Source organism: Sphingobium phenoxybenzoativorans (genome assembly GCF_018286635.1).
Lineage (GTDB): Bacteria > Pseudomonadota > Alphaproteobacteria > Sphingomonadales > Sphingomonadaceae > Sphingobium > Sphingobium phenoxybenzoativorans.
This window is the reverse complement of the sequence record NZ_CP073910.1, coordinates 4,552,308-4,609,978: the sequence shown is the minus strand read 5'-3', so window position 1 is coordinate 4,609,978 and position 57,671 is coordinate 4,552,308. Positions and strand designations below refer to the sequence as shown.

47 protein-coding genes and 3 pseudogenes (1 of these 50 only partly in view) are annotated in these 57,671 nt (G+C 61.5%); 24 read left to right on the top strand and 26 right to left on the bottom strand.

Translation table 11 applies throughout. The annotated features are described in order from the left end of the window. The 4 genes from KFK14_RS22840 to KFK14_RS22825 all read left to right on the top strand — a co-directional run. Positions 1–1,016, top strand: the end of a protein-coding gene (locus KFK14_RS22840; RefSeq protein ID WP_212609259.1) for a TonB-dependent receptor domain-containing protein. Its footprint begins 1,879 nt before the window's first position; the window shows 1,016 of its 2,895 coding nt (coding positions 1,880–2,895); the start codon falls outside the window, past its left edge; its stop codon occupies positions 1,014–1,016. A 158-nt stretch (positions 1,017–1,174) separates the two neighbouring features. After that, positions 1,175–1,855 carry an SCO family protein gene (locus KFK14_RS22835; RefSeq protein ID WP_212609258.1) on the top strand — a complete coding sequence of 227 codons (681 nt, stop codon included), beginning with the start codon at positions 1,175–1,177 and terminating at the stop codon, positions 1,853–1,855. 10 nt (positions 1,856–1,865) lie between these two features. Further along, entirely contained in the window at positions 1,866–3,542 is a 1,677-nt protein-coding gene (locus KFK14_RS22830) for a linalool dehydratase/isomerase domain-containing protein (protein WP_070154779.1), read from the top strand. A gap of 308 nt (positions 3,543–3,850) precedes the next feature. Then, positions 3,851–4,408: a TetR/AcrR family transcriptional regulator gene (locus KFK14_RS22825; protein ID WP_083276781.1), complete on the top strand. Its 558-nt coding sequence runs from the start codon at positions 3,851–3,853 to the stop codon at positions 4,406–4,408. Between the two features lie 14 nt (positions 4,409–4,422). On the opposite strand, the gene KFK14_RS22820 is transcribed toward KFK14_RS22825, so the two are convergent. The 8 genes from KFK14_RS22820 to KFK14_RS22780 all read right to left on the bottom strand — a co-directional run bounded on the left by KFK14_RS22820 (position 4,423) and on the right by KFK14_RS22780 (position 16,429). Then, positions 4,423–4,953 carry a TlpA family protein disulfide reductase gene (locus tag KFK14_RS22820; protein ID WP_212609257.1) on the bottom strand — a complete coding sequence of 177 codons (531 nt, stop codon included), beginning with the start codon at positions 4,951–4,953 and terminating at the stop codon, positions 4,423–4,425. 6 nt (positions 4,954–4,959) lie between these two features. Further along, entirely contained in the window at positions 4,960–6,405 is a 1,446-nt protein-coding gene (locus KFK14_RS22815) for an aldehyde dehydrogenase family protein (protein ID WP_212609256.1), read from the bottom strand. Continuing rightward, a complete protein-coding gene (locus KFK14_RS22810) occupies positions 6,402–7,943 on the bottom strand; it encodes a class I adenylate-forming enzyme family protein (protein ID WP_212609255.1) in 1,542 nt (513 codons plus the stop codon). Before KFK14_RS22810 ends, KFK14_RS22815 begins: the two co-directional genes overlap by 4 nt. A gap of 1 nt (position 7,944) precedes the next feature. Then, positions 7,945–9,054: an NAD(P)-dependent alcohol dehydrogenase gene (locus KFK14_RS22805; RefSeq protein WP_212609254.1), complete on the bottom strand. Its 1,110-nt coding sequence runs from the start codon at positions 9,052–9,054 to the stop codon at positions 7,945–7,947. A 603-nt stretch (positions 9,055–9,657) separates the two neighbouring features. After that, positions 9,658–10,281, bottom strand: a complete 624-nt coding sequence (locus KFK14_RS22800; protein ID WP_212609253.1) for a VOC family protein — start codon at positions 10,279–10,281, stop codon at positions 9,658–9,660. Between the two features lie 171 nt (positions 10,282–10,452). Next, the gene (locus tag KFK14_RS22795) at positions 10,453–11,196 is read right to left on the bottom strand and encodes an SDR family oxidoreductase (RefSeq protein ID WP_212609252.1); all 744 of its coding nucleotides are present in this window, start codon (positions 11,194–11,196) and stop codon (positions 10,453–10,455) included. A gap of 369 nt (positions 11,197–11,565) precedes the next feature. Beyond that, complete coding sequence (locus KFK14_RS22785; RefSeq protein ID WP_212609251.1) at positions 11,566–13,464, bottom strand: TonB-dependent receptor; 1,899 nt, start codon at positions 13,462–13,464, stop codon at positions 11,566–11,568. Positions 13,465–14,059: 595 nt separating this feature from the next. Continuing rightward, positions 14,060–16,429: a thioester reductase domain-containing protein gene (locus tag KFK14_RS22780; RefSeq protein WP_212609250.1), complete on the bottom strand. Its 2,370-nt coding sequence runs from the start codon at positions 16,427–16,429 to the stop codon at positions 14,060–14,062. A 157-nt stretch (positions 16,430–16,586) separates the two neighbouring features. Between KFK14_RS22780 and istA (KFK14_RS22775) the strand changes: the two genes are divergently transcribed. Then, the gene (istA, locus tag KFK14_RS22775) at positions 16,587–18,110 is read left to right on the top strand and encodes an IS21 family transposase (protein WP_212611267.1); all 1,524 of its coding nucleotides are present in this window, start codon (positions 16,587–16,589) and stop codon (positions 18,108–18,110) included. Further along, positions 18,100–18,594: pseudogene (locus KFK14_RS22770) on the top strand (ATP-binding protein); the annotation flags it as partial. The gene istA (KFK14_RS22775) and the pseudogene KFK14_RS22770, both read left to right, overlap by 11 nt. A 77-nt stretch (positions 18,595–18,671) precedes the next feature. Here KFK14_RS22770 and istB read toward each other — a convergent pair. Together istB and istA (KFK14_RS22760) are read right to left on the bottom strand one after the other, a co-directional pair. Continuing rightward, on the bottom strand, positions 18,672–19,532 hold the full coding sequence (gene istB / locus KFK14_RS22765; RefSeq protein WP_212608798.1) for an IS21-like element helper ATPase IstB: 861 nt from the start codon (positions 19,530–19,532) through the stop codon (positions 18,672–18,674). Further along, entirely contained in the window at positions 19,529–20,791 is a 1,263-nt protein-coding gene (gene istA / locus KFK14_RS22760; RefSeq protein WP_127692189.1) for an IS21 family transposase, read from the bottom strand. Before istA (KFK14_RS22760) ends, istB begins: the two co-directional genes overlap by 4 nt. A gap of 152 nt (positions 20,792–20,943) precedes the next feature. Between istA (KFK14_RS22760) and KFK14_RS22755 the strand changes: the two are divergent. Further along, positions 20,944–21,234 (top strand): annotated as a pseudogene (locus KFK14_RS22755) (ATP-binding protein); the annotation flags it as partial. A gap of 78 nt (positions 21,235–21,312) precedes the next feature. Here KFK14_RS22755 and KFK14_RS22750 read toward each other — a convergent pair. The 3 genes from KFK14_RS22750 to KFK14_RS22740 form a co-directional block, all read right to left on the bottom strand. Further along, entirely contained in the window at positions 21,313–22,269 is a 957-nt protein-coding gene (locus KFK14_RS22750) for an AMP-binding protein (RefSeq protein WP_212609249.1), read from the bottom strand. Positions 22,270–22,445: 176 nt separating this feature from the next. Continuing rightward, on the bottom strand, positions 22,446–23,402 hold the full coding sequence (locus KFK14_RS22745; RefSeq protein WP_212609248.1) for a D-2-hydroxyacid dehydrogenase family protein: 957 nt from the start codon (positions 23,400–23,402) through the stop codon (positions 22,446–22,448). A gap of 33 nt (positions 23,403–23,435) precedes the next feature. Further along, positions 23,436–23,828, bottom strand: coding sequence for a carboxymuconolactone decarboxylase family protein (locus tag KFK14_RS22740; RefSeq protein WP_212609247.1), 393 nt, complete (start codon positions 23,826–23,828; stop codon positions 23,436–23,438). Positions 23,829–23,970: 142 nt separating this feature from the next. Between KFK14_RS22740 and KFK14_RS22735 the strand changes: the two genes are divergently transcribed. From KFK14_RS22735 to KFK14_RS22725, 3 genes are all read left to right on the top strand, one after another. Then, positions 23,971–24,699 (top strand): GntR family transcriptional regulator, encoded by a 729-nt coding sequence (locus KFK14_RS22735; protein ID WP_212609246.1) that lies wholly within the window; start codon positions 23,971–23,973, stop codon positions 24,697–24,699. A 51-nt stretch (positions 24,700–24,750) separates the two neighbouring features. Beyond that, positions 24,751–25,650, top strand: coding sequence for an NAD(P)-dependent oxidoreductase (locus KFK14_RS22730; RefSeq protein WP_246524748.1), 900 nt, complete (start codon positions 24,751–24,753; stop codon positions 25,648–25,650). A gap of 160 nt (positions 25,651–25,810) precedes the next feature. Continuing rightward, complete coding sequence (locus tag KFK14_RS22725) at positions 25,811–27,016, top strand: MFS transporter (RefSeq protein WP_212609245.1); 1,206 nt, start codon at positions 25,811–25,813, stop codon at positions 27,014–27,016. A gap of 74 nt (positions 27,017–27,090) precedes the next feature. Here KFK14_RS22725 and KFK14_RS22720 read toward each other — a convergent pair whose 3' ends face one another. After that, complete coding sequence (locus KFK14_RS22720; RefSeq protein WP_212609244.1) at positions 27,091–27,543, bottom strand: MgtC/SapB family protein; 453 nt, start codon at positions 27,541–27,543, stop codon at positions 27,091–27,093. Positions 27,544–27,815: 272 nt separating this feature from the next. Here KFK14_RS22720 and KFK14_RS22715 point away from each other — a divergent pair, with 272 nt between their 5' ends. The 4 genes from KFK14_RS22715 (at position 27,816) to KFK14_RS22700 (ending at position 31,949) form a co-directional block, all read left to right on the top strand. Next, entirely contained in the window at positions 27,816–28,421 is a 606-nt protein-coding gene (locus KFK14_RS22715) for a VOC family protein (protein ID WP_212609243.1), read from the top strand. Positions 28,422–28,499: 78 nt separating this feature from the next. Continuing rightward, positions 28,500–29,831 (top strand): histidinol dehydrogenase, encoded by a 1,332-nt coding sequence (hisD, locus tag KFK14_RS22710; protein WP_212609242.1) that lies wholly within the window; start codon positions 28,500–28,502, stop codon positions 29,829–29,831. A 36-nt stretch (positions 29,832–29,867) separates the two neighbouring features. After that, positions 29,868–30,608 (top strand): SDR family NAD(P)-dependent oxidoreductase, encoded by a 741-nt coding sequence (locus KFK14_RS22705; RefSeq protein WP_246524746.1) that lies wholly within the window; start codon positions 29,868–29,870, stop codon positions 30,606–30,608. Positions 30,609–30,644: 36 nt separating this feature from the next. Then, positions 30,645–31,949, top strand: a complete 1,305-nt coding sequence (locus KFK14_RS22700; protein ID WP_212609240.1) for an MFS transporter — start codon at positions 30,645–30,647, stop codon at positions 31,947–31,949. 61 nt (positions 31,950–32,010) lie between these two features. Here the strand turns inward: KFK14_RS22700 and KFK14_RS22695 are convergent, their stop codons facing one another. The 3 genes from KFK14_RS22695 to KFK14_RS22685 form a co-directional block, all read right to left on the bottom strand. Continuing rightward, entirely contained in the window at positions 32,011–32,658 is a 648-nt protein-coding gene (locus tag KFK14_RS22695) for a glutathione S-transferase family protein (RefSeq protein WP_212609239.1), read from the bottom strand. Positions 32,659–32,694: 36 nt separating this feature from the next. Continuing rightward, positions 32,695–34,899 carry a TonB-dependent receptor gene (locus tag KFK14_RS22690; RefSeq protein WP_212609238.1) on the bottom strand — a complete coding sequence of 735 codons (2,205 nt, stop codon included), beginning with the start codon at positions 34,897–34,899 and terminating at the stop codon, positions 32,695–32,697. 92 nt (positions 34,900–34,991) lie between these two features. Next, positions 34,992–35,861 carry a fumarylacetoacetate hydrolase family protein gene (locus KFK14_RS22685; RefSeq protein WP_212609237.1) on the bottom strand — a complete coding sequence of 290 codons (870 nt, stop codon included), beginning with the start codon at positions 35,859–35,861 and terminating at the stop codon, positions 34,992–34,994. Between the two features lie 144 nt (positions 35,862–36,005). On the opposite strand from KFK14_RS22685, the gene KFK14_RS22680 reads away from it, so the two are divergent. Continuing rightward, positions 36,006–36,914, top strand: coding sequence for a LysR substrate-binding domain-containing protein (locus KFK14_RS22680; protein WP_070154748.1), 909 nt, complete (start codon positions 36,006–36,008; stop codon positions 36,912–36,914). 27 nt (positions 36,915–36,941) lie between these two features. On the opposite strand, the gene KFK14_RS22675 is transcribed toward KFK14_RS22680, so the two are convergent. The 5 genes from KFK14_RS22675 to KFK14_RS22655 all read right to left on the bottom strand — a co-directional run bounded on the left by KFK14_RS22675 (position 36,942) and on the right by KFK14_RS22655 (position 42,513). Then, entirely contained in the window at positions 36,942–38,603 is a 1,662-nt protein-coding gene (locus KFK14_RS22675) for an FAD-dependent monooxygenase (RefSeq protein WP_212609236.1), read from the bottom strand. Between the two features lie 25 nt (positions 38,604–38,628). Next, positions 38,629–39,525 (bottom strand): SDR family oxidoreductase, encoded by an 897-nt coding sequence (locus tag KFK14_RS22670; protein ID WP_212609235.1) that lies wholly within the window; start codon positions 39,523–39,525, stop codon positions 38,629–38,631. A 21-nt stretch (positions 39,526–39,546) separates the two neighbouring features. After that, a complete protein-coding gene (locus KFK14_RS22665; RefSeq protein WP_212609234.1) occupies positions 39,547–40,614 on the bottom strand; it encodes an aromatic ring-hydroxylating dioxygenase subunit alpha in 1,068 nt (355 codons plus the stop codon). A 118-nt stretch (positions 40,615–40,732) separates the two neighbouring features. Beyond that, entirely contained in the window at positions 40,733–41,686 is a 954-nt protein-coding gene (locus KFK14_RS22660) for a quinoprotein relay system zinc metallohydrolase 1 (RefSeq protein WP_212609233.1), read from the bottom strand. Then, positions 41,683–42,513 (bottom strand): quinoprotein dehydrogenase-associated SoxYZ-like carrier, encoded by an 831-nt coding sequence (locus KFK14_RS22655; RefSeq protein ID WP_212609232.1) that lies wholly within the window; start codon positions 42,511–42,513, stop codon positions 41,683–41,685. The genes KFK14_RS22660 and KFK14_RS22655 overlap by 4 nt, the downstream gene beginning before the upstream one ends. A gap of 74 nt (positions 42,514–42,587) precedes the next feature. On the opposite strand from KFK14_RS22655, the gene KFK14_RS22650 reads away from it, so the two are divergent. Together KFK14_RS22650 and KFK14_RS22645 are read left to right on the top strand one after the other, a co-directional pair. Next, the gene (locus KFK14_RS22650) at positions 42,588–43,136 is read left to right on the top strand and encodes a rhodanese-like domain-containing protein (protein ID WP_212609231.1); all 549 of its coding nucleotides are present in this window, start codon (positions 42,588–42,590) and stop codon (positions 43,134–43,136) included. Positions 43,137–43,245: 109 nt separating this feature from the next. Continuing rightward, on the top strand, positions 43,246–43,680 hold the full coding sequence (locus KFK14_RS22645; RefSeq protein WP_425516695.1) for a pseudoazurin: 435 nt from the start codon (positions 43,246–43,248) through the stop codon (positions 43,678–43,680). A gap of 92 nt (positions 43,681–43,772) precedes the next feature. Here the strand turns inward: KFK14_RS22645 and katG are convergent, their stop codons facing one another. Together katG and KFK14_RS22635 are read right to left on the bottom strand one after the other, a co-directional pair. Beyond that, complete coding sequence (gene katG, locus KFK14_RS22640; RefSeq protein WP_212609229.1) at positions 43,773–45,977, bottom strand: catalase/peroxidase HPI; 2,205 nt, start codon at positions 45,975–45,977, stop codon at positions 43,773–43,775. 168 nt (positions 45,978–46,145) lie between these two features. Further along, the gene (locus KFK14_RS22635) at positions 46,146–47,186 is read right to left on the bottom strand and encodes a rod shape-determining protein (protein WP_212609228.1); all 1,041 of its coding nucleotides are present in this window, start codon (positions 47,184–47,186) and stop codon (positions 46,146–46,148) included. 309 nt (positions 47,187–47,495) lie between these two features. Here KFK14_RS22635 and KFK14_RS22630 point away from each other — a divergent pair, with 309 nt between their 5' ends. From KFK14_RS22630 to KFK14_RS22605, 6 genes are all read left to right on the top strand, one after another. Beyond that, the gene (locus KFK14_RS22630; RefSeq protein ID WP_212609227.1) at positions 47,496–48,689 is read left to right on the top strand and encodes an aspartate aminotransferase family protein; all 1,194 of its coding nucleotides are present in this window, start codon (positions 47,496–47,498) and stop codon (positions 48,687–48,689) included. Positions 48,690–48,795: 106 nt separating this feature from the next. After that, positions 48,796–49,722, top strand: a complete 927-nt coding sequence (argF, locus tag KFK14_RS22625; RefSeq protein WP_212609226.1) for an ornithine carbamoyltransferase — start codon at positions 48,796–48,798, stop codon at positions 49,720–49,722. A 155-nt stretch (positions 49,723–49,877) separates the two neighbouring features. Continuing rightward, on the top strand, positions 49,878–50,780 hold the full coding sequence (gene hslO / locus KFK14_RS22620) for an Hsp33 family molecular chaperone HslO (protein ID WP_212609225.1): 903 nt from the start codon (positions 49,878–49,880) through the stop codon (positions 50,778–50,780). Between the two features lie 217 nt (positions 50,781–50,997). Further along, positions 50,998–51,405, top strand: coding sequence for a DUF3617 domain-containing protein (locus KFK14_RS22615; protein WP_246524744.1), 408 nt, complete (start codon positions 50,998–51,000; stop codon positions 51,403–51,405). Positions 51,406–51,491: 86 nt separating this feature from the next. Beyond that, positions 51,492–52,739 carry a putative DNA modification/repair radical SAM protein gene (locus tag KFK14_RS22610; protein WP_212609224.1) on the top strand — a complete coding sequence of 416 codons (1,248 nt, stop codon included), beginning with the start codon at positions 51,492–51,494 and terminating at the stop codon, positions 52,737–52,739. An 11-nt stretch (positions 52,740–52,750) separates the two neighbouring features. Then, a complete protein-coding gene (locus KFK14_RS22605; protein ID WP_212609223.1) occupies positions 52,751–54,133 on the top strand; it encodes a UdgX family uracil-DNA binding protein in 1,383 nt (460 codons plus the stop codon). A 486-nt stretch (positions 54,134–54,619) separates the two neighbouring features. Here KFK14_RS22605 and KFK14_RS22600 read toward each other — a convergent pair. Together KFK14_RS22600 and KFK14_RS22595 are read right to left on the bottom strand one after the other, a co-directional pair. Continuing rightward, positions 54,620–55,649, bottom strand: a pseudogene (locus tag KFK14_RS22600) (IS110 family RNA-guided transposase). 134 nt (positions 55,650–55,783) lie between these two features. After that, positions 55,784–56,242, bottom strand: coding sequence for a hypothetical protein (locus KFK14_RS22595; RefSeq protein WP_212609222.1), 459 nt, complete (start codon positions 56,240–56,242; stop codon positions 55,784–55,786). Positions 56,243–56,905: 663 nt separating this feature from the next. On the opposite strand from KFK14_RS22595, the gene KFK14_RS24300 reads away from it, so the two are divergent. Further along, complete coding sequence (locus tag KFK14_RS24300; RefSeq protein ID WP_281417171.1) at positions 56,906–57,040, top strand: hypothetical protein; 135 nt, start codon at positions 56,906–56,908, stop codon at positions 57,038–57,040. The last annotated feature ends 631 nt before the right edge of the window (positions 57,041–57,671 follow it).

Here is a 57,671-nt window from a genome sequence, read left to right as displayed (position 1 = left end):
CCCGCTACACCGATTACAGCACCAGCGGCAGCGTAAAGACCTGGAAGGTCGGGCTTTCCTGGGCAGTCAGCAATGAGCTGCGTTTCCGCGCAACGCGGTCGCGGGACATCCGGGCACCCAACCTCTACGATCTTTACCGGCCCGGAAGCGAATCCCTGTTCGGCTTTGCCGACCTGCACACCGGCGTCACAAAGACAGTGGCGGCGCGGTCGCAGGGCAATCCGGCGCTGGTGCCGGAAATCGGCAAGACGCTGACCGTGGGCGCGGTCTACAAGCCCGACTGGTTCTCCGGCTTCAGCATCTCGCTCGACTATTATGACATCAAGCTGAGCAAGGCGATCACCACCGTCGCCGGAACGTCCGCGGCGATCCAGCGGCTGTGCGAGGACTCGAACGGCACGTCGCCTTATTGCGCGCTCTATATCCGTCCCTTCCCCTTCAGCGACCGGTCGCCGGCAAATACCGCCACGGCGGTCCTCAGCCAGTCGCTCAACGTGGCGACGCTCTCCACCAAGGGACTGGATATCGAAGCGAATTACAGCTTCAGCGCGGACAAGCTGTTCTCATCGGCGGGCGGCCGGTTCGACCTGCGCTTCCTTGGCTCCTACCAGCCCAAATTGCTGACGCAGCAGATGGCGGGCGGCATCATCACCAATGGCGCAGGCGTTAACGGCGTGTCGAAACTGCGGCTCAACCTGATGCTTGCCTATAATGCGGATAGCTGGGGCATGACGATCAACCAGCGCTGGAAATCCAAGCAGCAGGCTTTCTCCGCGCCGATCGTGTTCCAGATCCCCGACGCATCGGCCTATGCCTATACGGACGTGACCCTGGAATATAAGCCGAAGCTGATTTCCGAGGACACGACCCTGTTCTTCACGGTGCAGAATCTGTTCGACAAGCAGCCGCCGGTCTTTGGCGGGCCGGCCGGGGCGCCCGGCCTGACGCCATCCTATGCCGTGGGTTATGACGTGGTTGGCCGGTACTTCACGGCCGGCATCAGGGCGAAGCTCTGATCATGGGGAGCGGCGGATGTGGGTCTGCCCCTCCTCAACTGCGCAAAGGCGATGCTTGCATCAAGGGTCTCAGGATGTTAGCATTAAATGAACAATTGACCGTTTTATAAAACGCGGCGCTGCCGGACAACCGGCCTGACCAGGTGAGGAATAGCATCTTGCGTCCCAATCCTCCGACGATTTCCGGTCTGACGAGATATGGCCGCGCCATGGGTTGCGCGCTGGCCCCGGCTCTCCTTTTCGCAGCGCCCGCCATGGCCCAGACCGAACATCATCATCACGACGCCGGTCCCGCCGCAGCGCCCGATTATGCGCCAAAGGCGCAGGCGGCGAGCCCCACCCCCTTCACCCTGGGCGTCAAGGTGACGCGATCGGACGGAATGGTCATCGACCTGTCGGCGCTGAAGGGCCGGCCGACGATCATGACGATGTTCTTCGCCAGTTGCCCGGACGTCTGTCCGCTGATGACCGAGAATATCCTGCAGGCGGAAAGCCAGATACCGGCCGACGAGCTGAAGGACCTTCAGGTGGTGATGGTGTCCTTCGACGATCGCGATACGCCCGCCGTTCTGGACGCATATCGCAAGGCGCATGGCATAATGTCGCCGCGCTGGACGATCGCGTCCGCGTCGCCCGCCGCAAGCCGGACGCTTGGCGACCTGCTCGGCGTGCGTTTTCAGAAATTGCCCAACGGGTCGTACAGCCACACGGCGATGGTCGATCTTGTCGCTGCCGACGGAGCAATATTGGCGCGCGTGCCAGGTCCTTCTCTCGCCGACCCGGAATTCCAGGCGGCGATCCGCGCAATGCTTTCCATGTCATCCGCTGCAAACCCCTAGGGGAGAAATCATGAAGCTTCTGTCCCGTCTCGGCCTTCTTCTGACAAGCTGCCTCACGCTGACCGCGGCTGCGCCCGCGGCTCTGGCCGCCGCCGATCCCGCCTATCCGGCGCTTGACGGCAAGCAATTGGGGCAGGTGCGCAACATCGTCGAGCTGGCGCGCCAGCCCGATCATGACTGGAGCGACATGAAGGTCGGCAATCGCAGCGCCTTCGACAACAGCCAGTTCCAGATCGCCTGGATGTATTATGCGCTCGCCGTGGCGCAGAGCCAGCAGACCCCGGCCTATCGCGAGCTGTATCAGGCGACGTCAGACGAGCTGATCCGCAAGATGACGCTTCCCGAAGTCTGGGCGCTGTGGGGCAAGATTATCGAGGCGCCGCAGTTCAAGAAATATCTCGACCAGACCAAGGACTGGCGGGACCCGGTGCGCGCCAAGAACATCATGTATAGCGGACATCTGCTGCAGATGATCGGCCTGTACGAGCTTCTGTATCAGGACGGGAAATACGATAAGCCGGACGCGATCACCTTTGCGATCACGGGAGAAAATCCCTTCGTCCACACCTATAATCATGAGAGCCTGGCGAAGATCATCCACGCGCAGTTTTTCGAAAATGCGTTTGCGGGCATCGAGTGCGAACCCAATCTGGTGTTTGCGGAATGCAACCAGCATCCGGTATTGGGGCTGATGAATTATGACCAGCTTCACGGGACGAAGCTGGCGGACGTGAAAACCGCATTCTGGGACAAGGCGATGTCCCTGGGCTATCTGGACACCAAGAAAACCAAGCGCTTCACAGGTCCCTACCGGTTGAAGGAGGAGCAGCTTGTCGCCTTCCCCTCCGGCTGGAATGACGGCTGGACCGGCGTCACGCTGCACGGCTGGAACAGGGAACTGGTCAATCAGGTCTACCCGATGCAGCGCGATGCGGCGTTGCCCGCGCTGCTGGATCAGAACCCCGAAACCTTCAAGAACCGCTGGAATCAGACATCGGTTTCTAGCGATTTCGGCTTCCTTGCGGCCTACTCCGCAGAGGTCGGGGATCAGGCCACGACCCAGAAGATGCTGGGGTTTGCGGACACGCATTTCAAACCGGTGTGGCGCGACGGCCGCTATCTCTATCCTCTGAACGACCCGAAGGTGCCCGGCGCGCCGGAGCGGCTGACCGGTGACGAGGTGCCGGGAAGCGGATCAAAGACGCCGCCAGCGCCGCTGACCGACGATCAGCTTGGCGATTATCTGGTCGGTCCGCTGAACGGTAATGCGCTGCTTGCGTTCGCCAGGCTCAATCCGGGCAATGGTCTGTGGAATCTGACCAATAATCTGGCGGGGACCTATGCAGTGAAAGGGCCGCAGATTGTCGGCGTCGACTATCCCAAGGTGCTTGTGAACCAGGCCTATTATGATCAGTCGCGCGGGGTGCTGGCGATCGGGCTGGCTCCGGGAACCGACTATCGCGGGAGCGTCACCTTCAACGTGCGCAGCCTGCCGAAAGGCTCCTACACCATATTGCTGGACGGGCAGCCAGCCGCATCGATCGCGGGCCGGCGCATCAAGCCGATCACAGAGGAGCTTGCGGCAAGCTGGACGAAATCGGGCGAATTGAACCTGGCGCTTCCGTTGAATGAGGGCAGGGCCATCCGCATCGAAAAGCTGCGCGGAGACCGGATCGCCGCGCGTTGAACGGACCCTTCTTCATCATGCAGGCCCATGCTGCGCCACTGGGGAGCCGTATCGAAAGATGCGGCTCCCTTTCTTTTCACGGGCTTGAAAGGATATGAGACAGGATCGGACTTTTTAAAAACGGCCAACCATTCTTTTTTCGTTTCCGGCAAAGGGCGGGTTGGTTATACGCGCCGGTGGCGGGCGGCCCCTGTGCGCGGGGACGGCGGCGGCGTCATGTTCAGCGCCATGTCCAGCGCATGCGAAGTGGAAGGATTTAAGCGATTCCCCGGAAAGTCGGATCCAACGGGCAGGAAACGAACGCAGCCATGCGGCGCGTCGCCACGCACCTGATCTATTCGGTCGGGTATGAGGCGATGAACATGCGCGACCTTGCCGCCGGGATTAACCGGAAGCCGGGATCGCTGTATAATTATTTCAAGAGCAAGCAGGACCTGCTCTACAGCATCATCGAGGAGCATATGGTGCTCGTCATCGCTGCGGCGGAAGATGCGATCGACCCTGCGGACGCGCCGTTGAAGCAGCTCAAGGATTTTATCGCGTTCCACGTCAACTATCATCTCGACAAGCGCGAGATATTATATGTCGTCACGTCGGAGCTGCGGAGCCTGACCAAAGCGAACCGGGCGAAGATCATCAAATATCGGCAGAAATACGAAGCCATCCTGACCGGCATATTGGACCGGGGGAAGGAAGCAGGCGACTTTTCCGTATTTCATACCAAGCTCGTGACATTTTCCATCCTCGCGGTGCTGACGAGCGTCAGCAACTGGTATCGCTATACCGGCATATTGAGCATGGACGATATTGTGGCTGCGCATACCGACCTGATCCTGAACGGCGTTCGCGACGGGAAGGGCGTCTGACGCCTATCGGAGGATCACCACTGGAAGATCGCGCGGAGCTTCTCGCGTTCGGCCGGATCGTCCCAGTCGACACGACCCCGCCTGATGTAAAGGGGCTTGCCCTCGGCAGAAATCGCTATCGTGGCGGGAAGGCTCGGCACCTTGAAGCGGGCAACAACCTCGCCGCTGACATCGACATAGGCGTCGAGATGCCTGATCGACAGCTTTCTGAGGGCGGTGCGGACAATGGGCATGCCTGACCGGTCGACGGACAGGGCGACGACGTCCAGGCGCTTCTTCAGATCGCGCTGGAGGCGGTCCAGCGCGGGCAGTTCGATAACGCACGGCGCGCACCAGGTCGCCCATATGTTGAGCAGAACTGGCTTGCCGCGCAGCGTGGAGAGCGACAATTTGCGCCCGTTTCTGTCGGTGAAAGACGCATCGGCGCCGGGCGGCAACTGCGCCGGCCGCCAGTCATAGTCTGACGCCGCCGCCAACGGCGCGGCATATAGCATATATGCCAGCCCCCCGATGACGGCGGCGCGCCGGGTGCAATCATATGTCATCGCGGATCAGGCGGGAACCGTGCGGTTAAGTTCGTCCCGCACCACGATGGTCTGCGAGTTGGTATATTCGCTCAGACCGTCCAGCGCATTTTCGATGCCGATCCCGGATTGCTTGTGGCCGCCAAAAGCGATGTGCGGGGAAAAGCTGTGAATCTCGTTGATCCACACGGTGCCGGTTTCCATCCGCTCGGCGATCTTGCGCGCGGCGGCGACATCCTTCGACCATACCGACCCGGCCAGGCCATATTCGCTGTCATTGGCGCGGCGAATGACATCATCCACATCGTCGAACTTCAACAGGGGAAGGACGGGACCGAATGCTTCCTCGACCACGACCCGCGAGTCTTCGGGCGGATTGTCGATCAAGGTGATCGGCACGAAATAGCCCTTTCCATCGGGGATGTCGCCGCCGAGCAGGAAGCGCAGGCCGCTGGAGCGCGCATCGGCGAGCAGGTCCTTGAGCTTTTCGAACTGCATCTTGTTCTGGATCGGCCCAAGGTCCGTTCCCTGCTGCGACCCGTCGCCCACGACAACGGTGGTGGCGTAGTCGACGAGCGCCTTGCTGAGCTGATCATAGATATCGCGATGCACATAGAGGCGCTTGGCCGCGACGCAGAATTGCGCGCTGTTCTGGAAGGACGCCCAGAACAGTTCCTTGGCGACGGCCTCGACATCCACGTCGGGCAGGACGATGGCGGCGTCGTTTCCGCCCAGCTCAAGGGTGATCCGCTTCAGATTGCCGGACGCGCTTTCCATGATCTTCCGGCCGGTGACGGTCGAGCCGGTGAAGGAGATTTTGCGGATGTCGGGATGCGACGTCATCCAGGCGCCAAGGTCGTTGCCGCCGGAAACGACGTTCAACACGCCCGCCGGGAGGACGTCGCGCAGGATTTCGCCCAGCTTGAGCGTGCACAGCGGAGTATACGGCGACGGCTTCAGGACCATCGTATTGCCGGCGAGCAGGGCGGGCGCGATTTTCCAGATCGCCAGGAGGACCGGAAAATTCCACGGCGTGATGCCGCCCACGACGCCCAGGGGAGTCTTGCGCACCTCCACCTGACGGCCATCGCTCTGCTCCACGATTTCCGGGTCCAGCCGCTGCTTGGCGATTTCGTGGCACCAGATGATGGAGCCGCCGATTTCCCATTCCGCACCGGCGCGCGCCTTCCCCTGTTCGCGGATGAGCAGGCGTTTGAAGTCCTCCGCATATTCGGCGATGCGGTCGCCAATGGCGGAAACCAGGGCCTGCCGTTCCTCGACGGGGCGGGCGCTCCACGCCGGATAGGCGCGCTTCGCCGCAGCGACGGCGCTGTCCAGTTGATCGCGGCTGGCGTCCGGCACGCTGGCGATCACTTCCTCGGTCGCGGGATTTATCGCGTCGATGGACTTGTCGGCGTCAGCGGCCTTGCCGTCGATCGTCATCGTATAGTGCGAAAAGAAATCGACGGTCATTGCGGCATTTCCTCCAGTTTGGAAGGTTGAGGGGAGGGCGAGGAGGCTTCGCGAAGCGCGCGGCGCATCACCTTTCCAGTGCTCGTTGTGGGAAGGCTCTCAACAAACTCCACATGACGCGGAACCTTGTAACTGGCGAGCGCCCCCCGGCAATGGGTGAAAAGCTCATGCGCGTCGAGGGATGCGCCTTTCTTCAGAACCACAAAAGCCTTGGCGAGTTCGCCCTTGGCCTGATCCGGTATGCCCGCGACGGCGACCATGGCGACGGCGGGATGCGCGGCGATCACCTGTTCGAGTTCGGCCGGATAGATATTATACCCGGCGGTGATGATCATGTCCTTCTTGCGGTCCAGGACATAGAGATATCCATCCCGGTCCCGCCGCACGACGTCGCCGGTCTTGAGCCAGCCATCCTCCGACAGAGCGCCCTTCGTGGCGTCCGGGTTGTTGTAATAACCGTCCATGACGAGAGGGCCGCGGACCAGAAGTTCGCCAGCCTCCCCATCAGGCGCATCCCGGTCGCCATCCTCCATGTCGGCCACGCGGACCTCCATGCCAGGGAAGGGAAGGCCGATGGACCCGTGCCGGCTGGGCGAGTGCAGGGAATGGGAAATGGCCGGTCCGGCAACCTCCGTCATGCCCCAAAGCTCCAGCAGCGGGCATCCGAAGGCGGCTTCAACCGCTTCAATCGTGCTAGTGGGCATCGTCTGCCCGCCAACCGTGCAGCGGCGCAAGGTCGACAGGTCCGCCGAATGCAATGCCGGTTCGTTCAGAAGATAATGATACATTGTCGGCACGCCCTCAAACAGCGTGGCCTTGTAACGGCCGAGCAGCACGATGGTTGTCGCCGGGGCGAAACGCTCCATCACCACCAGCGTCATGTCGCACAGGAAGGTGCAGTGAAGGACGATATTGCCGTAGACATGCGGCAGGGGAAGGGCGCTCACCACAACCTCGCCCTCCTGACGCGCGTGCATGGTCGCGGTCATCGTCGCGCTGGTATGGATGGCGCGGTGCGACAGCATCGCTCCCTTGGGACGGCCGGTGGTTCCCGACGTATAGCCGATCGAACATAGATCGCCGGGGTCGCGCGTCACGGCCGGCGCCGGGGCGGCCGACAGCAGGTCCTCATAATTCGCCATGCCTTCGCCGCAGCGGTCCGATGCGACGAAGCCCATCGGCGCGCCGTTCGCCAGGCGGCTGGAAACCGCAGCGCAGCGTTCGCCGGTCGATATGACCATCACGGCCTGGGAGTCGGTGGCGATATAGGCGACCTCATCGATGCTCAGCAGGATGTTCGCAGGCACCACCACCGCACCGAGGCGCACGATCGCGTAATAGGCAACGATCCAGCGCCACCCGTTAGGCAGGTGCAGCACAACCCGGTCGTCCACGCCGACGCCCAGCATCTGGAGGCCGCCCGCAAAGGAGGACACGCGCTGTTCGATCTCGGCGAAGGTCAGGCTTTCCTTGCCGGCGATGATAGCCACTCTGTCGCCGAATTTTCGGGCGGCCTGCTGGGTTAGGGAGCCGATCATCCTATTCTCCCGGACGCAGCACGGCCTTGAGGACCTCACCGCTCTCCGACGCGTGAACCGCCTTTTCGATGTCGCTCATGGGGAAGAATTTGATCAGCTTGTCGAAGGGGAAACGCCCCTGCCGCCAAAGCTCGACAAGTTGCGGGATGAAAATGTCGGGAACGCTGTCGCCTTCGATGATTCCGCGGACCGTGCGCCCGAACAATATGTCGTTCATGTCGAGCGAAAATTCCGTGCCCAGCGGCGCGACGCCGATGATGCCGCAAATGCCCGTCAGCCGCAGGCAGTCGACGGCCTGGCGCGCAACCTTTGGCAGCCCCGTCGCTTCCAGCGAGAATTGGACGCCTTCGCCGCCCGCCGCGGCCTGTATGGCGGCGACCGGATCTTCCCGGCCGGGGTTGATGACATGGGTGGCCCCCAATTGCTGGGCGAGGGCAAGCCGGTCGTCGTTGAGGTCCACGGCGATGATGGTCGCGCAGCCCACGACGCGGGCGGCCATGACGGCGGCCAGCCCGACCGATCCCGCGCCAAAGACCGCGATGCTGGACCCGGCCTTGGGCTTCAGCGCATTCATCACTGCGCCCGCCCCGGTCTGAATGCCGCATCCCAATGGTCCCATGATTTCGAGCGGGACGTCGCGCGATATTTTCACGACATTGCGCTGTGTCGCGATCGCATATTGGGCGAAGGAGGATTGCGCGAAGAAATAGGCGCTCAGCGTGTTCCCATGCGCGTCGCAGCACGGGCTGGAGCCATCCGGCCGCGCGCCGGTGAAGTTGCGGCCATATAGGTCCGGGCAATAGCCGAACAGGCCCTGCTGGCAGTTTGCGCATGTCCCGCAACTGGCGAAGGTGAGTACGACATGATCGCCCACTTCCACCTTGCTGACCTTGCTGCCGACCTTCTCGACGATGCCGGAGCCTTCATGGCCGAGGATGGCGGGCAGGGGCGTTGGAAAATATTGATCCCTGACAACGAGATCCGTGTGGCACATTCCCACACCGGCGATGCGAATCAGCACCTCGTCCTCACGCGGATCTTCCAGTTGGACCGTCTCCACGACAAATGGTCCAGACTGTTCCCGCACGACGGCGGCGGTCATATTGCGCATCAACGCCCCTCCTATTTTCTATTAAAAGAACGGTCGTACGTTTTTTATCTGCCGTCAAGCGCAAAATGCTGCGGGCGGGCGGCAAAGCGACGGGTCGAGCGTGCTTCCGCCCGCGCAGAGCAGATGCGATAATCGCCTGAACCGGGGGCGTTATTAAAGGGGGGATGCGGGCAGCGCTGGCTGTGGAGGCGTGCGCGCCTAGGATATGTGCGCCTAGGATATGTGCGCCAAGAACATGTGCGAATGCCGCCGCCCGCCTAGGAGGCGCGCCAATGCGATGGCTGGTCTTGCCGGAGCCGGATGGCGGGGAACTCCGCCGCTTCTGGCTCCCTGCGGATGATATCGAATTTGTATCGCACCGGGAAAAGCCACATCGCGGGATGGGTCGTCATGACCCGCATGGTGCGCGGACATCCGCACTTGGGAAGTGGTCAAGGGGCGGTGGTTGCCCAGAGCGGCGCGGCTCTGGTGCGGAATCTGTGATCTGTAGAGCCGGACGGCGTTGATCGTCAGGCGGCCGCGCCTGGAGAGCGGTTCATAATGGCGGTCCGGCCGGGTGGCCCCGGCCGCCGCGCATATGAACCCTCTCCAGCCTGGCGGATGTCAGGTCGTCAGCGTTTCGCGCTTATCGGCCCAGCTAGCCGCATCCTCGGCCTTTGCCGGAGTGGACAGGACATCGGTCTCGTTGAACTGCCGGGTGAAACCGGCCAGTTCGATCTGGATGCCGTTGGGGTCCAGAAAATAGAAGCCGCTGACCCAGTTGGTTTCGTGAACATATTGGAGCGCGTTCGGGCCGGTGCTGGGCGCCACGTCATTATGGTGGATGACCGGTGAGCATTCGACGCCGGCCGCCTCCAGCTTTTCCCGATACTCGTCAAGCATGTCCGCATCGACGTTGAGCGCGATATGATTCATCGTGCCGAGCGCGGTCATGGTCAGCTTTCCCTGCCCCATCGGGCTGGGAACCGAGGTTATGCCCGATATGCCCGCGGGCGCATCTGGGAACCAGAAAAAGGCGAGCGAACCGCCGCCGATGTCGAAGAAGAAATGCTGCCCGAATTTGCCATTGGGGCCGATCTCATATGTCTTGATGATCGGCATCCCAAGTATGCCGTGATAAAAATCAACGGTCTTTTGCATGTCCTGACAGACCAGGGCGACATGGTTTATGCCCTGAATATTGAATTTCTGGTTCACCTCACCCATCGTGGTAAGTTTGCGGTCCATATCCGCTCTCCTTTCGCTAAATCTAGCAATAGTATTGAATTAACATTTATTGCGGTTGAAATCCACGCAGACACCGCTCTCCATATTTCACTTATCCGGCAAACACTATTGTTTTACATAGCGTGAAGGGCAAAGATCTTTACTGTGCCCACTCCTCCCCGCATTGTCCGGTCACAATGCGCTCAGCATCTCCAATGTCTTGTCGAAACGGCCCTCGGCCTCCGCATTCCGCAGGAAGCCGGCGCGCTCCACACATATTTCCGCGGGCGTGGGCTGGCGCTGCAGCAGGCCGAGCACCTCGTCTATAAAGGCGTCGAGCGGCAGGAAGCCCTCCTGCTTTGACTGGCCCGGCTGCAATTCGGTCTGCACGCCCGGCGGCACCAGCTCGATCACCTCGACCTTGCCCTTCAATTGCTGGCGCAGCGCCAGCGTGTAGAAATGGATGGCCGCCTTGGTCGCTGAATAGGTCGGCGTGGCGGGCAGGGGAACGAAGGCGAGGGCGGAGGAGACATTGACGATGACCGCATCCTCCTGCGCCGCAAGATGATCGATGAACGCATCGGTCAAGCGGATCGGCCCCAGCAGGTTGGTGACGACGGTCGCCTCGGCATCGCTCAGATCGCGGGCGGCGGTCAGATTTTCCGGCCGCATGATCCCGGCATTGTTGATCAGGATGTTCAGTCCCGGATGCTCCGCCTTCACCTGCGCGGCGAACGCCTTGATCGCGGCGGAGTCCTCAACATCGAGGGTGATCGCCGCCATCCGTTCGCGTCCGGCGATCGTCTGTTCCAGCGCGCCCAGCTTCCGGCCCGCCACGATCACATGATTGCCCATGTCATGCAGGCGATGGGCGAGCGCCCGGCCGATTCCCGACCCGCCTCCGGTAATCAGAATGGTATTGCCGGACATCTTCATTGCAGCTTCTCCAGATCGTCTTTCGTCATCAATATGCGCTCACAGCTTGGCTGCATTTGCGGAATGTCAAAATGTGTACCCCACCGTCATGCCGTAAGTGCGCGGCGGCGCCTTCTGTCCGGCGAGGCCGATGACGTTGGTGATGTTGATCGAATAATCATAATTCTTGTTCAGCAGGTTCTTCGCCCAGGCGGTGATAAACAGATGCTGATCGGTCGACGTCCAGCGTTCGGTGACATTGAGGACATAGCGCGTCGGCAGCGTGTAGTGGTTTGCTGCATCGACAAAGGTCTTGCCCCGGTAGTTGAGGTTCGCCGAAGTCGTGAAGGTGCCGATCCCCGTCTCCAGATCATGCGAGGCGGCGGCGGTTTAGCTCCATTCCGGCGTGTTCAACGCCACATTGCCCGACGCATCGATGAAACTGGTGGCCGAAATAGCCCCGTTCGGGCGCAGCAGATAATCCGGCGCGGCCGGGTAATCCGTGTATCGCGAGTGAATATAGGTGCCCGAGAGGGATAGCGTCAGCGAGCGGACCGGCTTGGCGGTAAATTCAAAATCGATCCCCTTCAGGCGCACGTCGCCCGCATTGACGGTGATCGTCCCGGTGGTCGAATAAATCTGCTGCTGCACATTCTTGTAATCATACAGGAAGGCGGAGACGTTCACGCGCAGCCTGCGGTCGAGGAGGTCCATCTTCGTGCCCACTTCGTAGGCCGTCAGAAATTCCGGCTGAACCTCTGGATTCTGCGTGGTGTTGGCGAAGCCGGCGAGGTTCGACTGGTTGAAGAAGCCGCCATTGAAGCCGCGCGACGTGGAGGCGTAGAGCAGCACATTGTCGTTGATGTTATGATCGAGCGCGACGCGCCATGTCGGCTCCTTATATTTCAGCTTGAGCGTCCCGGTCAGCGCCGGAATGGTGACGCCGTTGCTTTGCACGAAGCCGTCAATCTTGCGCGTTTCGACAGTGTAGCGGCCGCCGAGCGTCAGCTTGGTGCTGGGCAGGATTTCGTAGGACGCCTGCGCATAGCTGGCGATCGATTCCGTCCAGTCCTTCGCATAGGCGGCGTTCGTATTGACCCGGAACGGCTCCATCACTGCCTTGCTGCGGTAATAGAATGCGCCGACGACCCATGTCAGCGGCCCGCTGGAATTGGACAGAAGCTGCAATTCCTGGGTGAAGGCCGTGCGCGGCTCGCGATCGATGCTCAGATTGGCGAACGGACCGGGCGAACCATCCGGGTCGATCCGCGCATGCTCCTCACCCCGCCTGTAGGCAGTGATATTGCGGAAGGTGAGGTCCGAAAATTCCGTTTCGAAAGACAGGGACGCCCCCCATTCCTTGGCCTTGAAATAGGGCGTGATCGGTCCGGCGTTGATGTCGTAGGTGTTCGGGAAGAAGGGCGAACCGGCCCGCTGGATCGCGCCGCCGACAAACAGGAAGCCATATCCCGCTGCGGGGTTGATGTTCGTTCCCACGGTGCCGCTGACCTGGCTATAATCGCCCGCAAGGGTCAGGGTGCTGACATCGGAAAGCTCCGCCCGCAAACGGGAGCGCGCGGCGAATTTCTTGGCCAGAAATACGTCGTCGCCGTTGAAGATGTTGGTGCCATACCCGTCGCCCTGGTCGCTGTAGCGCAGGGAGAGGTCCATCGCGACGCCCGTGGCCAGTCCGCCCGTAATATAGGCGTTCGCATCCACCGTGTCGTAATTCCCATAGCCGAACTCCACGCGCGCCGCGCGCGTCTCGCTCGGCGGCGTCGTCGTGATCTGAATGACGCCGCCGGTTGAATTGCGGCCGAACAGGGTGCCCTGCGGTCCCTTCAGGATTTCAACGCTGGAGATGTTGGCAAGGTCGGTCGAATTGCCGAACGGTTGATACACGCCGTCAATGAAGGTCGTGACGGCGGGCGTCGAGTTCGAGCTGTTCGACCCGATCCCGCGCAGGAATACCATCGGCCGCGCGGCCGTCGGCTGGATCATCAGGCCGCCGACGATATTGGTCAGTTCCTCGGTGCTCTCCACCGCCGCGCTTTCCAGCGCCTTGCTGTTGAAGCTTTGCAGCGAGATAGGCACTGACTGCGCGGATTCCGCACGGCGTTGCGCCGTCACGATGATATCCTCGATCCGGGCGGATTGTCCCTCATCGGGTTGGGAAGATGCGGCCTGTGGCACCGTGGCGTCCTGTCCCGTTTCCTGCGCATTGGCCGCGCCAGCGCCAAGCGCCGATACGGCCAGGATTGCGGATGAACTCAGAAATTTGCAAAACATCGCTTACCCCTCCCAGAGTATTTGTGGATTGCGCGCCCGCCCCTTTTGCCGGGGCGTGACGCGACCGAAATCTGCCCGGAAACATGGGCAGGGCCGTTCCAAGCTATCCGCGGCCCACATGGCGCGGATCAATTCTCGGCGGAATTGCCGGCCCTCCCGGCCGCCTCACCGCAGAAACATATGCAGCATCCAAGCATCGACATTTTCAGCGCCAGGCCTCTCGCGCTGTCCCGGCATGCCTTGTCGAAACAGCCCTTGCCGGAACCCCGCTGCCCTCCTGGAGCGTTGAGGCTTTAGGTAAGCCTATCCAATATTGTAGGTCAATTATTATTATCGATGCGGCCAAGATATCCTCAAATTTTCGCAAAAAATCGGGATTTTATGCAAAGACCGGAAATCCATCCGCGCCTTTAACGGAACGATTGATGGACAATTTGTCCATATGACAGGTCATAGCTCCCCCATGCCGCCGATCGCGGCAACCTGTGGTGCGATCGGCGAGATCGCCGGCTTGCGTTGGGCGCTGCGGAGGCCGGGCGTCCGCCCGGTTTTCCGTTCCGGCGTTACATCCGGCCCCCTCCAGCCACCGCCCGGCTTACAGGATGTTCAGCGCATGCAGATCGTCCAGATATTTGCGGATCAGCGCCTGCGACAGATGCGGAACATCCTGATCCGCCTTGCGCACTGCGTCGGTAAATCTGCCGGAGGGAATGTCCGAGCCGGATGCGGCTGGCAGCGGCTCCCGCAACAATTGCAGCAGCGGGATGGAGCTATGCGCCCGCTTGTCCTCCGGCAACGCCTTCAGCGCGGTTTCGAACCGGTGATACCATTCCTCATGGCCATCGACCCGCACGACCGGATGACCGGCCTCGGCAATCCAGTCCATGAATGTGTCGAGCGAGATGCCGTCATCATGCGCATTGGCGACGTGGAAGGTCCTGTACCCCTGCGTTGACTCCGGGCCGATCGCGGCAATCGACTTGGCGATGAAATCGACGGGCAGGCCGTCGAAATGCGCCTTGGTTTCACTGGCGCGGTAGAAGCTGCGCGGCACCAACCCCGTTAGCGCGACGCTGAGGAACAGGCGGGTCAGCAGATCGGAGGCATTGAGCTGCCCCCTGTAGCGGCTGTGCGCCATGATCATGTCGGAGCGGAACACGGCGACGGGCAGGCCCAGCGCGTCATGCGCCTCACGCAACAGCACTTCGCCCGCCCATTTGCTGTGATTATAGCCATCGGCATAGGCTTCGGAATTGAGCGTCCGAACCGGCGTCGCCGCGCGGACATCGGCATCTTCGGCAAGCATGCTTCCGCCGGGCATTGCGGCCACGACCTGTGTCGACACATTGTGAATGGGCTTCATCCGCCCGGTGACGGCCAGACGGATCAGCTCCGCCGTGCCCGCGACATTCGCCGCGAACATCTGCGCATAGGGAAGCACATGGTTCACCAGCGCCCCCGGATGGACAATCAGATCGACCGTATCGGCAAGCCGGCTCCAGTCGGGATCGCCAAGTCCAAGGCGCGGTTCGGCCAGATCGCCGGCAATCACTTCCAGCCGGCCCGCGGCGAGCGTGTCGAAATGCCGTTTCAGATCCGGGTCGCTTTCATAGGCGGCCGCAAGGCGTTTGCGCGCCGCTTCATTATCGCGTCCGCGCACGATGGAGATTACGCGGCCACCGGCCGCAGCCATCCGCTCCAGCCATTCAAGGCACAGGAATCGCCCCAGATAACCGTTGGCGCCAGTGATCAATATGCATTGCGGATTGTCGCTGGGCGGGGCGATGGCGCCAGCGCCAGCCAGCGTTTCGGCATCGATGAACTTTTCCAGCTTCAGGTCGCTGGCGGCGATTTCGGTCGCGCCCCGGCCATGAACCGACGCGAAGGTCGCCCGATTTCCCGCGCCGCTGAGCATGCGGGTGATATAGTCGGCGATCTGCTGAAGGCTGCCCGCCGGATTGTTGATCACATCCGACGGCACTTCCACATCGAATATCTCCTCCAGCAACAGCGAACAGGTCAGCGCCGAGAGGGAATCCCCGCCCAGTTCCGAGAAATTGGCTGGCTTGGACGGGTCCACCTTCTCGATGCCGAGCGTCGCCTGGATGGCCTTGACGACGGTTTCGAGCACGGGCGCATCCCGGCCCTGGCTGCGCAGCGCCTTTAGCTCACCGGCCTGTGCGGCGGCGATATCGTCATAAAACTGCTCCAGCCGGGGGCCGTAATGCGCCTTCAGATTAGGGCGCGCATATTTGCCGACGCCCGCCAGCAGGCCGTTGGTGGTTGAAAATGGCTCATGCTCCAGGATGAAATCGCGCGGGACTTCATAAGCGTTCAGCTTTTCATTGCGGGCGATTTCCTGCAGCGCCTTGCGGATTTCTGCCCTGATCGCGGCGTCGTCGCCCGCAATCCCCATATCGTCCAGGACGGCCCTGTTCGGCACGATCACCGCCAGAAGGTAGGAGCGGCTGCTGGACCCGTAGAGGAAAACCTGGCTCATGATCGGATGGCCGTTGTTGAACACGCCCTCCAGATGCGAGATCGCGACAAATTCGCCCTGCGCCAGCTTCTGCACATTGTTGCGCCGGTCGACATAGACATAATGGCCGGGCTGATCCTCCGCCATGATGTCGCCGGTGTGGTAATAATTGTCCTTGTCGATGGCCTTTTCGGTGGCCTCCGGCCGCTTGTAATAGCCCAGCATCAGGCTGTTGGTCTTGACCAGCATCTCGCCGCGCGGATGCGGCTTGTCCGTCGTGAAATACCCAAGTTCGGGCACGTCGATCAGCTTGATGTCGATAACCGGCGGCTTCATCGCCCGGCCGTTGCGCAGGATGCTGACCGTTTCCGTAATGGCGAAATATTCGTCCAGCGGGACGCCCATGCAGGTTTCAATAAATTCCCGCAGGTCCGGCGCGATCGGCGCGGAGCCGAAATTGCAGCTCAGCAACCGGCCGCCCAGCACCTTGTTCCGTACGTGAAGGATCAGTTCCTGACGCAGCGCCTCATGTGTTGATTGCCGCTGAGAAGTGACCCGGGGAGGTCAGTAATTTCTGCTGAGAAGTGACCCATGTTTGAACACGTCCCTGGCTTTGAGAGCGGGGGACCATGGAGTGTTGGACATGGCATTATTGAGCGTCATCCGGCGCTGGCATTACCGCGATCATCTATCGATCCGGGAGATTGCCAAGCGCACCGGTCTATCCCGTAACACTGTGCGTAAATATCTGCGGTCGGACATAGTCGAGCCGCGGTTCAAGGTGCCCGAGCGGCCGAGTAAGCTGGACCCGTTTGTCGAGCGGTTGACGGCCTGGCTCAGGCGAGAGATGGGTAGATCGCGCAAGCAGAAGCGCACGATCAAGCAGCTCTATGCCGATCTGGTGGGCCTGGGCTTTGATGGGTCTTACGGCCGTGTCGCGGCCTTTGCGCGTGCCTGGCGCGAGGATTATCGCCATCAGCAGCAGATGAGCGGCAAGGGTACGTTCGTGCCACTGTCGTTTGCGCCCGGAGAAGCGTTCCAGTTTGACTGGAGCGAGGACTGGGCGATCATCGATGGTGTTCGCACCAAGCTGCAGGTGGCGCACTTTAAGCTGAGCTACAGCCGGGCCTTCTTTGTGCGGGCCTATCTTCTCCAGACCCACGAGATGCTGTTCGACGCCCATAATCACGCGTTCCGCGTGTTGGGCGGGGTGCCGCGCCGCGGCATCTACGATAATATGCGCACCGCGGTCGACAAGGTCGGGCGCGGCAAGGAGCGGACCGTCAACGCCCGCTTCCTCACCATGGTCAGCCATTATCTCTATGAGGCGGAGTTCTGTAATCCGGCAGCGGGATGGGAGAAGGGTCAGGTCGAGAAGAACGTGCAGGATGCACGGCATCGCCTGTGGCAGCCAGTTCCTCAGACCGATAGCCTCGATGCTCTGAACATCTGGCTGGAGGAGCGCTGCAAGGCGCTGTGGCAGGATATCCCGCACGGGATCGAGCCGGGCTCCGTCGCCGATGCCTGGGCCGATGAGGTGGCAAGCCTCATGCCGATGGGCAGACCGTTCGACGGCTTTGTCGAGTATGGCAAGCGGGTCTCGCCAACTTGCCTGGTCCACCTGGAGCGCAACCGCTACAGCGTGCCGGCCTCTTTCGCTAACCGTCCTGTTAGCTTGCGGCTCTATCCTGATCGCTTCCTCGTTGTCGCGGAAGGTCATGTGCTGTGCGAGCATCGGCGCATCATCGAGCGATCTCATGATGGTCCGGGACGCACTGTTTATGACTGGCGGCACTATCTGGCGGTCGTCCAGCGCAAGCCTGGAGCCTTGCGCAATGGCGCGCCGTTCCTCGAGATGCCCGACGCCTTCCAGCAGTTGCAAAGGCATCTGCTGCGATCCCCCGGTGGTGATAGGGAGATGGTCGAGATCCTCGCACTGGTATTACATCATGACGAGCAAGCCGTGCTGGCGGCCGTCACGATGGCGCTGGAGGCCAGCGTTCCGACCAAGACCCATATCATCAACCTGTTGCACCGGCTGATCGATGGCAAGCCGCTGACGACACCGCCGATCACGGCGCCACAGGCACTGAGGCTGGTTAGCGAGCCGCTTGCCAATGTGGAGCGCTATGACACGCTACGCAGGGAGAACCGTCATGCGTCATGACCCAGCCAGCGGCGCCATCATCGTCATGCTGCGCAGCCTCAAGATGCATGGCATGGCGCAGGCCGTCACCGATCTCACGGAACAGAGAGCGCCAGCGTTTGATGCGGCCATCCCGATCCTGTCCCAGCTTTTAAAGGCAGAGACTGCCGAACGGGAGGTGCGATCGGTATCCTACCAGCTCAAGGCCGCGCGGTTCCCGGCCTATCGCGATCTGTCGGGCTTTGACTTTGCCAGCAGCGAGGTCAACGAAGCACTGGCCCGCCAGCTTCACCGTTGCGAATTTATCGACGTTGCCGACAATATCGTACTGGTCGGCGGCCCTGGCACGGGCAAGACCCATATCGCTACGGCGCTGGGCGTTCAGGCCATCGAGCATCGTCGTAAGCGTGTGCGATTCTTCTCTACGGTTGAGCTGGTCAACGCCCTGGAACAGGAGAAGGCGCAGGGCAAGGCCGGGCAGATCGCCAATCGCCTCATCCACTCCTGTCAACGGGCACCGAAGATTCCGCAAAAGTGGGCATCTAAAATTCCCTAGTTTGGCGGGAGGGTTGGTGTCGGTGATCAGCCGTGATGGAGATCGGGCTTTTCCTTTGCTGGCGGGCGGCCGCGCCGTTTCGGCAAGGGCGGTGGGTTGATGGACGGTGCCATGCGCGCATGCTCGGGCAGCAGGTCGGCGTGCTGTCGCATGCGATAGCTGGAGCCCTCGATCTGGACGACCACAGCGTGGTGAAGAAGGCGGTCGAGCAGCGCGGTGGCCACCACCGGATCGCCAAAGACATCACCCCATTCGGCGAAGCCGCGGTTGGATGTCAGGATCATGGCACCCTTTTCGTATCGGGCGTTGACGAGCTGGAAGAAGAGATTGCCGCCGCCGGGCGTGACGGGAAGATACCCGATCTCGTCGACGACGAGCAGGGAGGATCGGCATAGGAAGCGGATCTTCTCGCGCAACGTGCCCTCGCGTTCAGCCTTGGTCAGTGAAGCGATCAGATCGGCGAGCGGGATGAAGTAGACGCTCTTGCCCGCCTTCACGGCCTCGACGGCAAGGGCCGTGGCGATATGGCTTTTCCCGGTACCGGGCGGGCCCAGCAGATGCACCACCTCGGCCCGGTTGATGAAGTCCAGGCCAGCGAGCGCCAGGATGCGGTTCCGGTCGAGCGATGGCTGGAAGGAGAAGTCATATCCGTCCAGCGTCTTGATGATCGGCAGCCTTGCCATGCGCAGGGCTGCCTTGATCCTGCGGTTCTCCCGGAGCGACAGTTCTTCGTTCAGCAATATGTCGATGGCCTCGATGCCATCGATTTTGCCCTGCTCTATGCCGCGCAGGGTGGCGTCGAGCATCTCCAGGGCGCGTGGCATTTTGAGATGGACCAGGCTGCGGCGGATATTATCGACGCGGGATGCGGCACCCCCATGGTTCATGGCCGTTCTCCCCGCGCCAGTTGGCTGCCGATCGCTTGATAGATGGCCAGGGAGCGCACGGTGACATGCTCGCCTACACGACCGATGGCGATTACCTCTTTGCCATGGATACGGCGCTTGGCGCCGCTGCTGCCTGTCCGGTGCGCAGGATCGATCCTGTACTGCCGGCGCCCCTCAAGAACCGGGTGCTCGGCAATGACCTGGCCCAGGTCTACGATCCGGATCTTGTCGGGCAACTGCTGGATTTCGACGACGCGCCGGGTGCGATCGGGAACGCTGTAGTAATTGCCGCCGACCGAGACCATCCCATCGTGGCTGACGCGGCGCTCCAGCTTCAGAACAGCGTCAAAGCGGCCCGCCGGGAGCAGCTGCAACTCAGGCTGCTCGGCGGCGAAGGCTTCAGCAATAATCCGCTGCGTCGTGCCGTGGACACGGACGTTGGCGACGGTATCGAGCCAGTCGATCAGCTGGACATTGAGATCGTCCAGATTGCGGAAGCTCCGGCCCAGGAAGAAGTCCTTGCGGATATAGCTGAATGGCCGCTCGACCTTTCCCTTGGTCTTGGCCCGATAGGGACGGCAGGCGCGCGGCACGAAGCGATAATGCCCGGCCAGAGCCAGCAATGATCGATTGTAGATGATGTGGCCCTGATCATCTTCCCCGGTCACAGCGGTTTTCATGCGATCGTAGAGGATCTCGATCGGGACGCCGCCGAGCGCTTCAAAGGCCTGCATATGACAGCGCAACAGGCTTTGGAGATCCTGATGCATGACGTAGCGCGCAAACAGGAAGCGCGAATGTCCCAGCACCAGGCTGAACAGCCAGACGATCCGGCTGACGCCGGGCTCATCGGTAAATTCGACGACGAACCGGGCAAAGTCGACCTGTGCCTGCACGCCAGGCGGCGTCTCGAACCGAACCTCAAAGGGCTTAGGCCCGTTTTCCGGCCGGATCGCTGCCAGGAACCGCTTTACCGCGGTATAGGCGCCCATATATCCCAGCTCACGGATTTCCCGCGTCAGGCGCGCCGCAGTCAGATCGGGAAAGGCCGTCACTCGCTCACGCAAAAATTCCAGATAGGGTGCCAGTTTGTTCGGTCGACCCAGCATGCGAGGGCCGTAAACCGGGGCCTCGATGCCCCGTTCGATATATTTTCGGATGGTCTTGGGATCGCGACCAGTGCGTCGGGCAATGGCGGATATCGATACACCCTGCCGATGTAGTTCGAGGATCATCATCAATTCTCCAAGTCGGATCATCGGCCCCGTCTCCGCGTCTGCAAAGGAGATGAGGACAATGTCGGCTCATCTCATTCTGCCGGGGCTAGCCCCGGCAGAATGAGATGAAGGGGCCACCAACTAGGGAATTTTCAAAGCCCACTTTTGCGGAGAATTGCACGACCGATGACAACTCCGATCTCGTGATCCTCGACGAGCTTGGCTATCTTCCGTTCAGCGCATCGGGCGGCGCACTGCTGTTCCATCTGCTGAGCAAACTCTACGAGCGCACCAGCGTCATCATCACCACCAACCTCAGCTTCAGCGAATGGGCCACCGTGTTCGGCGATGCAAAGATGACCACCGCGCTCCTCGATCGGCTTACCCATCACTGCCACATCCTCGAGACCGGCAACGACAGCTTCCGGTTCAAGAACAGCTCGGCTCATCAGCCAAAAACCCGGAAGGAGAAAACCCCATCTTGACCCACCGATGAAACCCAAACCATAATCGCAAGGTGGGTCACTTTTCGATGAAAACCCCGGGTCACTTCTCAGCGACAATCAACAGAACGGGATTTCCGAATGCATGCGCCACATCGGCTTCAGCATCATCTCCGGCCACATCACCCCCTTGGGCAGTCCGGTGCTTCCCGACGTGTAATAGATTGTGCAGAGCTTCTTGTGCGTATCCTCCTCGGCGAAAAGCGGGGCAGGATCGACAGTGCGGCCAATGCGATAGGCATCGTCGATCGTGACGATGAGATCGTCGAGACCAGCCTCCCGCAACCGGGCTGACGCAGCTTCAAGGGTTTCGCGTTCACTGTCGACTTCGGGATGATAGTCGAACAGCAGCAGGCCGGCGGGGCGGTGCGCGGTCAGGACCAGTTCGACGGCCGTGTTCAGATTTTCCAGGCTGACCGCCATCCATCTTGGCTCGACCTCCTGCACAATGCCCTGAAGCGTCGACAATGCGCCATTGGTCTGGATGGGAACGACCACCGTTCCGTTGTGGGTTGCCGCTAGGTCGGCGATGGTGAAGTCGACGCCCGCAAAGGCCATTACGCACAGCTTGTCATAAGCCCGCAGCGACCGCTTCTCATCCCGGTGCCACATCGCGGCGAGCGCGCGGGCGCGTTCCCAGATATCGGCGTAAGTGAAGCTTTCATAATGGTCGAGCAGTTCGCGGCTGGTCCGCCCGGTGCGCGGGTCATGCACCAACTGAGTCGCCCTTTGCCCCACGGCCGGACGATCGGCATAAGCCTGCATCGCCATTGCGACGAGTTGCGCAAGGCCCAGGCTGGGATCGAGCTTCGCCCGCGTGACTTCTGCATCGGGAATGGCGTTGCGGAACTGTTCATCCGTCGCGCGAAGCTCCTTCAGCCGGCGCTGGACAAAATCGGACCCTGCATTGCCCGCGGCCATGACTTCGAGCGCGTCGCTGCCGCGATCCCACAGTTCCGTTTCACGCAAATCAGCGATGGCCTTACCTTCGGCGATCGCGGCTTCCTTCGTGGCCATCTTCCCATCTCCTATATGATCGTGTCGGTGGCGAACCGCCGCGGCCTGTTTCTCCAGGCTCGTTTGGAACCGGCGGCTCTGCCCTTAATCAGCCAATATTCTTCCTTTGCCTGTGTTGGGCGGGGGCGAGGCTTTTCGCCTTCGTGCGATATGCCCCGCCGCCATATGCAGCCTGTTCAGACGAGCGTGCGTATCGGCGCGCCGTCCAGCCACGCCTCAATGTCCTCAATGCCTTCACCGAAAAATGTGCGGTAATTATTCTGCGACACATATCCGAGGTGGGGCGTGGCAAGCACGTTGCCCAGCGTGCGGAAAGGGTGGCCGGCGGGCAGCGGTTCGGTTTCGAACACGTCCAGCCCGGCGCCCGCGATCCACTTCTCCTCAAGCGCGCGGATCAGTGCGGCCTGGTCGACAATCGGCGCGCGGGCGGTGTTGATCAGAAAGGCTTCGGGCTTCATCCGCCGCAGTTCCTGCTCACCGATCAGGCCGCGGGTCGACGGGGCCAGAACCAGATGCAACGACACGAAATCGCTGGTCTCCAGCAGCGCCTCTTTCGATGCCGCCCGTTCAACCCCTGCCGCAGCCGCGCGCTCGTCGGTCAGATTGGGGCTCCAGGCCACCACCTTCATCCCGAACGCCCCGGCGACCTTCGCCATTTGCGTCCCGATCTTGCCCAGGCCGATAATGCCCAGTTGCCGCCCGTTCAGATCGACGCCGACGCTGCTCTGCCAGGGGCCGTTCGCGCGGAATCCGGCATTTTCAACGGCAATCTGCCGCGCCAGACCCAGGATCAGCCCCCATGTCAGTTCCAGGGGCGGCGATCCGCTGGTCGCGGTTCCGCTGACCGTCACGCCATTTTTCTGCGCGGCGGCCAGATCGATCGCGGCGTTGCGCATGCCGCTGGTGACGATCAGCTTCAGCTTCGGCAACCGGTCGAGCAGGCTGGCCGGGAACGGCGTCCGCTCCCGCATGATGCAGACAATCTCCGCATCGCCAATCCGCTCAACAACAGCGTCCTCATTGGCCAGAAATTCCCGGACGGTGGATACGGACACGCGGTCCGCAATCCGGCTCCAGTCCGCCGACTGCAACGCCGCATCCTGATAGTCGTCCAGAACAACACATGTCTTCATTGGCATTCCTTTTTGGCGTCCCGGTTCGCGCGCTTAAGCAGCCGGGAGCGCGCCTTCCTTGACGAGCACTTCATGCGCGGCCTTGAAGGCGTCGAGGCCCGCCGGGATGCCGCAATAGGCGGTCGCGTGCAGCAGGGTCGCCTTGATCTCATCCACGGTCACGCCATTGTTCAGCGCGCCCTTGACGTGAAGCTGGATTTCCTTGGTCTTGCCCGATGCGGTCAGCATGGCGAGGTTGAGCAGGCTGCGGGTTTTGCGGTCCAGCGTCGGATCGCCCCAGGCCCAGCCCCAGGCCCATGCGGTCGTCGCCCGCTGGAACGACATCATGAATTCGTCGGCTTTCCCCATCGAGGCATCGACATATTCATCGCCCAGCACCGCGCGGCGGATTGGCAGGCCTATGTCGAATAGGGCTTCGTCGGACATTGTCGGCTCTCTCCTGAAAAATGAGCCATTAGGTAGGACTATCAAATATTGTAGGTCAATCGTGAATCTTAAAAATCCTTGCAATGTCGGGCGTAACTGATCAAAAGCGCATGTAAGAGCCACTTGATATCCGGAATGATTGATGGACAATCTCGATAAACGGGAAGGAGCTTCCCTCGTTTCGCAAACCGTTCGGGGGACGGTGGAGTCGCGAGTCCGCCTTGCCATTGTGGAGAATCATTTCGCGCCGGGCACCCATTTGTCCGACCGGTTGCTGGGGGAGGAGTTCGGCGCCAGCCGCAATGTCGTGCGAGAGGTTGTGCGCGTTCTGGAATCGGAAGGTCTGGTCACTGTCATCCCGAACCGCGGCCCGTTCGTGTCGATCGTGACGGCGGCGGAGGCGGTGCAGATATATGAGTTGCGCGGGGCGCTGGAGGCGCTGGCCGGCGAAGGCTTCGCCACCCGCGCGTCCGAGGATGAACGTGCAGCGCTTGAGGCGGTGTTCGAGGAGCTTTGCGCCTTCAAGTCCAAGGACCAGCGGGCGCTGAGCGCCATCAAGGAGCGGTTCTACAGCATCCTTCTGACCGGGTGCCGCAACCGTTTCGTCGAGGAAACCCTGCGGCAGTTCCTGAACCGCATCGCGCAGTTGAGGATGACGACGATGGCGTCGCCAGGCCGCTTGCCCAACACCATCCGGGAGATGGGCCGGATCATGACGGCGATCCGCAACCGCGACGGCGACGGCGCGGCGCAGGCGTGCAGGGACCATGTGCGCGCCGCTTCCATCGTCGCCAGCGGGATATTGCGTGAGCGTGAAGCGGCGGCGCTGGAGGATGACCAGTCCCCGTCAAGGAGATCGCAGCAAGGCTAGGCGGCGGCCGCAGGTTTCCAGACTCAGGCATATTTCAAAGAGGTCGCATCAGTGAACGATACAGTTTTAGGTTTTATCGGGCTTGGCCGGATGGGCACGCCGATGATCGCGCATCTGGTGGCCGCTGGTTATCGGGTATTCGCCTATGATCCGTCAGCCCAGGCGCTGGAGGCGGCGGTCAAGGGCGGAGCGGTCGCGGCCAGCGACGCGGCCGAAATCGCAAAGGCGGCGGATATCGTCCTGCTGTGCCTCCCCACGCCGGAAGTCGTGCGCGCAGTGACATTGGGGGATGATGGCCTGATCAGCGGGGAGCGCGTGCGGATCGTCATAGACCTGTCCACCACCGGCCCCAAAATGACGGCCCTTGTCGCCGCGGCACTGGCGCAGCAGGGCAAGATATTCGTCAATTCCCCGGTCAGCGGCGGTGTCGCGGGCGCGGTGAAGGGCACGCTGGCGCTGATGGTGTCCGCGCCGGCGGCGGTTTATGAGGAAATCCAGCCTATCCTCGCGCATCTGGGCAGGCTGTTTCATGTCGGCGAGGACGCCGGGCTTGGGCAGACGCTGAAGCTCGCCAACAACCTGCTCAACGTCGCGGCCGTGGCGATCACGTCAGAAGCGATGGTGATGGGCGTGAAGGCCGGGCTGGACCCGCAGGTGATGCTTGACGTCATCAACGTCAGTTCGGGCCACAACACCGCGACGCGCGACAAATTTCCCAAGAACATCCTGCCGCGGACATTCGATTTCGGATTTCAGACCGGCCTTGCCTACAAGGATGTGCGGCTCTGTATCGATGAGGCGGAAGCCCTTGGCGTGCCGATGGTCGTCGGCGGCGCCGTCCGCCAGTTCGCGGCGATGGCGAATGCGCAGCTCGGACCGGGCAGCGACTTTACCGAACTCGTCAAAATGGTGGAGGGCTGGGGCGGAGTCGAAGTCGCGGCCGCCGGATAGAGTCCGGTCGCGCGCCAGCGATCTTGAAACGGCAACAGACCCAAATCCTTGTGAAGCGGGCGGGCCAGCATGAATATGGGGAGGATGGACGAGTGGCGGCAGAAGGGCGGATCGGCGCGCGCATTTTTACTCTGTCATCGGCCTTTCCGGGGGCGGCGCGATGATCGACAGGCCCCTTAATCCCTGGTGGATGGTCGCGGCCGGCGCGCTGGGGACGAGTGTCGGAGCGGGAATATTCGCCGTCTATTCGCTGGGCGTGTTTGTTGCGCCGATCTCGGCGGATCTGGGATGGAACCGCTCGATCCTAGCCGCCTGCATCACGATATTCCTGTTCTCGACCGGACTGGGCACCGTCTGGCTGGGGCGTTTGATAAGCCGGTTCGGGTTGCGAAAGCCCAGCGCGCTGTTCTTGGCCATATATGTCGCCACAGTGGCCGCCATCGCGCTGCTGCCCGCTGTTCCGCTGCTCTTTTATCTTAATTTCTTCGTCATGGGCATCGCCGGGGCGGCTGCCTGCCCCATGCCCTATGCGGTCGCGATTTGCGGCTTTTTCGATCAGCGGCGCGGCCTTGCTCTGGGTATTATGATGCTGGGCGCGGGCCTTGGAGCGATGCTTTCTCCCCAGCTTTCGGCCTATCTTCTAAATGCTTTCGGCTGGCGCACCGCTCTCCTCCTGATCGCGGCGATCGCTGCCGTACCGATATTGGGGATCATAGTCTGGTTGCGAAATCCGCCGCACACGGCGCCGGGCGAAACCTCTGCGCAGGGCGCTCCCGCCCAATCCTATCTGAGAAGCCGGGAATTCTACCTTATCGCGGGCGCGGTCGCTGGCAATTCGGTGGCCGCCGTGGGGATCATGACCAGCATCGTCCCCCTCGCCACCGATCGCGGGATAAGCATGACGGAGGCCGCGACCATGTTGTCCGTCGCGGGGGCGGCCGCCTTTGCAGGCCGCCTGATTGTCGGCTGGCTCTTTGACAAGCTGTTTGCGCCCTATGTCGGGGCGACGGTTTTCATCCTTGCCGCAATTGGCGCCCTGCTGATCGCCTGGGGCGGCGGCGGACTGACATCCTATATCGGAGCAGGGCTGGTCGGAACCTGCCTGGGCGCGGAGGCGGACTTTGTATCCTTCATGGTCAGCCGGTATTTCAGCACCGCTCTTTTCAGCCGGGTCGTGGGCGCGATGTGGGTCGCATGGGCATGGGGCGGCGGCATCGGCACCTATCTGGCTGGGCTGTCCTATGACTGGACCGGCTCTTATGTGAATGCCTTCATCGGCTTTGTGGCGCTGCTGATCCTCTCCGCCGTGCTGCTGCTTCGCATGCCGCCCTATTTCCACGCGCATGGAAATGCGGCGGCGCATTAGGGGCGTCACGCATCGGGCGGCCATGGTTGCGGGGCCTATGGCTGACGGCGCTCATCCCCGCCGCACAGCACAGCTCAGGACTGCTGGCCGGGTTCTTCGCTCTGCTCGTTCGCGCGCGGTTTGAGCGGCGCCATGATCCAGAGCGTGGCCATGGTGAAAGCCGCCAACACGACCGCCACGCCATAGCTGCCCAGTCCCGTCGCAACCCCTATGGCGCCTGTAACCCAGAGGCTGGCGGCTGTGGCGGTTCCCCGCACCGACTCCTTGCCCTGCAGGATTGCGCCGCCGCCAAGGAAGCCGATGCCCGCGATCACGCCTTCCAGCACCCGCGCCATCGCCGCCGGGTCGTCAGCAGTCAATTGTTCCACCGCCTGCACGAAACCGGAACTCGCCAACGCCACAAGCGGGAAGGTCCGCAATCCGGCGCTGCGTTCTTCCTTCTCCCGATTCCAGCCGATCGGCACCGCCAGCGCATAGGCGGCCGCCAGAGCGAGAATGTGGGGCAGGAACGCGAAAGGATCGGTCACGGAAAGGTTCCTCTGGCGCTCCTTCCAGAAACGGGGAAGCCGCCGCCCGTGTCAGCGCACGCGCCCTCCGCTGGTTCCAGACGCCAGATCTGCGAACGCGAAATATATGGAAGAACCCCGCATCAGCGATGGCGCATTTCCCGCCGACGGGCGCATCCCACATGATAACAAACCAGTATCGTACCGGAAAAAGCAACATCGTGAGATACGCTCTCAAGGCGTCCATACTGTGAAAACGAACCTGCTTTGCAAGGCGTTCACAGGAGATAGCGATGGTTGCCACAGAGGCTCAGTTCACCGGAAGCGATCAACAGTCCGGTGTGACTGTCTCGCCGATCAAGCTCGCCCATGTCGTGTTCAAGACATCCCGTTTCAGGGAGATGATCGATTGGTATCGGCTCGTCCTGAACGGCACGATGGCGTTTGCGGATGAGGGCATCGCCTTCCTCGCCTATGACGACGAGCATCACCGCATCGCCTTTATCAACGTGCCGGGACTGGGGGAGCAGGTGGGAAAGCTTGCCGGCGTGCACCATGTCGCCTTCACATACGCCACGCTGGAGCAGTTGCTGGATAATCATGCGCGGCTGGCCGAGAGGGGCATCAAACCGGCCTGGTCGGTGAACCACGGACCCACCACCTCGCTCTATTATGCCGACCCGGACGGCAATCACCTGGAATTTCAGGTCGACAATTATGAAACGGTCGAGGAGGCGGGGAAGTTCTTCTTCACGGACGCCTTCGCCACCAATCCCATCGGCGTGGATTTCGATCCGGTCGAGCTGCGCCGCCGGTTGAAGGCGGGCGAGGACGAGGATCAGCTCAAGCAGCGCCCGGCGAGCGGGCAGCGCGGCGTGGACAGCATCCCGCTGCGCTGACGCGCCGATCCAAATCATATTGACACCCGGGCCGCAGCGAGCGCGACCCGGCCTTCTGCAATCAGACAGGAAAGACGAATGGCACGATATCTGAAGCGTGGGGCGGTTGCCGAAGTGAAGGCGGAGGCGGACCGCCAAGTGCGCGAAACCGTTGAACGAACGCTGGCCGATATTGAGGCGCGGGGCGATGCGGCCGTTCGCGATCTTTCCATCAAGTTCGACGATTGGGACCGCGACGATTATCGCCTGACGCAAGGCGAGATCGACGCCTGCGTCGACAGCCTGACGCCGCAGGAGCGCAAGGACATAGAATTTGCGCAATCGCAGGTGCGCAATTTCGCCCAGATCCAGCGTGACAGCATGAAGGATGTGGAGGTGGAAACGCTGCCCGGCGTGATCCTTGGCCATCGCAATATTCCGGTCAATGCGGCCGGTTGCTATGTGCCCGGCGGCAAATATCCGTTGCTGGCGTCCGCCCATATGTCCGTGATCACCGCCAAGGTCGCCGGAGTGCCGCGCATCGTCACCTGCGCGCCGCCCTTCAAGGGGCAGCCTGCCCGCGCGATCGTCGCCGCGCAGGCGATGGCCGGCGCCGATACCATCTATGCGCTTGGCGGCATCCAGGCGGTGGGCGCGATGGCGCTGGGCACGCAGAGCATCGATCCTGTCGATATCCTTGTCGGTCCCGGCAACGCCTTCGTCGCGGAAACGAAACGCCAGCTTTACGGGCGCGTGGGCATCGACCTGTTCGCCGGTCCTACAGAGACGCTGATCATCGCCGACGAAGCGGCGTGCGACCCCGAATTGGCGGCGACGGACATATTGGGTCAGGTCGAACATGGCCCGGACAGCCCCGGCATATTGCTGACCAATTCGGAGAAGCTGGCGCGGGAGACCATGGCTGAGATCGAACGGCTGCTGCAGATATTGCCGACGGCCGATCATGCCCGGCGGGCGTGGGAAACATTCGGCGAAGTGATCGTGGCGGACAGCTATGAGGAAATGGCCGCAATCGCCGACGACATTGCCAGCGAGCATGTGCAGGTGATGACCAGCGACCCGGATTATTTCCTGAATACTATGACGAATTACGGCGCATTGTTCCTTGGTCCGCGCACCAATGTCAGCTTCGGTGACAAGGTGATCGGCACCAACCACACGCTGCCGACAAAGAAGGCGGCACGCTATACTGGCGGCCTGTGGGTCGGCAAATTCCTCAAGACCTGCACCTATCAGAAGGTTCTGACGGATCAGGCGTCGGCGCTGGTTGGCGAATATTGTTCGCGCCTTTGCGCGCTGGAGGGTTTTGCCGGGCATGGCGAACAAGCCAATGTGCGCGTGCGGCGCTATGGCGGACGCGATGTTCCCTATGCCGGTCAGGCCGCGCCGAGCGAATTGACCGCAGTCTGACCGGATATGGGCAGCCCGCTTCCCCGCACCCCCAGCATGAGGCTGGATGGCCGGCGGGCCATAGTCACGGGCGCGGGCAGGGGCATCGGCCTTGCCGCCGCCGCCGCGCTGGCGGAGGCGGGGGCAGCGGTGACGCTGGTCGCGCGCAGCGCCAGCGAGATCGAGACCGGGGCGGACATGATCAGAGCGGCAGGAGGCGAGGCGTCGGCCCAAGTGCTGGACATTGCGGACCTGGATGCGATCAACGCCTTCTTCGCCGCGCAGCCCGCTTTCCACATTCTGGTTAACAATGCCGGGACCAATCGGCCTAAACCGATGTGGGATGTCAGCCCGGACGATTTTGACGCGGTGATGGACCTCAATCTGAAATCGGCCTTCTTCGCCACTCAGGCCTGTGTGGCGCCGATGATCGCGCAGGGCATTGCCGGGTCGATCATCCATATGGGATCGCAGATGGGGCATGTCGGCGGACCCAACCGGTCGCTCTACTGCGCCAGCAAATGGGCGCTTGAGGGCATGAGCAAGAGCTTTGCGCTTGACCTCGCCCGCTATCGCATCCGGTCAAACACCGTTGCCCCCACCTTCATCGAAACGCCGATGACGCGACCCTTTTTTCAGGACAAGGCTTTCCTCGACAGCGTGCTGGCGAAGATCAAGCTTGGCCGGCTTGGCGCGGTCGAGGATCTGATGGGCGCGGTTCTTTTCCTGGCTTCAGATGCGTCGGCGATGATGACCGGCACGAGCATGGTGGTGGATGGAGGATGGACGGCGGATTGAGCCTGCCACATGATAATAAGGCGCTGAGAGGATTGCATGTACCACCAAAGCTATCGTGAGCGCCTGTTGGCGTCGCCCATGAGCCGGTTTCAGATTACCGCGGTCGCGATGGTCATCGCGCTGTGTGCGCTCGACGGCTTTGACGTGTTCGCCATCACCTTCGCCATCCCGGAGATCGAGCGCGAATGGCGGGTCGGCAAGACAGAGCTGGGCATGGTGCTGTCCGCAGGGTTGCTGGGCATGGCGATCGGGTCCCTGTTCATTGCGCCGCTTGCAGATTTGTGGGGCCGCCGCCGGGTGCTGATCCCCAGCCTGGCGGTGGTGACCGCCGGTACCGCTTGGTCATCCATGGCGTCGGGACCGCTCGATCTGGGGCTGTCGCGGTTGACCACCGGCATTGGGATCGGCGCGATGATCGCCATCATCAATCCGCTTGCGGCGGAATATGCCAACGCGCGGCGGCGCGACCTGTGCGTCACCCTGCTTAATCTGGGTTTTCCGGCCGGCGCGATTGCAGGGGGCATGATCGCCGCATGGATATTGCCGCAATTTGGATGGCGGGCGCTGTTCCTCTGGGCGACGGTGCTGGGCGCGGTCATGCTGCTGCTGTCGATACGCTGGCTGGTCGAGCCGATCGCCAGCGTGCTGGCGCGCCCGTCGGAAAATACGCTGGAACGCGCCAACGCCTATCTGGCGCTGTGCAACCAGCCGCTGCTCGCCGCCCTTCCCGAACGCGCGGCCAAGGACAAGGAGCCATCGGCGCTGTCCCTGCTGCGCAGGCCCGACATGGCGGTCGTCACCCTCTATGTGATGACGATCTATTTCCTCTACGTTGTCTCGCTTTTCTATATTCAGAGTTGGATACCCTCGATGGTCGTGGGCGCGGGCTTCGACCCTTCGCAGGCCGCGCGCGTGTCGGTGTGGATGAACATCGGCGGCATCCTCGGCGGGCTGACGCTTGGCATGTTGAGCGAGCGGATCGGCCTTAAATATTGCGTCGCGCTGGCCTTTACCGGCGGCGCGCTGACGATTGGCGCGTTCGGCCTTGTGCCGGTGCAGATCGGGATATTCATGGCGACCGGCGCATTGCTTGGCTTCTTCACCATTGGCGGTATGGCCGGGCTTTACGCGGTTGTGTCCCGCAGCTTCCCTGCGGAGGCCCGCGCGTCGGGGACCGGCCTGGTGATCGGCATCGGCCGGTTGGGCAGTGCGATCGCGCCGACCGTCGCGGGCCTGCTTTTCGCCCTGGGCTTTGGCCGGTCGTCCGTGTCGATCGTGATGGCGGTGCCCGCCCTCATCGCTGCGTCGATGCTGTTGCGCGTGAAAATGCGGAAGGACTGACCGGAGGGTTCCGGCCAGTCCTTCCTATGGGGTTATGCGCAGGGGTGAACGGCCGGGGCGGCTACAGCTTGAGCGTTGCTCTCGCCTCGGCATCGATCTCCAGCATCCGCTGGAATGCGGGCCTGTCAGACATTTTTCCGGCATGCCCGTTCAGCAACGGATAGGGCGTGCTGTCGAACTTCGCGTTCCGGGCGACGGTGAATGCCCAGTTGAGATAGACATCGACGATCGACCATTCCCCCAGCCACCATTCCCGCTCCGCCAGCCGTCGCTCGGCATAGCCGAAAGATTTCTTCGCCAGCGCTTCGGATTTTTTCCTTACCGGCTCACCGTCACCGTCCGTCAGGCGTGAAGGATTGGCGATTCCGCGGATTTGCGGATGGAGGGTCCCGCCGCAAAAGGACATGCCGCCCACGGCCTCCGCCCGCATGCGGGGCGAAGGATCGGCGGGGAACAGCCCTGCATCGGGACGCAGCGTCGCGATATAGGTCAGGATCGCCGCGTTTTCGGACAGCGGTTCCCCGTCGATCAGAAGCAGCGGCACCTTACCCAGTGGCGAAACGCCAAGATAATCCGCGCCCGACTGTTCGCCCGCAGCGAGGTTCACCAGCCGGACTTCGTAGCTAAGCCCGGCCGTTTCCAGCGCGCATATGCTGACCTGAGAGCAGGCGCCGGGGAAATGATAAAGGACGAGTTCGGGCTGTGGCATGGTGATGATCGTCTCCTCCTTGATCGACGGGCGTTGTCAGAAGCTGAGCTTTGCCGTTACGCCGTAGGTGCGCGGCGCCTGACCGTAAGAGATCGGGTATCCGATCGCCTGGCTGCTGGCGTTGGTGATGATCTTCTCGTTCGCGAGGTTCCGTCCCCAGAAGCTGAGCGAATAATGCTCGTCGCTCGACGTCCAGGTGATGGAGCTGTTCAGCATCACGAAGCTGCCCTGCCGCAGGAAATTGTCCGGCTCGAAATAATAGTCGCCATTATAGTTGCCGGTGACGTTGAAGTGCAGGTTGCCGAAGGAAACATCCGTTTCGTAATCCGCCGCGAGCGAGGCGGCGAATTTCTGCGCCTGGGGGATGCGGTTGCCGCTGGCGTCCACGGTGACCAGCGTACCGCCGCCGCCGGGCCGGACGATGCTGCCCACCGCGTTGCGATAATCCGTGAACTCCGCATGCATGATTTCCATGCCGCCGCTCAGGCTCAACGCGTTCGAAAGCTTGGCATTGAAGTCGACGTCCAGGCCGTAGATTCTTGCCTTGGCGCCATTCACGACCGTCTGGGCATTATTCAGGAACTGGATCACCTGCAGGTTGGAATAGTCGTAGTAGAAGCCGCCGATGTTCAGCCGCAGGCGGCGATCGAAGATCTGCGTCTTAAGCCCGGCTTCATATGCGTCCAGCCGTTCGGGCTGATAGGGGGGATTGTTGACGTTGAGGACGTTGAACCCGCCGCTCTTGATCCCGCGATTATAGGAAACATAGCCCAGAATGTCGGGAGTGAACTGCTGGTCCAGAGCGATGCGCCAGGTCGGCTTCTTGACGGTGAGCGAGTCTGGCGTGGCCGCCGGCTTGGGCACCGTCAGCACCGTTCCGTTATAGCGGGTGAGGACGGTCGATCCTTCGAAATCGCGCTTCTCATACGTCCAGCGACCACCGACGGTCAGGCGCGTGCCCGGCGCGAACTCCCAGGTCGCCTGTCCGAACGGCGCGATGGACTCAGTGGTTTCGATGCCGAAGGTCTGGCTGAGGCGATTGGAAGTCGGCCCGAACACGGCGGGCGGATAGAAAGGCTCATAGAATGTCCGCGTGATCGGCGTATTGGCGATCTTGTTCCAGAAATAGAAGGCGCCGACCGTCCAGGTGAAGGGGCCGCTATCGTTCGAGATAAGCTGAATTTCCTGGGAAAAGCTCTTGTTCGGCTGATCGCCCTTGTCGACCTGAACATAGAAAGCGGGCGTTCCGGTGGGCACGTCGTCGAACAGGTAGCTGGTGCTGCCGCGCCGGTAGGCGCTGATCGAAACCAGCTTGGCGAAGTCGAGATCATGATCGATGGTAAGGCTGACGCCGCCGCCCTTGAACGCGGTGAAGGGGTCAATCTGGGAGCGCGTGTCGCGCACATTGCCGACCGGTGCGAACGGGACGGTATATGCAGTGCCCGGATAGGGGACGAAATTGTAGGCGCGTTCCTTCCGGTTCATATAGTCGCCGATCACCGTGACGTCCGTCCGCGACCCCAGCTCGAACACCAGCTTGCCGCGTAGCGACAGCGAATAGAGCAATTGCAACGTATCATGGCCGTTGGTCAGGTTGGTGCCATATCCCTCGCCCTGATCGGTATAGTCGGCGGAGAAGCTGGCGGCGATGCCATCGGCGATGCCGCCCGCCGCATAGACCGTGCCCCGGAACGTGGCGTAATTGTCTATGCCTGCCCTCGCCATGAACTCGCTATCCTGCGTAGGCGTCTTGGTCGTGATCTGGATGACGCCGCCCGTCGCATTGCGGCCGAACAGGGTGCCCTGCGGCCCCTTCAGCACGGCGACCTGCTGGACGTCCGGCAATTCGCGCAGACCCTCGCGCTGCTGGGGCAGATACACGCCGTCGATATAGAGGGCGACGGGATTTTCCACCACGTTGCTCGACGTGCCCACGCCGCGAATATAGGGCTGGAACGCGCCAGCCGTTACGCGGGACGTCAATCCGGGGGTGACGGCTGGGAGCGTCTGAAGATTGGTGATGCCAGCGCTCTCCATTTCCTCGCCATTGATCGCGGTGATCACGATGGGCACCCGCTGCAGATTCTCGGCGCGCTTCTGCGCGGTCACGACGATATCCGCCACGCCGGCATCTTCCGCTGCGGCGGCGGCTTCGACCTGCGCCTGCGCATGCGCCTGACATGCCATCATCGCGATGGGCAGAAGGATCGCGGTCGACAAATGGAGTGTGTAAACTTTCATGGACATTCCCCTCTGATCTTTTGATTATATGTTTCTAAAAATCCGTTCCGGCTGACGCCTTGCCGGCCCCGCATGCCGCAAGGCGCAGCCTGTCACGCGGGTTCGGCGATCACCGTGTTTTCAATGTGTCCCAGCCCCTCAATCTCCACCCGCATCACATCGCCGACCTGCACGAAGCGGGGCGGTTCATGCGCCACGCCGACGCCGCTGGGGGTGCCGGTCGACAATATGTCCCCCGGCTTCAGCGTCATGACGGTCGAGAGGTAGGCGATCTGATCATAGATATTGTGGATCATGTGGCCGGTAATGTCGTTCTGCCGCTCCTCGCCATTGACCAGCATGCGAAGCCGCAGCGCATGCGGATCGCCAATTTCATGCGCCAGCGTCAGCCAGGGTCCGATCGGGCCGTGGGTGTCGAAGGATTTGCCCAGCGTCATCGTGGAGGAGCGCCGCTGCCAATCGCGCACCGACACATCGTTCGCCACCATATAGCCGCCGATCACCGACGCCGCATCGGCGGCCGTCACATGGCGGCAGGTCTTGCCGATCACCACAGCCAGTTCCGCCTCATAATCAAGGTCGGCGGAGACGCGCGGCATCACGACATCGGCGAAGGGGTCGTTGATGCACGACACCTGCTTGTTGAACCAGAGTTGATAGGCGGGCGCTTCATAGCCGAGGCTGACGGCTTCCTTCGCATGTTCGCCATAGTTCATGCCGATCGCGAGAAACTTTTCAGGCCGGTGAAGCGGGGCGTGAAACGTCACGGCATCCAGCGCCAGCGCGCCAGCGCTGTCCGCTTGCACGGCTTCAAAGCGCTCTATCGCTTGCCCGCCCGCCTCAAGGAAGCTGATGACATCGGAAGGCAGGCCGGGGTCGGCGATCGAGAGGTCGACGACATGATCGCCAAACACCTTGCCGAGCCGCTTTTTCCCATCCTTCGAAACAACGGCCAATGGCATCAGATTTCCTCGCAATGCGGCCGGCTGGAGGTGCGGCCTTGGCCAGCAATCTAGGAAATCGGCCTTTTCTTGCGGAGAGCCTAAATAGGCGATATTGATATCAATAAAGTATCAGAATGATAAGCTGAGAGGCGAGGCCAACCGATGAAATTGAGCCATTTGCGCGACGTGCTGGCAGTCGCCGAAGCAGGAAGCCTGCGCGCGGCGAGCCGGCAGCTTGGTATCGCCCAACCGGCGATGACCCGCAATATCCGCGATATTGAAAATGAGCTGGGCGTCGCATTGTTCGAACGGCATGTCCGCGGTGTCCGGCTTACCGAAATGGGCGAGGTGTTCGTCCGGCGCGCGTCGTCGGTGGAGGCGGAACTGCGGCGCGCGCGTGAGGAGATCGAGCAGCTCAAGGGCAAGACGACCGGTCAGGTCTCCCTCGCGGCATCGACGGCGGCAAGCATTGCTGTGCTGCCCCGCGCGCTCGCCAATTTCCGCAAGGATTATCCCAACGCCCTGGTCAAAGTGTCGGAAAGCCTGTTCCAGCCGATCGAAACAGACCTGCTGGAGGGCAGGGTGGACATGTATGTCGGCGTGTTCGACGAAGAAGCCTTCACCAACCAGTTCCTGATCGAGAAACTGTTCGACAACCGCCGCGTGATCGTGGCGCGTAAGGGGCATCCGCTGAGTGGCACCCGGCGTCTGGCCGATCTGGTCGATGCGCGATGGGTGCGGCCGACATTGGCCACGCGCACAAGCGAGGCCGATTTTGAGCGCATGTTCGAACGCGCCGGGCTGCCCGCGCCTGAAATCGTGATGCATTCCCGGTCCACGCTGATCACATTGATGGTTGTGGCCAGTTCAGACCTGTTGACGATCCTCCCCAAGCAATGGCTCGAATTTGCGCTGGCCGCCGATCAGTTCCAGTCACTGGAGGTCGATGATCCACTGGTCGCGGCGCCGGTCTGCATCGTGCGGCGGCGCGACCTGCCGCTGACGCCGATGGCCGAGCGGCTTTGCGATCTTGTCCGGCGATCGGGTACGCATTATGGCCAGCAGCAATAGGGCTGCCCGCGCCAGATGTCGCCGCGCCTAGCGCGTGGCCATGGCGGGCAAAGATGTCGCGGCATCGGCGCGCTGGCCAGTGACCACGGCAAAAATATCATCGCCCGGCCAGGCGTTTCCGCGCCAGGCGACATGCTGATCCGGGCGGATAAGCGCCAACCGCCCGCCATAAAGCTGATCGAGGCCGGATCCGGGCAGATCGACAATCGTCAGGGGCGCATCCAGAGCGGATGAAGCGCGCTGCGCCTTTTCAATTTCGGCCGTCATGCCGTCGCCCATGACGAGCAGTGTAAAACCCGTACCGAACAGGTCGTAGAGGGACCGGCCGTCATCCAGCCAGCGATGCGGGGCCAGCGCGCCGGGGGCGGCGCTCGGTTCATAGTCGCGTGTCATTGTCCATCCCGCGGATGAACCATCGTCCACTATGATCGGCGAGTTGAGGTAGCGGTAGCCGAGCACGACCCCAAGGGCGTTGAACTCCTGATATTTCGTCCGGTGAATGAGCGCGGCCACATCCTCGCGGATTTGAGCGCCTTCGGGAGTGTCATCCTCTATGCCAGCCCGGAAAAGCTGATTGGCGAGAACGGCGTGATTATTCTCCGCCTCATCCAGCACCATTTCATGAACCGGCCGGCGTTCCGCCTCATAACTATCGAGCAGGGCAGGGCCGCCCCATCCCTGCAGCCGGGCGGCCAGTTTCCAGCCAAGATCGACTGCATCGGACACGCCCATATTCATGCCGAACCCTCCGAAAGGCGGATGGAGATGGCAAGCATCGCCAGCCAGGAAAACGCGGCCAAGGCTGTAATTGTCGGCGAGCAGGCGGCTCGCCACCCATTCGTCCGAACTCAGGATGCGATAGGGAAGATCGATGCCGGTCGAACGGCGGATCAGGTCCACGGCCTCCTCATCGCTCAGCGTGACGTCCTTCGGCAGCATGGTGGGCATGAAATACCAAAGGTCATTCTCGTCCATCCGGCCGATCAGGCTCGGCATCTCCGCATTGACCTGCCAATACATGATCCCCGGCCCCTGGCTATGGGCCTCCGCCAGACCGGGCGCGTGGAAGATGATGTTATAGTTGCGCGACAGGCCATAGGTGCCGACCATCTGCGCGCCGATATTTTCGCGCACCAGGCTGCGCGCGCCATCCGCACCGACCAGATAGCTCGTTTCGACGCGCAGTTCGTGACCGCTTGCCACGTCCCGCAACGCCACCTGCACCGTATCGCTGTCCTGGGTGAAACCCAGATATTCCTTGCCGAACATCATCTGAACCGAAGGAATCGACGCTGCATGTTCGCGCAGCACAGCCTCCAGCTTATATTGCGGAATCCACTGGCCATGCTCGCTGTAGCGGTCGTCGCGGCGCGGCGCGCAATTGAGCGAATCCTCAAAGCGCGCGAGCCGGTAACCGTTCAGCCGCGTCACGAAATGCACGTCGCTTGGGTAGTCGATGCCGAAAGGCGACATCGCGGCCAGCTTTCCGGCGATGCCCCAGCGGCGCATATGCTCCCGCGTGCGGACATGCGTGGTCTTGGCGCGGGGGGCATGGCCGCCGCGTTCCGTACGCTCGACCAGCAGGCAGGGTATGTCGCGGCTGCCAAGTTCTATGGCGAGGGCAAGGCCGGTCGGTCCCGCGCCCACAATAACAACCTGTGGCCGCGCCTGTACGTTTGCTAACGTCACTTTCTGTCTCCGGGATGGCGTGCGGCTAGGCCCGCTCAGTCAGCAGGGCTGGCGCGGACGCCAGGAACTCGCGGTAATTCCGCTCAACGAATTGGGCGAAGCTGGTGGGCTCCCGGCCAAGCAGCCAGGTCAGCACGTTGGGATTGCCGATAAAGTCGTGCGCGGAGTAACGGGCGCTGATCGCGCGCAGGACCCGCGCTTCATGGGTGAAGTTGGCAGGGTCCTTGTCGCCGATAAAGGCCTTCAGATATTCGTCGCCGCTGATCTCCTCAACCGGGACAGGCTTGCCCATCACATCGGAGATGATGCCGCCCAGTTGGTGCGCGTCATACCGGCCGCGTCCGACCAGTTCATAGGTCGCGCCATAATGGCGGTCGGGGTTGACGAGCACATCGAACACGACATCGGTCACATCGTCGAGGTCGACCATGGACTGCAACCGGTCGAGCGACCAGGAGAGGCGGAAAACACCGTCACGGAACACCGGCTGCAGCTTAAGCGGCAACATGTAATTGGCGGGCTGGAGGATGGTGAACTCCAGATCCGAGGCAAGCAGATATTCCTCAACGTCACGCTTTATCTCATGCTGCACCAGATCGGTGATGATCGCATGCAGTACGGAGCTGAACACGAAATGGCGCACGCCGGCGTTGCGCGCCGCATCGATAGCGGCAAAGCCGATCTCCCGCTCACGCGGATGAAGCACCGGGCCGATATGATAGACGGACGTCACGCCCTCCATGGCGCGATCCAGCACGCCCGCTTCGCTCATGTCGCCGACCAGGACTTCGACGCCCAGCGCGCGCAGCTTGTCGCCGGACTGTTCGGAACGCACCAGCGCCCGCACCGGCACGCCCGCCTTCGCCAGCTTGGGCATCAACAGCTTGCCCTGATTTCCATTTGCCGCAGTTATGAGAAACACGTTCCCGCTCCTGTTTAGAGATTAGTTGTGGGCCGACTTGCGGATCGTTGCCTGGCCCGTTTCACCGTTCATTTCGCTGTCCATCATCCGTTCCAGGCACCGTCGGCCCTCGACCGATCCGACATCGGCCTGCAATGCGTTGGACCAGTCGTCGCCGTGGCGATCGATCGCGATTTGCTGCGCCTCCAGCACCCGCTTGTCCTCCTCGAAAGCCTCGCTGACCTGATTGAAGATCAGGGCGTCGATCTCCGCATCGTCGATGCGGAAGTTGCGGGCCGTGGCCCAGAAATAATGGGTCGTCTTTTCGTTCGCCGGGGTCATGGCGTTCATGACCCACAGGTTGATGCCATGATCAAGCCGGCCTTCGGGCGCGCCCGTGCCGGTTTCTGCGCCGCCGGTGTGGATGACGACAAAGCTGGGCGCGGTGTACCGGATGACGGACCAGCGATCGATATTTCTGCCCGCAGGCAGATGGCCGGTCTTTTCATAGGTTGGCGGCGGCGGGCAATCGATCACCCAGCGCGAAACGCGCACGCCTCCATCGATCTTCTCTGCGAAAATCTTCGCATTGGCGCCAAATTCCCGGTTGCCGATGGTTGAGGTGTGGACGAAGCCGACATGCGAAAGATCGAGCAGATTGTCGTTGAGCAGGCGAAAGCCAGCCTTCACAAAATTGGTGCTGCCGACCGCCGCCAGACTGGGGTCGGTGAGCTGATGGAAATCCGGTATCTGTGCGGGGTCGGCCAGTTCGACATCGCCTGTCCAGATCCAGACCCAGCCATAGCGTTCGGCGACGGGATAGCTCCGAATGCGGGCGCGGGGCGGGATCGCCTTCTGGCTGGGTACATGCACGCAGCGGCCTTGGGCGTTGATCTGCATGCCATGATAGCCGCATTGAATCGTTTCGCCGACGACCTGCCCCATGCTGAGCTTCAGATGGCGATGCGGGCAGCGGTCCTCAACGGCGGCAAGCAGGCCGGACTCGGTGCGGAACACCACCACCTGCTGCTCAAGTATTTCGCGGCTCACAGGGGCTTCGGCGACGTCTCTCGCCCAGCAAATGACATACCAGCAGTTGTGAATATACACAGGCTCTCTCCAGCACTTACCGGACAATAACATCATGCAGTGCTAAATCGTGATGGGGAGATGCAGTCAGCGATAGCAAATAGATATCGCTGGATGATGTGGGCCTTGCTCGCCGCCCTTAGCGGTCCTGTATATCGACGCGGGGGAGCAGCGCCGCCTCCATTCCGGGATAGAGATGCGACACGCTGCGTTGCAGTTCGTAACGCGCGGCGGCCATGCCGGCGAAGCGGGGCGGAATGGCGATGTTGCCTGCCTCTACCATGTCCAGCCCGGACGTCACGGCTTCCGTAAGGGATGCTTCCAGCCAGTCGATCCAGTCGCGGGTTTGCGCAATCGCCGCGCCTCCCGATGGATCGAAAGGCCCATGGCCGGGGATGGCGCTCTTGTGCGGTACGGCCTTCAGCGCATTCAGGCTCTGCCGCCATTTCGCCAGATCGCCCGTCGGCGTGCTTGGCGCGCGATCATGGAACAGCAGGTCGCCGGCGATAAGCGTCCCCGTGCGCTCGTCCAGTAGGGCAAGATCGGCCGCGCTGTGCCCCGACAGCGGCAGGAGCCTTAATGTACGGCCGCCGAAATCTTCCGACGCCTGGTCGATCCTGCGCCCCGGCAGCAGCAGTTCGGTGCCCCGCATCCAGTCGCCCAGAATGCGATACATGGCGTCGGAAAAGCCGCGCCCGTCCCTCTGCATGTCGCTGATCGTTTGCGGCAGGGCGGCGACGATCGCCGGGTCGAACGCCGCGATCCCCATGCCATGGTCGGGGTGCAGGTGGGTCACATAGACCCGTATCACGGGCTTCCCCGTCACCTGCTCCGAAACCGTTTTCAACTCACGGCCATAGCGAAGCGAGGGGCCGCTATCGACCAGCACGGTTCCGGCAGGCGTGGCGATGATGGCAATATTCGCTATCGCGCCGCCATTAGAGGGCAGGATCGGCGCGTCGTCGCCATGGATCATCCAGACGCCGTCCGCCACCGCTACGGGGGCGATTATATATTCAGTGCCCGCCGCCATCGCCGCGACTGGCATCGACGCCAGCAATCCGCCAATCATCGTCCGGCGGGAAAGGATCACCGCGCCGCCGCCAGCGGCATGGGCGATTGCTGCGAGACGGCGACTTTCGCGATATAGTCCCGCCCGTTGCTGTCCCGCCCCTCGACGGTCAGCGTCTCGCCCGCCCTGGCCTGCGGCATCAGGGTGATCGCGGGATCTTCGGAGACGGATGCCCATATGTCCATGTCGCCAAGGACCGCGCCGGACCCGGACCGGACCTCCATCGCCTCAATATTATAGGTGGGGATATTGGCGACAAAGCCCGTGTCCATCGGATGGCGGAAGGTGATGCGCAAACGGCTGACGCCTCCGCCTGCGTTCGCGCCGGGCGCGGGCCAGGCTTCACCCCGCATCTCGCCCAGATGCTGCGCCCAGTCGCCCTTAACCCGGCTGACCGGAGGCGCGGAACAACCTCCGCCCGCCGCATCCACCCAGCCGCCGCTCACCAGCCATTGCCCGTCCGCAAGCTGTACCGCGCCGCGCACAGGCGTTCGCTGGTCGAGCTTGATGCGCGTGGCGATATAGGGTTCGGCTGCCTTGGGGCGATAGTCGATGGCGACCGGTATGGGGTTGAGATCGGCGAATATCACCATGCGCTTCACCGGCCCGATGCCCCTCGCGTCGAGGGCGACGGGAAAGCTGCGCTGGTTTTCCGCGATTTCCGGGAAGGCCACCTTGACCCGCGGGTCGAAGCGGACGGGATCGTCGCCGAAGATTGTTGTCGCATGCGCCTGCCACATGGGGGAGGCAAGGGGATCGTCGGGATATGGCGCGCGCGCAGGTGCTGGTGCGGAAGCCAGCAAGGCCCCCGCGCAAAGCAGCATAAGCGTCGGGATGCGCCGTTTCATGTCCTTCTCCCAATGTCCATGATTACAGCCGCTGCCGGGCTGCTACCATTGCACCTTGGGTCTGGAGATAGACGATGTGGAAGGCGCTGACCATTCTGACCCTGATCCTCGCCCCGGCTGTGGCGACAGGCGCAGAACCCGGCGAGGAACTGTTTAACGCCGACGGATACCGGATCGCCCATTATCGCGCGCCAGTGCCCTATGCGCCTCAGGGTGTCGGGAGGATCGCCCCGGCCGCCGCGGCGCAGTTGCGGCCGGACCGGGATGCGCTGTTCATTGATGTGCTTCCGGCGGAGGGCGGGCATCGCGAGGCGGACGGACAATGGCGTCTGGCGCAGCCGCGCCCCAGCATTCCGGGCGCACACTGGTTCCCGGAAACCGGGCGGGGCGAACTGGCGCCCGGTTTCGCGGACTGGTTTGCGCGGGGCGTCGCGCGGTTGTCGCGCGGGCGGAAGGACCGGATGATCGTCACCTTCTGTCTCGCCGATTGCTGGATGAGCTGGAACGCCGCGCGCCGATTGCGCGCGCTTGGCTACACCAATGTCTGGTGGCTGGCCGAGGGGACGGACGGCTGGCGGGACATGGACCTGCCGCTGGTCAATGCTACGCCCGTATCCCGTTAGGACCAAAGACCAATTGCGGCGGAAGGCTGCCCGGCCGAAGCATGGCGGCAATCGGCGATGCCAAAATGCTTTAGGAGAAACCATGTCCTCGTCCCCCACCAGGAACCTCATGCTGCCCGCCGCTCTGGCGGCCGTGCTGATCGCCGCCGCGCCGTTCACTGCGTCGGCCAAGGATATTGTGGTGCATATGAAGAATCAGGGCGCGGAAGGCGCGATGGTCTTTGAACCCTCGTTCGTGAAGGCGGCGCCCGGCGACGTCATCCATTTCATGCCTACTGATCCCAGCCATAATGCCGAAACCATGCCGACCATGCTGCCCGCGGGCGTCACGCCGATGAAGGGCGGAATGAACAAGGAGGCGGTGATCACGGTCACGAAGGCGGGTCTCTACGGCATCAAATGCATGCCGCACTATTCCATGGGCATGGTCGCCCTGATCCAGGTGGGGAAGGTCACGCCCGCCGACGTCGCCGCGGCGAAGGCCGTCAAGCTCCCCCCCTTCGCAGCCAAGCGGATGAATGCCGCGCTGGCCAAGGTGAAATGATCAACATAATGCCCGCTGCATGATACGGGCAGGCGGACTTCCGGCAACCCCCCGGAAGTCCGCCTTTCTATTGGGTGAAGCGGGCGCGCAGGTCAGGCGCGATCAAAACGGTCGGCGTTCATCACCTTGGTCCATGCGGCCACGAAATCGGTGACGAATTTGTCCCCCGCATCGCTTGCCGCATAGACTTCCGACAGTGCGCGGAGCTGAGAGTTGGAGCCGAACACCAGGTCGGTGCGGGTGGCGGTCCATTTCTCCTTGTCCGTTGCGCGGTCGGTGCCGACGAAAACCTCGTCGCCGCGATCGTCCACTTCCTTCCACGCCGTACCCATGTCGAGCAGGTTGACGAAGAAGTCGTTGGTCAGCTTGCCGGGCCGGTCGGTCAGCACGCCATGCGGCGAGCCTTCATAATTGGCGCCAAGGACGCGAAGCCCGCCGACAAGCACCGTCATCTCCGGCGCGCTGAGGCCAAGGAGCTGAGCCCGGTCGATCATCAATTCCTCCGTCGGCACATTGAAGCGTACCGAAAGGTAATTGCGGAATCCGTCAGCCTTGGGTTCCAGCGGGTCGAAGCTGTCTGCATCGGTCTGCGCATCGTCTGCGTCGGCCCGGCCGGATGTGAACGGCACGCTGACATCATGCCCGGCATCCTTCGCCGCCTTCTCGACGCCCACTGAACCGCCAAGCACGATCAGGTCGGCTATGCTGACCTTCCCGCCGGACTCCGCCTTAATGCCCTCATAGACCTTGAGCACCTTGGCAAGCTCCGCTGGCTCGTTGACGTCCCAGTCCTTCTGCGGGGCCAGGCGAATGCGCGCGCCATTGGCGCCCCCACGCTTGTCCGATCCGCGAAAGGTGGATGCGGACGCCCATGCAGTCTTTACGAGCTGACCAACGCTGAGGCCCGATGCGGCGATCTTGCCTTTCAAGGTTGCGACATCGGCATCGCCCAGCGCCTGCCCCGCAGGAATCGGGTCCTGCCAGATCAGGTCCTCCGCCGGCACTTCCGGACCAAGATAGCGAACCTTCGGCCCCATGTCGCGATGGGTCAGTTTGAACCAGGCCCGCGCAAAAGCATCGGCGAACTGATCCGGGTTCTTGTAGAAGCGATCGGAGATTTTCCGGTATTCCGGGTCCATCTTGAAGGCCATGTCGGCTGTCGTCATCATCGTCGGCAGGCGGCGGTTGGGGCTGTGTGCGCCCGGAGCCATATCCTCCGGCTTCTGATTGACGGGCTGCCACTGCTGCGCGCCCGCCGGACTCCGCACCAGCTCATAGTCATAGTCGAGCAGCATGCGGAAATAATTGTGGGACCAGCGGATCGGGGTGGGCGTCCATGCGCCCTCAAGCCCGCTGGTGATCGTATGATCGCCAACGCCGCTTTCATGACCGCTCTGCCAGCCCAGGCCCTGCTGCGCGATGTCGGCGCCTTCCGGCTCCGCGCCAACCTTGGATGCATCGCCGGCGCCGTGGCATTTGCCGAAGGTATGGCCGCCCGCCGTCAACGCAACGGTTTCCTCGTCATTCATCGCCATGCGCGCGAAGGTCTCGCGAATGTCGCGGGCCGACTGGAGCGGATCGGGATTGCCGCCCGGTCCTTCGGGATTGACGTAGATGAGGCCCATCTGGATCGCGGCCAGCGGGTTTTCGAGCGCCATGTCCTTGTCGGGCTGGATGCGGGTCTCATTGCCTTCCTGGCCGACCCAGAACTCCTCAGTGCCCCAGTAGATGTCCTTTTCCGGCTCGAACACGTCTTCGCGTCCGCCGCCGAAGCCGAATACCGGACCGCCCATCGACTCGATGGCGACATTGCCCGCCAGAATCAGAAGGTCGGCCCAGGACAGTTTCCGGCCATATTTCTGCTTGATAGGCCAGAGCAGGCGGCGCGCCTTGTCCAGATTGGCGTTGTCCGGCCAGCTATTGAGCGGGGCGAAGCGCTGAGTGCCGGATGAAGCGCCGCCACGCCCGTCGCCGGTGCGATAGGTCCCCGCGCTATGCCAGGCCATGCGGATGAAGAAGGGACCATAATGTCCATAATCGGCCGGCCACCAGGGTTGGCTGTCGGTCATCAGCGCCGTCAAATCCTTTTTCAGCGCCGTATAGTCTATAGATTTGAATTCTTTGGCATAATCGAAGTCATCGCCCATCGGATTGCCTGTGAGGCCATTCTGATGAAGGATTTCCAGCGAGAGTTGGTTGGGCCACCAGTCTCTGCTCGTCCGGCCCAGAAGGGATCTCAGTGCCGCTGGTTCTTTCGACGGATCATTAAGTGGGCTGCCGCTCGTTTTTGCGTCCATGATCGAACTCCTCTCTGACGTCCTTCTGCATCCAGATTAAGCTCAAATCATTACAGTGTGAAACGATCCCCCTTCATCACTGATAACTATCAAATCGATCAAAGCGCTTAGACCGCGATTCTGGGCAAGAGGTGGCAAAGGATATTCCATATCGCCGTTCCACCGGCATTATGCTGCGGCGAGGACCGCAGCATAGCTGGGCAGCTCAAGCGCCTGTCCCGCCCCCATCGCAACGCAAATCAGGGCATCGTTCGCCACCGTCACCGGCAGGCCGGTGGCGTCGGATATGGCCACATCTATGCCGCGAAGCAGCGCCCCGCCGCCGGTCAGGGTGATGCCTTCCTCAATGATGTCGGCGGATAATTCCGGCGCTGTCGCCTCCAGGGCCGAGCGGACTGCGCCTATGATCTGCGAGACCGGCTCCGCCAGAGCGTTGGCGATTTCCGCTTCGGACACGGTGACTTCCGCTGGCCTTCCATTGACCAGATCGCGGCCCTTGACGATCATTGTCGCTCCGCCATCGGCGGGCATGATCGCTGAACCGATCACATGCTTCACTCGCTCGGCCGTGATTTCTCCGACCAACATATTGTGCATGCGGCGGATGTGGGACGAAATGGCGTCATCCAGCTTGTCGCCGCCGATGCGCACGGAGCCGCTATAGGCGATCCCGCTCAGCGACAGGACGGCGACTTCGGTGGTCCCGCCGCCGATGTCGACGACCATCGCCCCGACCGGTTCAGTGACAGGCAATCCTGCGCCGATGGCGGCGGCCATCGGTTCCTCGATCAACTGAACGCGCGATGCTCCGGCATTGGAGGCCGCATCGCGCAGCGCCCGGCGTTCGACCATCGTGGAGCCGGAGGGGACGCAGATCACCACCTCATAGCGCCGGGGCAGGCGGGCCGGGCCGCCCAGCGCCTTGTCGATCAGATGCTTGATCATCTGTTCGGCCACGTCGATGTCGGCGATGACGCCATCGCGCAACGGGCGGATCGCCTGAATATTGTTCGGCGTCTTGCCCATCATCAGTTTCGCTTCATTGCCGACGACTTTCACGCGGCGAATGCCATTATTGGTTTCCAGCGCGATTACCGATGGCTCGTTAAGGACGATGCCACGGTCGCGGACATGGATGACCGTATTTACCGTGCCAAGATCGATGGCCATGTCGTGCGTGGTGGAGGCGAAGATGCGGGAAAATTTCATGGGCGGGTGAACTGCAGCCTTCTACGCCTCCAATGGATTTTTGGAGGGGGTGAGAAATTCAGTGATAACTTGGACTTAGGGCGAAATTGCGCCGCCCGTCCCCTTTCGTGCGGCGGTCTGCCGGTTTAGCGGGTCTTGATGAGGGCAGGGCGTTTCCCGGTTGCGGCGGGCGGCATGCCCTGCCGCCTTCCGGCCGGTGTTGCGCTTGTTCGCGGCACCCGGTATAGGCGGCGCTCGCAAAGGGCGGCCCGGCGGGGGCCGCCTTTTTGCGTTTGGACGTACAACGCAAGTTCCAGAAGGGAAGGTATCATGTCGATCACGCCGCTCATGCCCGTTTACCCCCGGTGCGATGTGCGTCCGGTGCGAGGCGAGGGTTGCTACCTGATCGGTGAGCGCGGCGAGCGCTATCTGGATTTCGCCAGCGGCATCGCGGTCAACCTGCTGGGCCATGGCCATCCGACGCTGGTGAAGGCGATCGCCGACCAGGCGGCGACGTTGATGCATGTGTCGAACCTCTATGGCAGTCCGCAGGGCGAGGCGTTTGCGCAACGGCTGGTGGACAATACGTTCGCCGATACGGTGTTCTTCACCAACTCCGGCGCGGAGGCCGTCGAGTGCGCGATCAAGACCGCGCGCCGCTTCCATTATGCCGACGGCAATCCGCACAAGCACAAGATCATCAGCTTCGACAACGCCTTCCACGGCCGGACGCTGGGCACGATTTCCGCGACCAGCCAGCCCAAGATGCGCGACGGGTTCGAACCGCTGCTGCCCGGCTTTACCGTGGTGCCGTTCAACGATCTGGAGGCTGCCGCCGCCCAGGTCGATGACAATACCGCAGGCTTTCTGCTGGAGCCGGTGCAGGGTGAGGGCGGCGTCACGCCCGCCACGAAGGAATTCCTGACCGGCCTGCGCAAGCTGTGCGACGAGAAGGGCCTGCTGCTGATCCTGGACGAAGTGCAATGCGGTTATGCGCGCACCGGCACCTTCTTCGCGCATGAACAGTATGGCATCACGCCGGACATCATGGCGGTGGCCAAGGGTATTGGCGGCGGCTTCCCGATGGGCGCTTGCCTGGCGACGGAGAATGCGGCCAAGGGCATGGTGTTCGGCACGCATGGCTCCACCTATGGCGGCAATCCACTGGCGATGGCGGTCGGCAGCGCGGTGCTGGACGAAGTGCTGGCCGATGGCTTCCTTGAGGGTGTGAAGGCGAAGGGCGCGCGTCTGCGTTCGGCGCTGGAGCAGCTTATTCCCAACCATGACGGCTTGTTCGAGGATGTGCGCGGCATGGGCCTGATGCTTGGGCTGAAGATGAAGGACAGCGCCGACGCGCGCGCCTTTGTCGGCCATCTGCGCGACAATCATGGTCTGCTGACGGTATCGGCCGGACAGAATGTCGTCCGCATCCTGCCGCCGCTGGTCATCGAGGACAGCCATATCGCCGAATGCATCGAGAAGCTGTCCGCCGGCGCGCGGGACTTCGCGGCAAAGGCGGCCTAATCTACATTCTGTGCTCCGGCCTTGAACCGGAGCCCAGGGCCGTTGTCGTGTAATCTGGCCCTGGGCTCCTGCTTTTGCAGGAGCACGATGTTCGGGGGACGAACATATGACAAGACATTTCCTGAATCTGTCCGACGCCGGCGGCGACGCTATCGCCGCGATGATCGCGGACGCCATCGACCGGAAGGCGGCGCGCGCTGGCTGGCCAAAAGGCAAGGCGGATGCCGATGCGCCGCTTGCCGGCCACACGCTGGCGATGATCTTCGAAAAAAGCTCGACCCGTACCCGCGTATCCTTCGACATGGCGATCCGCCAGCTTGGCGGCACGTCGATCGTCATGGATGGCGGGTCGATGCAGTTGGGCCGCGGCGAGACGCTGGCCGACACCGCCCGCGTGCTGAGCCGCATGGTCGACGCGATCATGATCCGCACCGACGATCATGCGAAGATCGAGGAGATGGCGGCGCACGCAACCGTGCCGGTCATCAATGGCCTGACCGACCTGTCGCATCCGTGCCAGATCGTCGCGGACCTGCTGACCGTTGTCGAGCATGGCGTTGCCCTGCCCGGTTCCGAATGGGCGTGGCTGGGCGACGGCAATAACGTCCTGCATTCGATCATCGAGGCAGCGGGCCTCATGAAGTTCAACGTCCGTTACGGCGTGCCGCAGGGCTATGAACCCGATCCGCGCTTTGGCGAGGAGGCCGAGAAGCGCGGCGCGACAATCACCCTATCGCGCGACGCGCAGGCCGTGGCCGCGGGCGCCGACGTCGTCGTCACCGACACCTGGATTTCGATGGGGCAGGAGCATGTGCACAACAAGCTCGCCGCGATGATGCCCTATCAGGTGACGCCGGAGTTGATGGCGCTGGCGAAGTCGAACGCGAAATTCCTCCACTGCCTGCCCGCGCATCGCGGCGAGGAAGTGGTGGAGGCGGTGATCGACGGGCCGCAGTCGCTGATCTGGGACGAGGCGGAGAATCGTCTGCATGCGCAGAAGTCGGTTCTGCTCTGGGCGCTTGGAAAGCTGTAGCGCGGCCTTATATTTCTCTCTCCCCTCCCTGAAAGGGAGGGGCAGGGGTGGGTCGTGAGCGAAGCGAACGTCCTGTCCTTGCTATGATCAGCCGCCGCTGATGCGGCGGACCCACCCCCGGCCCCTCCCTTTCAGGGAGGGGAGAAAGATATACCTTGAGTTCCGCCCCCGACCTCGATCAAACCCTGGGCTTCACCATCCCCTCGCGGCATGTGCGGGGCAGGATCGTGCGTCTTGGTCCGGTGCTGGACGAGGTTCTGGCCGCGCACAGCTATCCGCCGCCGATAGAGCGCCTGCTCGCCGAGGCGCTAGTGCTGTCCGCCCTGCTGGGTAGCACGCTGAAGGACGCGGATGGGCAGTTGACCATGCAGGCTCAGACCGAAAATGGCGTCGTCAGCCTGCTCGTCGTCGACTATCGCGGCGGGCAGGTGCGCGGTTATGTCCAATTCGATGGGGACCGTCTGGCGGAGCTTGGCGCCGATCCCAGCCTGTTCGGGCTGTTCGGCAAGGGGTATCTGGCCATCACCTTCGACCAGGCGGCGACCGGTGAGCGCTATCAGGGCATTGTGCCGCTGGAAGGCCATTCTCTGGGCAAGGCGGCCGAACATTATTTCTTCCAGTCGGAGCAGATACCCAGCTTCGTCCAGATCGCTACTCGACATGATGCGCAGGGCTGCGTGGCGGCAGGCGTGCTGCTCCAGCATCTGCCGGAGGGCGAGGTGGGCCGGGAGCGGCTCCATGTCCGGCATGATCACCCGGAATGGGAGCATGTTCAGGTGCTGGCGGAGACCGTCAAGGATGAGGAACTGAGCGACAGGGATTTGCCGCTCACCGACATAATGTGGCGGTTGTTCCATGATGAGGGCGAAATCCGCGTTACCGAACCGTTACCCATCACCAAGGGGTGCCGCTGCAATATCGATCATATCCGGGATGTAATCAGCCGCTTCCCCGCAGATGAGCGGCAGGCGATGGCGGATGAGAATGGAGACATAAAGGTCGATTGCGCTTTCTGTTCGCGCATTTTTCCCATTCCCCTGCTCAGTTTTCAGCACTGACAATCGGCAGGATCACTGGCCCGACTTCGGCTTTATCTGGCCCGAAACGATACGTTCCAAACCGATACGGCGGCGTCACAAATCTTGCAATTGAGGCGAAACGTGCCATTCCTGCTATGAAATTGCCGTAATCGGAGCCTAATGCAGGCTTCATCAAGAAGGGCGCGGTTTCGCAGGACCTGGAAGAACAGGCCGGCGGCAGGATGGATATTGAGCGGTGCGTATCGCGATCAAGCCTTTTGTCTATGCAGCCATCATGATGACAGCGGGCGGAGCTGTGGCCGCTCCGCTGCAAGCGCCTGTCATCGGTGGTCTCAGCACTCTGGAAACCGGCGACTGGGAATTGCGGAGCCGGGAGCCAGGCGGGAAGATCAGGCATATCTGCCTTGCCGATGCGCGGCAGCTTCTGCAATTGCGCCATCCGGGCCGCAATTGCAGCCGGTTTGTCGTAACCGACACGGCGGCCCAGGTGGTCGTCACTTATGATTGCGCCGCCGCCGGAAGCGGCCGCACCGCGCTGCGTATTGAAACCCCCCGGCTGGTGCAGATCCAGTCGCAGGGTATTGCCGACAGCGCGCCATTCGATTTTGCGATGGAAGGCCGGCGGATCGGCGCCTGCCGCTGACGAGCCGCTACCCGGCTTAATTTCCCTTGCTTCAGATCAAGCCATTCACCGTGGACAAAGAGGCGCGCAGAACATAACAAGAACTTATGGCGCAGCTCGACACTCTGCAGAAGCTCGAAATCCTGGCGGATGCGGCAAAATATGATGCATCCTGCGCATCGTCCGGCACGGTGAAGCGCGATTCCGCCGGGCAAAGCAAAGGGATTGGATCGACGGAAGGCATGGGCATTTGCCATTCCTATGCGCCTGATGGCCGCTGCATTTCGCTATTGAAGATATTGCTGACCAACAGTTGCACTTTTGATTGCCATTATTGCATCAACCGTCGCAGCTCGAATGTCCGCCGCGCCCGCTTCACGGTGGAGGAGGTCGTCAACCTCACCCTTAATTTCTATCGCCGCAATTATATCGAAGGGCTGTTTCTGTCGTCAGGGATCATCCGTGATCCGGATTATACGATGGAGCAGGTAGTGGCAGTTGCGCGGTCGCTGCGTCAGGATCATGGGTTTCGCGGCTATATCCATCTCAAGACCATTCCCGACGCTGATTCCGGCCTGATCCGGCAGGCGGGTCTTCATGCCGATCGCATTTCCATCAATGTCGAATTGCCCACGGCATCGGGCCTGTCGCGCCTTGCCCCGGAAAAATCCTCCACCCGGATCGAGGGCGCAATGCAGTCGATGAAAGGCGATATTGAGGATGGCCATGACGCCCGGAAACGCTTCCGCTCCGCACCGGATTTTGCGCCCGCCGGGCAATCGACACAGATGATAGTTGGCGCGGACAGCGCCAATGACGGCGACATCATCACGACGGCAAACCGCCTATATGGCCGGTTCAATCTCCGGCGGGTCTATTATTCCGCCTTCAGCCCCATCCCCGACGCCAGCGCCATCCTGCCGCTGCGCCGTCCCCCATTGATGCGCGAACACCGGTTGTATCAGTCGGACTGGTTGATGCGCTTTTACGGCTATAGTCCGGGCGATGTGCGCGACGCGACGAATGACGCGGGCATGTTGCGGCTGGATATCGACCCGAAGCTGGCCTGGGCGTTGAAATTTCGCGGCCGTTTTCCGGTGGACGTCAATCGCGCGCCGCGGGACATGCTGCTGCGGGTGCCGGGGCTTGGCGTGAAGGCGGTCGATGCGATCCTGGCGGCGCGGCGCTGGCGGCGTTTGCGGCTGGCCGACATCGGTCGATTGACCGTGTCGCTGGCAAAAGTGCGTCCCTTCTTACTGACGGAGGACTGGCGGCCGTCCGCGCTGACGGATCGCGCCGATCTGGAATCGCTCCTGACGCCGCGCGCCGAGCAGCTTGAACTGTTCGCTGCCTGATGGGCCGGGCGATGCGGCGGATCGACCTGCAGCGGGAGGATGATTTCGAGGAATGGCGGGACGCCGCACGCGCCCTCGCATCGGCAGATGTGCCCGCGCATGCGACGATCTGGCGGGCCGGGCAGGAGACGGACGATCTGTTCGCCGAAGCGGCGGCCGCTGTTCCCGGAGAGAGGGCGGCCGCCTTTTCCGTCCCGCGCAGTTTCGTGGACCTCGCAAGGACGGTGGTGTGTCATCGCGATCCTCAGCGCTTTGCCTTGCTTTATGGCGCGCTGCTCCGGTTGCGGCACAATCCGGCCTTGCTGGAGGATCGGGCGGACCCGGCAGTAAGGCGGCTGGAGGATATGGCGAAGGCGGTGCGCCGCGACATGCACAAGATGCGCGCCTTTGTACGCTTTCGCGAAGTGGAGACGGATGAAGGGAGCCGTTTCGTCGCCTGGTTCGAACCGGAGCACCATATCGTCCGGGCCAATGCCGGTTTCTTCGTCCGGCGGTTCGCCACCATGCGCTGGTCGATCCTGACGCCGGATATATCGATCCATTGGGATGGCAGCATGCTGTCCGAGGGGCCGGGCGGCGCGCGCGCCGATGCGCCCGATGATGATCCGGTCGAGGAGATATGGCGCGCTTATTATGGATCGATCTTCAATCCGGCGCGGATGAAAATCGGTGCGATGCTGAAGGAGATGCCGAAGCGTTACTGGAAAAATATGCCGGAAACCGCGTTGATCCCCGGCCTGGTCGCGGGCGCACAGGCAAGGGAGCGCAGCATGGTGGAATTGTCCAGATCACAGGTTGGCGGCAATGGCGAGGTTGCCTGGGACGCCTTGCGCGCGCAGGCTATGTCCTGCACGCGCTGCCCGTTGCATCGCTGCGCTACGCAGACGGTGTTCGGCGAGGGACCGGTCGATGCGCAAGTGATGCTGGTGGGAGAACAGCCGGGCGATCAGGAGGATATCGCCGGGCGCCCGTTCGTGGGGCCAGCCGGCCAGTTGCTGGACAAGGCGCTGGCGGAGGCGGGCATCGATCGCGCAAAAATCTACGTCACCAATGCCGTAAAACATTTCAAATTCGAACAGCGTGGAAAGCGGCGGCTGCATGCCAAGCCGAATGCCGGAGAAATAGAGGCGTGCCGCTGGTGGTACGATAGAGAGCGCGAACTGGTGCGTCCGGCGATGACGATCGCCCTGGGCGCGACGGGCGCGCGAGCCATGTTGGGGAAAGCAGTGACGATATCCGCCTCGCGAGAGAAGCCGCACAGGCTGGCGGATGGAGGGGAAGGGCGAGTAACCGTCCACCCCAGCTATTTGCTGCGGATTGATGATCGCGCCCGCACCGAGGAGGAATATGCAATGTTCGTCAAAGACTTGCAGGAGGCAGTTCAGGGATTTTAATCCCTTTCGCCTGAAATTTTTCCCCCAATTTGGATGGGCCAATAACCAAAACTAAACCGGTTTTTGCAAAACTGTTCTTGCGACCCGAGGAAGGCCCCTTGTTGGGCTCCCTCTCATGGCCCGGCTTTCCTTGAAAGTCGGGCCTTTTTTCTTAATATTATGGGATTGGCTTCGGTAAGTGCTCGAGCGTTAGAATGCTGGCAGCTGATTGGAAAGCACTCGGTTGCGCGATGCTTCTGTATGTGCCTTTGTTCGTCAAGTCCCTCTGAATGATTATCTCGTCGCTAGGACCATGCTTCTGTCCGTGGTCAGCGCGAAGACCGCCCCGCCATGCCATCAGATCTAGAACCGGCAGATCAATCTAGGAAGCGTGGTTTGCCGAAGCATTCACAGCACTGCGCACGATCTTGCCAAGCCCTCGTCCCAGCAACGGGACGTCATTAGAAGCGTGTCGTGCCAGGCGCGCCTCGATCAGTATTTCCTCCTTCATGCGGCCATGGCGGTTGCGTCCCAGCGAAACTCGGTAGCATCCATCCACATGCGGTGCAGCACGACGCCGAGTTTGCGCGCCAGAGCAACCTTGGCGCGCCTCATGACGCGATGTTTCGTCACTTCGAGCGCCCAGCGCTTCAGGCTGGAAAACCGCGTCGCTCTCGTCAGCATGATATGCGCTGCTTCGAAGATCGCGGTTCGGACGATCGTGTCAGCGACCTTGCTGACACCTCCATTCCGGTCGGTCTCGCCGGACTGATATTTCTTGGGGGTCAGCCCAAAGTAGGTGCCGACCGTACTCGATTTTCCAAAGGGGCTCGGATCGTCGATCGCCGACCGATATGTCAGGGCGACCAATGCGCCGACCGCCGGAGTGCTCATCAACCGGTTACAAATCTTGTTGGCGCGCGACCCTCTACATCTCTCGGTGGAGCCTGGTGAACTCCTCCCCCCAACGTTGCCCGGGCCGCCAGCATCGCGCCGATCACCGTCTCCAGAGTGGCGTGTCCTACGATTAGTTCCTCGATACGGGCCTTGAACCAACCGCGACTGACCTCGCCGACCTTCAGTCCATATCCGCGTAGTATCCCCCGAATGCTGAGCTCAACTTCGAGCAGCTTACCCCGCGGAAGCTTGAACCCGACGAGTACGACCGGGGTATCCTGCGATGCTACCGATTTGGCATGAACTGGCCGATATCAGCCCATCCGCAGCAACTGGGCAATGCCGCGTGCATCTTTCCGGTCGGTCTTCACCATCATCGCCGAAAGTGCCGCCTTTACGTGTCGCGTCTCCAACAAGACAACGTACCGACCCGCGGCAACAAGCCAGCATGCAACCAATGCGATAGCGGCCCTGCCACCAGTCCGATCCTACGCACCGCCAATTCCAGATCGTCGAAATACCGCACCATCGCCTCGGGCTCGCTGGTGACCTTGACCTCGCGAACGATCTTACCCTTCGCGTCCACAATGCGCATGCTGCTCTCTTCAAGAGAGGCATCGATTCCGGCATAATACTCCACGGCTGATCCTCTCATGATGCTTAGGGCCGATCGCTCGGATCCGTTTCTAACACCATCATTCTGAGGGACAGCCACCCAACTTGGCTACCCTTGAGACGCTGGCCCATTAAGGCATCTAGTAATATTAATGTCCGCTACGCAATCCCTGAGGTCATCCCTGCCGCTAAGAGTTGGGACTTGGTTGTAGAGTAAAAGCTTTCGATCTCTTTCCAATGTTCAAGATTCTCAATGGGATGTCGATCATCCTTTTCGGCACCTGCCCATTGAATGACATTTAACATCACTCGATTATTTACTAAGATGAATAATGCTATCAACCTAGCATAAAATATCCTAGAGTAAGAATTTCTCGCTCTATTGAAATGATTGGACGCAAGTATGGCATAATCCCAAGCGCACATCATCGCATGAGCTTGCTCAGAATTAATTCCTGTAAAGTCATCCATGTAAAATTGATTGATCGCATCTAGCAAGCGAGGGCTGGCTATTACCCTGTCGTCTCCAAAATCTGGAATATTGAAATCTAAGCATAAATCTGGCCCCGAAGACCCTTCAAAGATGCTTGTGATTGGATTTATAAAGCCATTTGCCATGATCGGTCGTTCCACGTTGAATGCGAATCTCTTAGCCATCGCGTGCCAAATTTGATTCTAAAATGAGCCGTAATGATTGGTTCCGATTCTCTACAGGCGCAAGTTAGTGAAGAGATCCCGCTATCGCTATGCTATTCCAGACAAACATGGAGTCTGGTATCTTAATCGAGCGGATGCAGAACGTGGGGCAGTGGAGATCGGCGTAGGGTTTATGGAACCAGAAACTGGCCGGTTTCGGGCGGGCCCTTTGACCTCAATAGAAGAGGCTATCGTTGGGTTGCAACGCCGACTTTAATATCACGATCAGTTGTCGAGTTAACGCACCAGTGGTTTTGCCCGCGGCTTCCTCACTTGATCGTTTGCAAATCGAAAGTCGGGCGATTTGCCATCATTCATGACCAAAGCGCACTTGGTGCAAAAATATATGCTTCGCGGAGGCATTGGCTCGCCACATTCCGTGCAATAGGTCTTTCTTCGTTTATCTTGGAAGTGCCGGACGACCGGAATTATCATGGCCAGCATAAACCCAAGCCCGAAATAAATGGCGATGGCCCAAAACATGGTTAACTTTGCCATAGCGCTGCTTTTTATATAGCAGAATTCAATGTTGCCAAGGCCTCGAGTGAACACAGAAGTTTTTAGTGGAGGTTGGGCATATTCGGCATGCTACGCGATGAAAGGACGCTTTATCAGGCGCCATTGGTTGCTGCCTCATGCGTGGCCTATGATGATCCGCAACATGAGCAACGCCAGAGGGCAAAAATTTTCGCCCTTGCCAGCGGCAAAATTATGATCTGAATGGCATTGCGATTGATCCCGACTGGTGACCGTCAGTATCCCAGCGCATACACTCGTCGGTCGCGGCTGTGGTAGCAAGATCGCTTCTACTAGGAGCGGAACAGAGGGAATTCTTCTTTTTTGTGATCCTGCACTGAAATGTGCGTGCTAAGCGGATCGTACTCCATATCAGATTAAAGCCGGGGCTATTTTGTGGCGCCTTATAGTTATGACATGCTGTTGTCATATTCTGCCATCCAAGCTGTGATGCTTCCATGTGGAGGATTCGATGCCGTCGCACCGTGAACAAAGTGACACCACTGCTTTTCTCGCTTCTCAGCCAGTTATCAGGCCTACTCCTACTTTCGCTGCCTCGGTTTGTGTGCTGCTGCTGATAGTCTCAGTAATGATTCTGGGAGGTATTTATACCGCAGCTGTCAACGTGGGCGGATTGGTGAAGCGTTTAGGCTGGTTTGTCCAGCATGCGAACATTCTAAGCGCCCATGCACTTGAGCCGTCCAATTCAGAACCCTATCAGCGCCACCGGAGGATATGTTTTGGCAAGCGAATCCCGTGAACTACTGGTTTTGACGATGACGTGGATGCAGCATATCCCGCCACGGGAAGGCGATATCCATTGGCATGAAGGGGT

Excerpts from the sequence above, each read along its gene's own strand:
- KFK14_RS22830 (WP_070154779.1), top strand. The coding sequence starts at position 1,866 with ATGAAGCTTCTGTCCCGTCTCGGCCTTCTTCTGACAAGCTGCCTCACG.
- KFK14_RS22825 (WP_083276781.1), top strand. The coding sequence starts at position 3,851 with ATGCGGCGCGTCGCCACGCACCTGATCTATTCGGTCGGGTATGAGGCG.
- KFK14_RS22820 (WP_212609257.1), bottom strand. The coding sequence starts at position 4,953 with ATGACATATGATTGCACCCGGCGCGCCGCCGTCATCGGGGGGCTGGCA.
- KFK14_RS22815 (WP_212609256.1), bottom strand. The coding sequence starts at position 6,405 with ATGACCGTCGATTTCTTTTCGCACTATACGATGACGATCGACGGCAAG.
- KFK14_RS22810 (WP_212609255.1), bottom strand. The coding sequence starts at position 7,943 with ATGATCGGCTCCCTAACCCAGCAGGCCGCCCGAAAATTCGGCGACAGA.
- KFK14_RS22805 (WP_212609254.1), bottom strand. The coding sequence starts at position 9,054 with ATGCGCAATATGACCGCCGCCGTCGTGCGGGAACAGTCTGGACCATTT.
- KFK14_RS22800 (WP_212609253.1), bottom strand. The coding sequence starts at position 10,281 with ATGGACCGCAAACTTACCACGATGGGTGAGGTGAACCAGAAATTCAAT.
- KFK14_RS22795 (WP_212609252.1), bottom strand. The coding sequence starts at position 11,196 with ATGAAGATGTCCGGCAATACCATTCTGATTACCGGAGGCGGGTCGGGA.
- KFK14_RS22785 (WP_212609251.1), bottom strand. The coding sequence starts at position 13,464 with ATGTTTTGCAAATTTCTGAGTTCATCCGCAATCCTGGCCGTATCGGCG.
- istA (WP_212611267.1), top strand. The coding sequence starts at position 16,587 with ATGGCATTATTGAGCGTCATCCGGCGCTGGCATTACCGCGATCATCTA.
- istB (WP_212608798.1), bottom strand. The coding sequence starts at position 19,532 with ATGAACCATGGGGGTGCCGCATCCCGCGTCGATAATATCCGCCGCAGC.
- istA (WP_127692189.1), bottom strand. The coding sequence starts at position 20,791 with ATGATCCGACTTGGAGAATTGATGATGATCCTCGAACTACATCGGCAG.
- KFK14_RS22750 (WP_212609249.1), bottom strand. The coding sequence starts at position 22,269 with ATGGCCACGAAGGAAGCCGCGATCGCCGAAGGTAAGGCCATCGCTGAT.
- KFK14_RS22745 (WP_212609248.1), bottom strand. The coding sequence starts at position 23,402 with ATGAAGACATGTGTTGTTCTGGACGACTATCAGGATGCGGCGTTGCAG.
- KFK14_RS22740 (WP_212609247.1), bottom strand. The coding sequence starts at position 23,828 with ATGTCCGACGAAGCCCTATTCGACATAGGCCTGCCAATCCGCCGCGCG.
- KFK14_RS22735 (WP_212609246.1), top strand. The coding sequence starts at position 23,971 with ATGGACAATCTCGATAAACGGGAAGGAGCTTCCCTCGTTTCGCAAACC.
- KFK14_RS22725 (WP_212609245.1), top strand. The coding sequence starts at position 25,811 with ATGATCGACAGGCCCCTTAATCCCTGGTGGATGGTCGCGGCCGGCGCG.
- KFK14_RS22715 (WP_212609243.1), top strand. The coding sequence starts at position 27,816 with ATGGTTGCCACAGAGGCTCAGTTCACCGGAAGCGATCAACAGTCCGGT.
- hisD (WP_212609242.1), top strand. The coding sequence starts at position 28,500 with ATGGCACGATATCTGAAGCGTGGGGCGGTTGCCGAAGTGAAGGCGGAG.
- KFK14_RS22705 (WP_246524746.1), top strand. The coding sequence starts at position 29,868 with ATGAGGCTGGATGGCCGGCGGGCCATAGTCACGGGCGCGGGCAGGGGC.
- KFK14_RS22700 (WP_212609240.1), top strand. The coding sequence starts at position 30,645 with ATGTACCACCAAAGCTATCGTGAGCGCCTGTTGGCGTCGCCCATGAGC.
- KFK14_RS22695 (WP_212609239.1), bottom strand. The coding sequence starts at position 32,658 with ATGCCACAGCCCGAACTCGTCCTTTATCATTTCCCCGGCGCCTGCTCT.
- KFK14_RS22690 (WP_212609238.1), bottom strand. The coding sequence starts at position 34,899 with ATGAAAGTTTACACACTCCATTTGTCGACCGCGATCCTTCTGCCCATC.
- KFK14_RS22685 (WP_212609237.1), bottom strand. The coding sequence starts at position 35,861 with ATGCCATTGGCCGTTGTTTCGAAGGATGGGAAAAAGCGGCTCGGCAAG.
- KFK14_RS22680 (WP_070154748.1), top strand. The coding sequence starts at position 36,006 with ATGAAATTGAGCCATTTGCGCGACGTGCTGGCAGTCGCCGAAGCAGGA.
- KFK14_RS22655 (WP_212609232.1), bottom strand. The coding sequence starts at position 42,513 with ATGAAACGGCGCATCCCGACGCTTATGCTGCTTTGCGCGGGGGCCTTG.
- KFK14_RS22650 (WP_212609231.1), top strand. The coding sequence starts at position 42,588 with ATGTGGAAGGCGCTGACCATTCTGACCCTGATCCTCGCCCCGGCTGTG.
- KFK14_RS22645 (WP_425516695.1), top strand. The coding sequence starts at position 43,246 with ATGCTGCCCGCCGCTCTGGCGGCCGTGCTGATCGCCGCCGCGCCGTTC.
- katG (WP_212609229.1), bottom strand. The coding sequence starts at position 45,977 with ATGGACGCAAAAACGAGCGGCAGCCCACTTAATGATCCGTCGAAAGAA.
- KFK14_RS22635 (WP_212609228.1), bottom strand. The coding sequence starts at position 47,186 with ATGAAATTTTCCCGCATCTTCGCCTCCACCACGCACGACATGGCCATC.
- KFK14_RS22630 (WP_212609227.1), top strand. The coding sequence starts at position 47,496 with ATGTCGATCACGCCGCTCATGCCCGTTTACCCCCGGTGCGATGTGCGT.
- argF (WP_212609226.1), top strand. The coding sequence starts at position 48,796 with ATGACAAGACATTTCCTGAATCTGTCCGACGCCGGCGGCGACGCTATC.
- KFK14_RS22610 (WP_212609224.1), top strand. The coding sequence starts at position 51,492 with ATGGCGCAGCTCGACACTCTGCAGAAGCTCGAAATCCTGGCGGATGCG.
- KFK14_RS22605 (WP_212609223.1), top strand. The coding sequence starts at position 52,751 with ATGCGGCGGATCGACCTGCAGCGGGAGGATGATTTCGAGGAATGGCGG.
- KFK14_RS22595 (WP_212609222.1), bottom strand. The coding sequence starts at position 56,242 with ATGGCAAATGGCTTTATAAATCCAATCACAAGCATCTTTGAAGGGTCT.
- KFK14_RS24300 (WP_281417171.1), top strand. The coding sequence starts at position 56,906 with ATGCTACGCGATGAAAGGACGCTTTATCAGGCGCCATTGGTTGCTGCC.